Source organism: Cytobacillus praedii, assembly GCF_001439605.1.
GTDB lineage: Bacteria > Bacillota > Bacilli > Bacillales > Cytobacillaceae > Cytobacillus > Cytobacillus praedii.
The window spans coordinates 326180-367540 of the sequence record NZ_LMBX01000002.1 but is presented as its reverse complement, the minus strand read 5'-3'; the positions used below and the strand labels follow the sequence as shown (position 1 = coordinate 367540).

Annotated in this window: 39 protein-coding genes; 23 read left to right on the top strand and 16 right to left on the bottom strand. The window is 37.8% G+C overall.

Annotated elements, in window-relative coordinates; genetic code table 11:
• Positions 1 to 107: 107 nt before the first annotated feature.
• Positions 108 to 671, bottom strand: coding sequence for a glycerol-3-phosphate responsive antiterminator (locus ASU02_RS03620; protein WP_057761081.1), 564 nt, complete (start codon positions 669 to 671; stop codon positions 108 to 110).
• A gap of 748 nt (positions 672 to 1419) precedes the next feature.
• On the opposite strand from ASU02_RS03620, the gene ASU02_RS03615 reads away from it, so the two are divergent.
• The 6 genes from ASU02_RS03615 (at position 1420) to ASU02_RS26820 (ending at position 6849) form a co-directional block, all read left to right on the top strand.
• The gene (locus ASU02_RS03615) at positions 1420 to 2103 is read left to right on the top strand and encodes a response regulator transcription factor (RefSeq protein WP_057761079.1); all 684 of its coding nucleotides are present in this window, start codon (positions 1420 to 1422) and stop codon (positions 2101 to 2103) included.
• Positions 2084 to 3505, top strand: coding sequence for a HAMP domain-containing sensor histidine kinase (locus tag ASU02_RS03610; protein ID WP_232426147.1), 1422 nt, complete (start codon positions 2084 to 2086; stop codon positions 3503 to 3505). The genes ASU02_RS03615 and ASU02_RS03610 overlap by 20 nt, the downstream gene beginning before the upstream one ends.
• 303 nt (positions 3506 to 3808) lie before the next feature.
• Complete coding sequence (locus tag ASU02_RS03605; protein ID WP_057761074.1) at positions 3809 to 4573, top strand: MerR family transcriptional regulator; 765 nt, start codon at positions 3809 to 3811, stop codon at positions 4571 to 4573.
• A 169-nt stretch (positions 4574 to 4742) separates the two neighbouring features.
• On the top strand, positions 4743 to 5960 hold the full coding sequence (locus ASU02_RS03600; protein WP_095396680.1) for a S1C family serine protease: 1218 nt from the start codon (positions 4743 to 4745) through the stop codon (positions 5958 to 5960).
• 21 nt (positions 5961 to 5981) lie between these two features.
• Complete coding sequence (locus tag ASU02_RS26825; RefSeq protein ID WP_232426146.1) at positions 5982 to 6329, top strand: SurA N-terminal domain-containing protein; 348 nt, start codon at positions 5982 to 5984, stop codon at positions 6327 to 6329.
• On the top strand, positions 6313 to 6849 hold the full coding sequence (locus tag ASU02_RS26820) for a peptidylprolyl isomerase (RefSeq protein WP_232426145.1): 537 nt from the start codon (positions 6313 to 6315) through the stop codon (positions 6847 to 6849). Before ASU02_RS26825 ends, ASU02_RS26820 begins: the two co-directional genes overlap by 17 nt.
• A gap of 60 nt (positions 6850 to 6909) precedes the next feature.
• On the opposite strand, the gene putP is transcribed toward ASU02_RS26820, so the two are convergent.
• Positions 6910 to 8391: a sodium/proline symporter PutP gene (putP, locus tag ASU02_RS03590; RefSeq protein ID WP_057761071.1), complete on the bottom strand. Its 1482-nt coding sequence runs from the start codon at positions 8389 to 8391 to the stop codon at positions 6910 to 6912.
• Positions 8392 to 8804: 413 nt separating this feature from the next.
• Between putP and ASU02_RS03585 the strand changes: the two genes are divergently transcribed.
• Entirely contained in the window at positions 8805 to 10001 is a 1197-nt protein-coding gene (locus tag ASU02_RS03585; RefSeq protein WP_057761069.1) for a class I SAM-dependent rRNA methyltransferase, read from the top strand.
• Positions 10002 to 10250: 249 nt separating this feature from the next.
• Here ASU02_RS03585 and gdhA read toward each other — a convergent pair whose 3' ends face one another.
• Entirely contained in the window at positions 10251 to 11633 is a 1383-nt protein-coding gene (gdhA, locus tag ASU02_RS03580) for an NADP-specific glutamate dehydrogenase (protein ID WP_057761067.1), read from the bottom strand.
• 159 nt (positions 11634 to 11792) lie between these two features.
• Here gdhA and ASU02_RS03575 point away from each other — a divergent pair, with 159 nt between their 5' ends.
• Positions 11793 to 12698 (top strand): LysR family transcriptional regulator, encoded by a 906-nt coding sequence (locus ASU02_RS03575; protein WP_057761065.1) that lies wholly within the window; start codon positions 11793 to 11795, stop codon positions 12696 to 12698.
• Positions 12699 to 12796: 98 nt separating this feature from the next.
• Here ASU02_RS03575 and ASU02_RS03570 read toward each other — a convergent pair whose 3' ends face one another.
• Entirely contained in the window at positions 12797 to 14470 is a 1674-nt protein-coding gene (locus tag ASU02_RS03570) for a hypothetical protein (RefSeq protein WP_057761063.1), read from the bottom strand.
• Between the two features lie 192 nt (positions 14471 to 14662).
• Between ASU02_RS03570 and ASU02_RS03565 the strand changes: the two genes are divergently transcribed.
• The 9 genes from ASU02_RS03565 to ASU02_RS03525 all read left to right on the top strand — a co-directional run bounded on the left by ASU02_RS03565 (position 14663) and on the right by ASU02_RS03525 (position 22888).
• Positions 14663 to 15016, top strand: coding sequence for a DUF485 domain-containing protein (locus ASU02_RS03565; protein ID WP_095396679.1), 354 nt, complete (start codon positions 14663 to 14665; stop codon positions 15014 to 15016).
• Positions 15013 to 16551 (top strand): solute symporter family protein, encoded by a 1539-nt coding sequence (locus ASU02_RS03560; RefSeq protein ID WP_057761061.1) that lies wholly within the window; start codon positions 15013 to 15015, stop codon positions 16549 to 16551. Before ASU02_RS03565 ends, ASU02_RS03560 begins: the two co-directional genes overlap by 4 nt.
• Before the next feature lie 143 nt (positions 16552 to 16694).
• Positions 16695 to 17210, top strand: coding sequence for a DinB family protein (locus ASU02_RS03555; protein WP_057761060.1), 516 nt, complete (start codon positions 16695 to 16697; stop codon positions 17208 to 17210).
• A 124-nt stretch (positions 17211 to 17334) separates the two neighbouring features.
• On the top strand, positions 17335 to 17862 hold the full coding sequence (locus ASU02_RS03550; protein WP_057761058.1) for an RNA polymerase sigma factor: 528 nt from the start codon (positions 17335 to 17337) through the stop codon (positions 17860 to 17862).
• Positions 17846 to 18748, top strand: coding sequence for a hypothetical protein (locus ASU02_RS03545; RefSeq protein ID WP_057761056.1), 903 nt, complete (start codon positions 17846 to 17848; stop codon positions 18746 to 18748). Before ASU02_RS03550 ends, ASU02_RS03545 begins: the two co-directional genes overlap by 17 nt.
• A 133-nt stretch (positions 18749 to 18881) precedes the next feature.
• Positions 18882 to 20012, top strand: coding sequence for a DNA polymerase III subunit beta (gene dnaN, locus ASU02_RS03540; RefSeq protein ID WP_057761055.1), 1131 nt, complete (start codon positions 18882 to 18884; stop codon positions 20010 to 20012).
• Positions 20013 to 20047: 35 nt separating this feature from the next.
• Positions 20048 to 20857 carry a hypothetical protein gene (locus ASU02_RS03535; RefSeq protein WP_057761053.1) on the top strand — a complete coding sequence of 270 codons (810 nt, stop codon included), beginning with the start codon at positions 20048 to 20050 and terminating at the stop codon, positions 20855 to 20857.
• Between the two features lie 282 nt (positions 20858 to 21139).
• Positions 21140 to 21613, top strand: a complete 474-nt coding sequence (locus ASU02_RS03530) for an ArsR/SmtB family transcription factor (RefSeq protein ID WP_232426144.1) — start codon at positions 21140 to 21142, stop codon at positions 21611 to 21613.
• Positions 21614 to 22888 (top strand): MFS transporter, encoded by a 1275-nt coding sequence (locus ASU02_RS03525; RefSeq protein WP_057761052.1) that lies wholly within the window; start codon positions 21614 to 21616, stop codon positions 22886 to 22888.
• A gap of 35 nt (positions 22889 to 22923) precedes the next feature.
• Here ASU02_RS03525 and ASU02_RS03520 read toward each other — a convergent pair whose 3' ends face one another.
• From ASU02_RS03520 to ASU02_RS03500, 5 genes are all read right to left on the bottom strand, one after another.
• Complete coding sequence (locus ASU02_RS03520) at positions 22924 to 23481, bottom strand: hypothetical protein (protein ID WP_057761050.1); 558 nt, start codon at positions 23479 to 23481, stop codon at positions 22924 to 22926.
• 3 nt (positions 23482 to 23484) lie between these two features.
• Positions 23485 to 24117 (bottom strand): SCO family protein, encoded by a 633-nt coding sequence (locus ASU02_RS03515; RefSeq protein ID WP_057761048.1) that lies wholly within the window; start codon positions 24115 to 24117, stop codon positions 23485 to 23487.
• Entirely contained in the window at positions 24098 to 25579 is a 1482-nt protein-coding gene (locus tag ASU02_RS03510) for a cbb3-type cytochrome c oxidase subunit I (protein WP_057761046.1), read from the bottom strand. Before ASU02_RS03510 ends, ASU02_RS03515 begins: the two co-directional genes overlap by 20 nt.
• Positions 25580 to 25599: 20 nt before the next feature.
• Positions 25600 to 26124, bottom strand: a complete 525-nt coding sequence (locus ASU02_RS03505; RefSeq protein ID WP_057761044.1) for a cupredoxin domain-containing protein — start codon at positions 26122 to 26124, stop codon at positions 25600 to 25602.
• Positions 26125 to 26875: 751 nt separating this feature from the next.
• Positions 26876 to 27610: a DsbA family oxidoreductase gene (locus tag ASU02_RS03500; protein ID WP_057761042.1), complete on the bottom strand. Its 735-nt coding sequence runs from the start codon at positions 27608 to 27610 to the stop codon at positions 26876 to 26878.
• Positions 27611 to 27876: 266 nt separating this feature from the next.
• Between ASU02_RS03500 and ASU02_RS03495 the strand changes: the two genes are divergently transcribed.
• Positions 27877 to 28386, top strand: coding sequence for a ribonuclease H-like YkuK family protein (locus tag ASU02_RS03495; protein WP_057761118.1), 510 nt, complete (start codon positions 27877 to 27879; stop codon positions 28384 to 28386).
• A 52-nt stretch (positions 28387 to 28438) separates the two neighbouring features.
• On the opposite strand, the gene ASU02_RS03490 is transcribed toward ASU02_RS03495, so the two are convergent.
• The 3 genes from ASU02_RS03490 to ASU02_RS03480 form a co-directional block, all read right to left on the bottom strand.
• On the bottom strand, positions 28439 to 28900 hold the full coding sequence (locus ASU02_RS03490; RefSeq protein WP_057761033.1) for a CoxG family protein: 462 nt from the start codon (positions 28898 to 28900) through the stop codon (positions 28439 to 28441).
• 120 nt (positions 28901 to 29020) lie between these two features.
• Positions 29021 to 29980: a calcium/sodium antiporter gene (locus tag ASU02_RS03485; protein WP_057761032.1), complete on the bottom strand. Its 960-nt coding sequence runs from the start codon at positions 29978 to 29980 to the stop codon at positions 29021 to 29023.
• A gap of 31 nt (positions 29981 to 30011) precedes the next feature.
• Positions 30012 to 30743, bottom strand: a complete 732-nt coding sequence (locus ASU02_RS03480; protein WP_057761030.1) for a DUF3784 domain-containing protein — start codon at positions 30741 to 30743, stop codon at positions 30012 to 30014.
• A 284-nt stretch (positions 30744 to 31027) separates the two neighbouring features.
• On the opposite strand from ASU02_RS03480, the gene ASU02_RS03475 reads away from it, so the two are divergent.
• Positions 31028 to 32869, top strand: a complete 1842-nt coding sequence (locus tag ASU02_RS03475; protein ID WP_057761028.1) for a M6 family metalloprotease domain-containing protein — start codon at positions 31028 to 31030, stop codon at positions 32867 to 32869.
• A 250-nt stretch (positions 32870 to 33119) separates the two neighbouring features.
• On the opposite strand, the gene yunB is transcribed toward ASU02_RS03475, so the two are convergent.
• The gene (gene yunB, locus ASU02_RS03470) at positions 33120 to 33884 is read right to left on the bottom strand and encodes a sporulation protein YunB (protein WP_057761026.1); all 765 of its coding nucleotides are present in this window, start codon (positions 33882 to 33884) and stop codon (positions 33120 to 33122) included.
• 349 nt (positions 33885 to 34233) lie between these two features.
• Here yunB and ASU02_RS03465 point away from each other — a divergent pair, with 349 nt between their 5' ends.
• A complete protein-coding gene (locus ASU02_RS03465) occupies positions 34234 to 34434 on the top strand; it encodes a cold-shock protein (RefSeq protein ID WP_057761024.1) in 201 nt (66 codons plus the stop codon).
• 67 nt (positions 34435 to 34501) lie between these two features.
• Here ASU02_RS03465 and ASU02_RS03460 read toward each other — a convergent pair whose 3' ends face one another.
• Both ASU02_RS03460 and ASU02_RS03455 read right to left on the bottom strand, forming a co-directional pair.
• Positions 34502 to 35836, bottom strand: a complete 1335-nt coding sequence (locus ASU02_RS03460; RefSeq protein ID WP_095396681.1) for a D-arabinono-1,4-lactone oxidase — start codon at positions 35834 to 35836, stop codon at positions 34502 to 34504.
• Entirely contained in the window at positions 35836 to 37008 is a 1173-nt protein-coding gene (locus ASU02_RS03455) for an amino acid deaminase/aldolase (protein WP_057761020.1), read from the bottom strand. The genes ASU02_RS03460 and ASU02_RS03455 overlap by 1 nt, the downstream gene beginning before the upstream one ends.
• Before the next feature lie 191 nt (positions 37009 to 37199).
• On the opposite strand from ASU02_RS03455, the gene ASU02_RS03450 reads away from it, so the two are divergent.
• The gene (locus tag ASU02_RS03450; RefSeq protein WP_057761019.1) at positions 37200 to 38204 is read left to right on the top strand and encodes a zinc-binding dehydrogenase; all 1005 of its coding nucleotides are present in this window, start codon (positions 37200 to 37202) and stop codon (positions 38202 to 38204) included.
• Positions 38205 to 38272: 68 nt separating this feature from the next.
• Entirely contained in the window at positions 38273 to 39013 is a 741-nt protein-coding gene (gene map / locus ASU02_RS03445; RefSeq protein WP_057761017.1) for a type I methionyl aminopeptidase, read from the top strand.
• A gap of 164 nt (positions 39014 to 39177) precedes the next feature.
• Here the strand turns inward: map and ASU02_RS03440 are convergent, their stop codons facing one another.
• A complete protein-coding gene (locus ASU02_RS03440) occupies positions 39178 to 40221 on the bottom strand; it encodes a lactonase family protein (RefSeq protein WP_057761016.1) in 1044 nt (347 codons plus the stop codon).
• A gap of 141 nt (positions 40222 to 40362) precedes the next feature.
• Here ASU02_RS03440 and ASU02_RS03435 point away from each other — a divergent pair, with 141 nt between their 5' ends.
• On the top strand, positions 40363 to 41130 hold the full coding sequence (locus ASU02_RS03435; protein ID WP_057761014.1) for a hypothetical protein: 768 nt from the start codon (positions 40363 to 40365) through the stop codon (positions 41128 to 41130).
• The last annotated feature ends 231 nt before the right edge of the window (positions 41131 to 41361 follow it).

The following is a 41361-nucleotide window of genomic DNA, read 5'->3' as shown; positions in this document are numbered from 1 at the left end:
GAGTCCAGTTCAATACCGTCTTCATACCAGCCAACTAGCTGCGTAATATAAAACTCTAACTTTTAGGGGTCACATCAATTGTGTTCACTTTTTTATTAACTTCAATTTTACAAATCAAAGTTCCAATGAGATGAATCTCCAGAAGAGATTGCTAATGCTCCAGCCTCTAAACCTTGTAAAATGTCATCTTTTGAATGAATTAATCCGCCCGCAATAATTGGCAAATCCACTTGCTTTGTTAATTGATCAATGATACTTGGCATTAATCCTGGCAGAACCTCTATTGCATCAGGTTTGAATGTACGACACATATCTATTCCTTTTTTTACAGCTGAATTATCAATTAAAAATATACGCTGAATGGCCATTAAATTTTCCTCTTTAGCATATTTAATTAATGCACCTTTTGTTGTAATAATACCAGTGGGTTGCCAGCTTTGTGCAATATACTTAATTGCACTTTTCGTATTAGAAAGTCCTTCAATAAAGTCAAGATGAATAAAAACATGCTTATTTGCTTTTTTTAGTTTATCTAGATATTCAGTCATATTAAGCAAATCTCCAGTTAGGAGAAAGACAATATTTGCATTACAAGCAATTGCCTTATCGATATCTTGTTCATTTTTAATTGATGCGATCACTTGTGAATTAACTAAATCTACAATATTCAAAGGATCATCTCCTTATTTTAGTTTTCATTGCCATAAGTGGATTATAGGGATAACCTTCTTTTCTATTTTATTAATTAATTTATTCTATAAAGAATGTGTGTTTTCCTCTTTTGTAGCAGAGATACAGAGTGAATGAATTAATTCACTGTAACTCTTCCTAATACAATTTCAATTAATAAAGCTGCTATTCTTTACAGAGTAATAATTGCTGCGCCAATGGAGGATAAGATCCATTATGCTGTCCCCGATATTCATGGTAGTAATCTTGAGCTTAAAGACATACCAGCTGGTAATAGAGTATATTTACCTTTGTTAAAAGGTGGGGACTAATTTCATTTGGTGATTTGCATGCCTATACGCGAGACGGTAAATTGAATGGGACAGGAATTGAGATAGCTGGAAACATCATAATGAAATTCGTTCAAATTTTATAACGAAAAATAAAAATGCCAGTTGTTGAAGAAAGTGGAAAATAAATGTTTGTTTAATCAGGAATAACATATGGAGTGGCTATTCGAACTGGTTAGGAAGAAGCGGTCCGGAACTTTCAAATGGAGTTAAAGATTTCCTTTGAAGAAGGGATTATTAAGTGCTGTTCCTAATTGATTTCATCCGTTGTCTGACATATTACTGACTTATTTTTTCTTTATGATAGTAGAAAAGGGTTCGTAGACAATAGTTAATTGCAGGAGTTATCATAAATAGTATATTTATAAACTTCACTTTCTAAATGTGAGGAGTTGTAATTGTGAAAACAATTTTAATTGTCGAAGATGAAATACCGATTAGCCAAGTGCTAAAAGTATATTTACAAAAGGCAAATTTCAATACAGTTCATGCCTTTGACGGCGAAGAAGCGATAGAAATGTTTACTGCAAATAAACCAGCACTTGTACTTTTAGATGTGATGCTCCCTAGAAAGGATGGCTGGGCGATATTAAAGGAAATTCGCCGGCAAAGTGATTGTCCTGTCATTATGCTAACAGCATTGGGTGATGTCAATTATCGGCTAACTGGATTAAATGATGGAGCAGATGATTACATTTCCAAACCTTTTATTGCGGAGGAAGTTGTTGCAAGAGTGAACGCCGTTTTAAGACGCTCACAAAAGAATGATGGACCTGTAAAAAGCTTTGGGCAATTACAAATAGACCTCAAGTCCCATCGGGTAACTATTAATGAAGAAGAGATTGAATTGACCCCGCGTGATTTATCATTGCTCCTGTTTTTGGCAGAAAATCCGAATCAGACGTTTACAAGGGATCAGCTGATTGAGCATGTGTGGGGCTGGGAGTATGAGGGCAGTGACCGTGCGGTTGATTTAGCAATTAAGCGATTGAGAAAATCACTTCATAAATGGCCAGTGTCTGATGGCGAAATTAAAACACTTCGAGGATTGGGGTATCAATTTTGTGTTAATAAAAAACAATAAGCGAATCTCATTGCTGCGATATTGGACGAGCCGTTACTTAATCACACTTTGTATTGGTTTAGTTGTTATTGCCATTATTTCAGCTCTATGGATTCGGCATACAACGCTTGAGAACCGATTAGATATGACTAAGCTGATGGCAGAGGAAATTGCCGATCGGTTTGTTGATATAAGTGAGGGCCGTCCGATTTCTAAAGGAGATGTGCCTGGATCCCTTACCGATCGAGGAAGATTTATGAATATTGAAAGTGATCCTTCTATTTATATCGTTGATATGGGTGGTACCATACTTTCAAGTAATCGATCGTCTAAGCAAGTATTTCAGCAGTTTCCCCGTGTCATATTACAAAATGAAGAGAATGTTCAAAAGTTAAGATTAGAGGAAAGTGGACGAGATTTTTATGTAGTCAAGGCACCGATTGTCACACAGAATTATTCCTTTGGATGGGTTGTCATTATTGAATTAGAGGATAACTTAACACGTGTAAATCAGGAATACCGCCAGTTGGCGATCATGATTATTAGCCTTGCCCTGTTAGGCTGGGCAGCCATTTATTTCCTCTCGCGCAGGCTAGCAAATCCGATTAAAGATGTGGCAAGAGCCGCCAAACAAGTTCAAGCAGGCGATTATAATATCCATCTTCCAGAAGATATGAAGGAGCAGGAAGTATATGACCTAGTTCAATCGTTTAAGGAAATGTCTAACCGTCTGCAAAAATTAGAAACTCTCCGTACAGAATTGCTGGCAGGTGTGACACATGAATTAAAAACACCTGTTACTTCAATTAGCGGGCTATTGCAGGCACTTAATGATGACGTCGTTTCTGGGGAGGATGCAAAGGAATTTTTAGCCTTGTCTTTAAATGAGACAACTAAAATGAAAAAAATGGTGGAGGATTTATTGGCCTTTAATTCATTTGCAGCGAATGCGATTCCAGTGAATAAGGAAAATCATTCGATCAATGTGTTTATGGATGATTTTATCCATCAATGGGAAGTGATTCAGGAGGATGAAATGATTGACTTAATCTTCACTCCTCTTAAGAAGGACAGAATGGTACAAGTCGATCCTATTCGACTCCAGCAGATTATTACGAACCTGCTTAATAATGCAAGACATGCGATTGAAGGAAAGGGAAGGATAGATGTAACTCTTGCTGAAGTAAACAATGAGCTTACAATTGATATCAAGGATTCAGGCAGTGGAATTCCTCCTGATGAACAAGACCTAATCTTCGAACGATTTTTTAGAGGGGAAGGGAAAAAATATAAGATTAGAGGACTTGGCCTTGGATTGCCATTCAGCAAGATGATCGCACAATCACTAGGAGGGGATCTAGTGCTCATAGATAGTTCTTCTTCTGGTACGACATTTCGCATTACCTTGCCAATGATGAGTTAGATAAAGTGGAATTTCAATCAGCGGGGGCTTAATTCCCTGCTGATTGATAGTTGCACTATTCGAGCATGTACTGGCTATTGATCTCCCGCTTGAATTTTTGATTCCCTCAACTTCTTGAAGCAGGGGTCTTACAGAGCGTTAATCTGCGATAATTAAATAATGCACAATTGGATGCCTGTGCTCTATATGAGCGGGCATCTTATTTTTGATCATATTTTCCTCCAATTACTCAAAAATTAGTAAAAAAAACAATTGACCTTCACGTTGCGTAAAGGTGTAAGGTTAACTTAAGGAGGTGAGCGAATGGAATATACCGTGCAGAAATTAGCTCAATTAGCAGGAGTAAGTGCGAGAACCCTTAGGTATTATGATGAAATAGATATTCTCAAGCCGGCAAGAATTAATTCATCAGGATACCGGATATATGGCCAAGCAGAAGTCGACCGATTGCAGCAAATCTTATTTTACAGGGAGTTAGGTGTTGGTCTAGACAGCATCAAAAACATCGTAACTGCACCTTCTTTTGATGGGGCTAAGGCGCTTAGGGAGCATCGCGAAAAACTCCTTGAAAAAAAGAAACAATTGGACAGATTAATTGCGAATGTAGATAAGACAATTGCTTTAACAGAAGGGAGAATGAAAATGTCTGATAAAGAAAAGTTTGAAGGATTCAAGAGGAAAATGATCGATGAAAATGAAGAGAAATATGGGAAAGAAATTCGTGAAAAGTATGGGGAGGATACAGTAGAAAAATCAAATGCCAAAGTGATGAACATGTCACAGGAGGATTATGAAAAAGTTACAAGTCTTGAGATGCAAGTGAAAGAAACTTTATCTCAAGCATTTGCTTTAGGTGATCCTGCAAGTGACATTGCCCAAAAGGCGGCAGAGCTGCATAAGCAGTGGCTATGCTTCTATTGGAAAGAATACAGCAAAGATGCACATGCAGGTCTTGCACAAATGTATGTGGATGATGAAAGATTTACTGCCTATTATGATAAGGAACAGCCAGGGACTGCGGAATTTTTGAGAGATGCTATTCATATATACACTGGCATGAAAAAATAGATGCACATTAAAACGATTGGATAGAAATATCCGGTCGTTTTTTTTTGTTTCGAAAAAGTTCCTGACATCTTCCTGACACATTGCCCCTTTAAAGTATGTCTTGTAAGGCAAATAAAACATATTCTCGAAAGTTGAAAAACTTGATTAAATACAAATGAAAGAAGGGTTCATGATGAATGAGCAAGACCAATTTAATGAAGGAAGCCGTACAGAAGTGAAACAGGTGAAGGGGTCCAAATTAAAGGGTGTTGTATCAACTGTTTTAGCTGGAGTGATTGGGTCTGCTCTAACACTGACAGCACTGCCGTACTTACCGAATTCAAATACGAGCGAGGAGACGCCAAAAGCAATCGTTTCAGAGGAGCATACCGACACGCAAACAAGCGGTAAATTGAATGTACAGCAAGTATCTGCTAATTCCATCGCAGATATGGTTGAGCAGGCATCGAAGGCAATTGTAGGCATTGAGAATATGCAGCAGCAAACCAACCGTTTTAATCAGACGAGTGAGGCTGTGAATAGAGGTACTGGTTCTGGAGTGATTTTTAAGAAGACAAGTGATGCCGCATATATTGTCACAAATAATCATGTGATTGAGAATGCCAATGAAATTGAAGTATCTCTCCATGATGGGAAAAAGGTTAAGGCTGAATTAATAGGGACAGATCCATTGACAGATATTGCTGTCTTGAAGATTGCTGGTGATGTAAAAGTAGATACATTAGCATTTGGCGATTCCTCCAAGCTGCGGGCGGGGGATCAAGTGCTAGCAATTGGAAATCCGCTCGGACTTGATTTATCAAGAACAGTCACACAAGGAATAGTTAGTGCGGTTGATCGAACCATTGCTGTTTCAACATCAGCAGGGGAATGGGAATTAGAGGTCATTCAAACGGATGCAGCCATCAATCCCGGGAACAGTGGTGGAGCACTTATAAATGCATCAGGTGAATTAGTGGGAATTAATAGTTTAAAGATTTCTGAGAGTGGGGTCGAAGGGCTAGGGTTCGCGATTCCGAGCAAGGAAGTGCAAACAATTATTAATGAACTGATTGAAAACGGGCAAGTAATTCGCCCATACTTGGGAGTTGGGTTAGCTAACTTTGAAGAAATTCCACAATTCTATTTGCAAAACATTCCTAGTGGTGTCAAACAGGGAGTTATTGTAACAACAATTGATCCGAATTCAGCTGCAGGAAAAGCAGGACTTCAAACAGAGGATATTCTTGTTTCAATAGGAGGGAATGAAATTGCTAATGCAAATGAATTACGGAAATATTTATATACCAAGTATTCCATTGGTGACAAGGTGAAAATTGAATTTTACCGTCAAGGAAAGCTGAAGACCGTTGAAGTTACATTAACAGGCAACCAGTCTTCGAATTAATCAATGTAAAAGGAGAAAAGAATGAAGAAAACAATATGGATATCAGGATCTGCAATTTTAGCCATTGCTCTTTTAGTTACCATTTTTTCAATGTCGGAAAAGAATGTAGCTAGTGTGAATGGAGAAAAAATTAGTGAAAAAGAGCTGAATGAGCTGCTCGTTGCTCAGTATGGAACAGAAGCATTAGATTCATTAATAACAGAGAAAGTTATTAGCCAAGAAAAGAAAAAGGAAAAGATCAAGGTAAGCAAAGAGGAACTTGATGCCGAAATGACAGCGTATATGGAATCCTATGGCGGAAAAGACGCATTCGAAGAAATCCTTGCAAATAATGGAGTCGAACGATCCACTATTGAAAAAAAATATTGAGAATTACTTGGTAACGAAGAAACTTCTTGAACCAAGAATTAAAATTACTGATGAGGAAATGAAAGAGTATTTTGAAGAAAATAAAGACAGTTACGCCCAAGCTGAACAGGTTCAAGCAAGTCATATTCTCGTGGAAGACGAAGCTACCGCAAAGGAAGTTCGCAAAAAACTTGATGAGGGGAAGGATTTCGCAGAATTAGCTGCTGAATATTCAACGGATTCATCAAATAGTAATTCGGGAGGAGATCTAGGTTATTTCGCACGCGGAGAAATGGTTTCAGAGTTTGAAGATGCGGCCTTCGCTCTAGAGACAGGGAAAATCAGTAATCCAGTCAAAACAGAACATGGATATCACATCATAAAGGTCACCGATAAAAAGAAAGCGAAAGAAGCTGTGTTTGATGATGTAAAAGACGAAATAAAAACAGCGTTGTTCGATACAAAGATGGAAACGGAATATACAACCTGGCTGGATGAGAAGTTTAAAGAGTATAAGATTGAAAATTATTTAGATGTCTAAGGACTCGATCAATAAAAAAGAGCATGGAGAATCATTTTCCCCATGCTCTTTCTAAATTCATTATGATTCACTCTTTAGCAATCGCACACTTTCATCAAATTCCTTCTCAATAGTTGGATTGTGACGATAAGTGATTAAGCTGACAATGACAGAGAGAATTAAGTTGATCGCAAAGCCAGGCACGATTTCATATAGTGTGTCGCCAAGGCCAAGCTGCTTCCAAATGATAACAGTAATTGCCCCCGCAATCATTCCTACAAGTGCACCCCAATTGGTCATCCTCTTCCAGAATAAGCTTAGAAGAATAACTGGGCCAAATGAAGCTCCAAATCCTGCCCAAGCGTAAGCAACAAGACTTAAAATCGTATTATCTTGCTCTAATGCTAGTAGTGCTGCAACGATTGCAACTACTAAAACAGCCATTCGGCCAAAGAATACAAGCTCTTTATCCGATGCATTTTTCTTAAATAACGTTTTGTATAAATCTTCTGTTAATGCGCTTGAAGTAACAATTAATTGTGAAGATACAGTGCTCATAATGGCAGCGAGTACTGCAGCTAATAAGAATCCGGCAAATAATGGATGGAATACAATTTGGCCTAATACTAGGAAGACTGCCTCTGGATTATCCAATGTATACTGAGTATTCTGGTGGAAAAAGGCAATTCCGATTAAAGCCATAAATACTGCACCTAATAATGAGAAAATCATCCAGCCCATCCCAATGCGGCGAGCGCTCTTTGTTTCTCTAACGGATGAAATCGCCATAAAGCGAACGATAATATGCGGCTGGCCAAAGTAGCCAAGACCCCATGCCATTGCTGAAATAATCCCCAATGTTGTCGTTCCTTTAAAGAAATCAAGCAGTGTAGGATCAATAGCTCGAATCGATTCGAAAGTGCCACTGAATCCACCAGTATGTGAAAGTGCTAATGCTGGTACTAGAATTAAAGCAAGTAACATCATCAAACCTTGAATGAAATCGGTATAGCTAACTGCTAGGAAACCGCCAAACAATGTATAGGCTACAACAACACCTGAAACGATCAGCAGTCCAAGATGATAATTCACATTAAATGAGCTTTCGAAGAATACTGCCCCAGATACCATCCCTGATGAAACATAGAAAGTAAAGAAAACAAGGATAACAATGCCGGAAACTATTCTTAATAATTTTGTTGAATCTTTAAAACGGTTTTCTAAATACCCTGGAATCGTAATGGAATCGTTTGCAACTTGCGTATAGCTTCGCAGGCGTGGAGCAACAAAAAACCAGTTCGCATAAGCACCAAGTGTTAGTCCGATGGCAATCCAAGCATCAGCTAAACCGCTAACATAAATTCCGCCGGGTAACCCCATTAATAGCCATCCACTCATATCTGCTGCCCCAGCACTTAATGCAGTTACTGCAGGTCCTAGTGAACGTCCGCCGAGCATATAATCGGTTAAATTGCTTGTTTTTCGGTATGCATACCAGCCGATTATTAACATAGCTACCATATAAATACCGATAGAGATTAATTGAAGACCTGAATCTGTCATTTGCATTTCCCCCTTTGGACTAAAAGAATAAATTATAACTAGAATAGAATTAAAACTATAAATATTCTAACATCCATTGTCGAAAAACGCGATGGTAAAAGTTAATAAAAAATACATATTTTTTTCGAATATGATCTTGATTTGTTGATTTCACTTGATCTTTTTAATCGAATAATTGTTTTATTATACATAATCATATGTTATTAATCACCAAGGTTTCATGAAAGTAACATAAATTACTTTTCTATTCTGAAGCTAATATTATTATTTTTATATAATTATGTGAGAGGGATTAGTTATGAAATTAATCCTTTATTTAAAAAGCTTCCTTTTTCAGAGGTTTTTACTCTTATGGTTTTTATTGATAAGATGTAGGGAGACTTTATCGATAAAAAAGTAGATCGGGTGAACATATGAATAAAGCAATTAAGCTAAAAATAAAATCAGCACATAGTAAAGGATTTCAGGCAGGTTATCCGCTAATAACTGAGAATGCAGTCGAACAATTTCCGAAAGGGCTAACAGAAGGAACACTCATTGATCTTCTTGATGAGAAGAATCGTTTCCTCGCTAAAGGATATTATGGGATACAAAATAAAGGGAGGGGCTGGATATTAAGCAGAGATCAGCATGATGTGATTGATCAAAGTTTTTTTGAAAAGAAATTCAAAATAGCAATAGAGAATCGGGAGTCTCTATTTAAAGATGAAGATACGACTGCATTCCGGATTTTCAATGGGGAAGGCGATGGAGTTGGCGGTCTAACGATTGATTACTTTAATGGGTATTATTTAGTGACATGGTACAGCGAAGGAATCTATCATTTCAAGGATGCCATTATTCAAGCACTAATAAATGTGGCAGATATGAAAGGGATTTATGAGAAGAAACGTTTTGCTGTTAAGGGTACTTACATTGATGATGATGACTTCGTGACAGGAGAGCGTGCTAATTTTCCGTTGATTGTGAAGGAAAATGGGATAAATTTTGCTGTCTATTTAAATGACGGTGCAATGGTCGGCGTATTCTTGGATCAGAGGAATGTGCGCAAGGTTATTCGCGACAAGTATGCAGAAGGAAAAAGTGTGCTGAATACTTTCTCGTACACAGGGGCTTTCTCTATAGCTGCTGCACTAGGCGGAGCTTCGAAGACAACAAGTGTCGATCTTGCTAATCGCAGTAAAAGCAAGACAATTGAACAGTTCAGTGTCAATGGAATTGATTATGATGCACATGACATCATAGTAGAAGATGTTTTTAATTATTTTAAATATGCAGTTCGCAAGCAGCTTTCATTTGATATGGTCATTCTTGACCCGCCAAGCTTTGCGCGTTCGAAAAAGCATACCTTTAGTGCAGGAAAGGATTATCCAGCACTCCTTGAGCAAGCCATTCAAATAACTGCTAAAAATGGGATTATAGTTGCTTCATCTAATTGCAGTACATTTAATATGAAAAAATTTAAAGAATTTATTGATAAAGCCTTTAGAGTAACAGGCGGAAAATATAAAATTCTTGAGGAATATAGCCTTCCTGAGGATTTTAAGGTAGTGAAAGAATTCATAGAAGGGGATTACCTTAAAGTAGCCATTATAAAGAAGCTTTCATAAGATTGATTGATTTTAGAAAAGAAGAAAGGTGCATGCTCAAAAGCTATGCACCTTTCTTTCTGCTATTTTAAACGAGAATATAACTTTTGAGTTAGGAAATTGTCTAGCGCAAGCGCCTATCGTCTATCGCCTATAAAACTTCAGGCCGCCTCCCCTGCGATAAGTCAACATCTGTTCACTCTCGCTCACCGTGATTCATTTATCGAAAAGAACCGGTCCTTCTGTGTTTGTACGGCGCTTGCGCTTTTCTTATACAACCCCTTGTACAATCATCGCATCGGCGACTCGGATGAATCCTGCAATATTAGCACCTACAACAAGGTTGCCAGGATAGCCATATTCTTCTGCCGCTTTCATACTATTGCGGTAAATACTAGTCATGATTTCACGAAGTTTTTCATCTACTTCCTCAAAAGTCCATGATAATCTTGCACTGTTTTGTGCCATTTCTAAGGAAGACACAGCAACCCCGCCAGCATTGGCTGCTTTTGCAGGTGCGAAAAGGATATCGTTTTTCAAGAATATGTTAATGGCTGCTAATGTGGATGGCATATTCGCCCCCTCGCCAATAGCCTTTACTCCATTGGCAACAAGTACTTTTGCCGAACAGTCATCAATTTCATTTTGCGTAGCACAAGGCAGAGCAATGTCACATGGAATCGACCAAATGCCAGAACAGCCTTCGACATATTGGGCATGGGGCTGCTCATAGACATACTCACAAATACGTTTCCCTTCTATTTCCTTTAAACGTTTCACTGTTTCAAGGTCAATCCCGTTTTCATCATAAACATAGCCATTTGAATCACTGCAGGCAACAACCTTTGCACCTAAGTGAATGGCCTTTTCTATTGCATAAATTGAAACATTGCCAGAACCGGAAACAATGACGGTGCTTCCCTCAAAGCTAAGCCCTTTATCAGCTAACATTTCCTCGACGAAATATACTGTCCCATAGCCGGTTGCTTCTTTCCGTCCTAAACTGCCTCCATAACCGACACCTTTCCCAGTTAAGACTCCTGCTTCATAAGCTCCGCGAAGCCTCTTGTACTGTCCAAACATATAACCAATCTCTCGTGCACCAACGCCGATGTCGCCAGCAGGGACATCGATATCAGGGCCAATATACTTACTTAACTCTGTCATAAAGCTTTGTGTAAAACGCATGATTTCGCCATCGGACTTTCCCTTTGGATTAAAATCAGCGCCCCCTTTGCCGCCGCCTATTGGCTGACCAGTTAAGGAGTTTTTAAAAATTTGTTCAAAGCCAAGAAATTTAATAATGCTGGCATTTACTGAGGGGTGGAAACGGATGCCTCCTTTATATGGTCCAATTGTGCTGCTATATTGAACTCTAAACCCGCGGTTTACTTGGACTTTACCCGTATCATCCATCCAAGGCACACGAAAGGAAATCACTCTTTCCGGTTCCACGATTCTTTCAAGGATTCCATGATTCATGTATTTGGGATGTTTTGAGAATACAGGTACAAGTGAATCGAATATCTCCTCAACTGCCTGGTGAAATTCATATTCGAAAGGATTACGCATTTTAACTATTTCAAACACTTTATTTACATAATCCAGAGCAATATTTGTTTCGCTGTTCTTCACTTCTTCTAATGTTTGCATAGTTGATCAAGCCTCCTATATAAAGATGAAACTGTATAATTACTCAAATGGTTGAATTTTCTAATAAGAAAATTTTATAATAGAAAAATAATCTGAACAATATGAATTATAGATAAGACCAATGCCTGTATGAGATCATTAGAGAAGGAGGGGACTATTTTGGAATTGCGGCAGATTCAATATTTTATGGAAGTTGCAAAAAGAGAGCATGTAACTGAAGCAGCGGTTGCCTTACATGTTGCACAATCAGCTGTCAGCAGGCAAATCTTTAATCTAGAAATGGAGTTAGGGGTTGATTTATTTTTTCGTGAGGGGAGAAATGTCCGGCTAACCCCGATAGGAAAGATATTTCTGGAGCATATGGAGGAAGCAATGACGGTTATCGAAAATGCTCGGAGAGAGGTCGACGAGTATTTAGATCCAGAAAAGGGCACGATTCGCATTGGATTTCCAAGCAGTTTAGCTGCCTATACTTTGCCGACTGTGATTTCTGCATTTAGCAGGAAGCATCCAGATGTGAAATATCAGCTTCGGCAAGGATCCTACCATTCACTTATTGATGGAGTGATCAAAGGGGAAATGGACATGGCGCTTCTTGGCCCGGTACCAAAGGAAGAAAAAAAGGTCCATGGGCATATTTTATTTACTGAAAAAATGGTTGCCTTACTTCCAAATAGACATAAGCATGCAGATAAGAAGTCGTTAAAATTAAGCCAGCTGCGGGACGATTCTTTCGTTCTATTTCCAAACGGGTATATTTTGCGAGAAATTATAATGAATGCCTGCCACCAGCAGGGATTTCAGCCAAATGTTTCATTTGAGGGAGAGGATATCGATGCCATTAAAGGGTTGGTTTCAGCAGGACTTGGCGTGACTGTTATTCCTGAAATTACATTAATCGATAGCTTGCCGCGCCAAACTGTTAAGGTTCCCGTTGTCGATCCTCAAGTTACTCGAACCGTTGGCATTATTATCCCAACCGACAGAGAAATGCTGCCGACAGCAAAGCTATTTCACGAATTTACAATTGAATTTTTCCATATGCTAGGAAGTTTTCAAAACTAAATAGGTGCCTATTGGCTATTTGTAGAAAAAATATTTTTCATTAGATAAAAAAACACGGTGGATGCCAATTAAGGCACCATCGTGTTTTACTTAATCAATTATTCTAATCCCTCAATCACTAATTCCTTTGCAGGCAAGAATGACTCCCCTGTATCTAAATATTTAACCTTAACAGAATCGCCCTCTTGTAAGTAAATGGCCATTGGGCTAATTTCAGAAGAAATCACATAACTTTGGCGGTTACTTAATAAGAAGGAGATAGTTGTGAAATCACCGCTCTTTTCTTTATACACTCTTATGATTGTTCCGCTTATTTGCTTTTCCTCTGCTTTTGAGCTGCCATCAACCGTTCCACCGCCCCGTTGCAATGCGGTTTTGTACAGCTTCAATGCTTCATTTGGAGTCGAGGCATAAACAGATATTTCTGGATTAGCTGCTGAAACAATAAAGTAATTTTGCAGAAATCCATTTGCATCCAATACTGGTGTCAGCCAGCTAGCTTCGCCATAGAAATTATAGAGAACAGGCATTTCTCCGTCCCATTTCTTTTCAATAAACTTTTTCTCGATTATTTGCAAAGCTCCCTGAGAATCCATATAGGACTCTTCAAGATTTCCTGTATAGTAAGTGGCTTCCCCAGTCCTTGAGTTTGTTAACGAATATCCAAGCATTGAGTCTACCCCTTCTTTGGGGCTCGTAAAATCGGTGAAATAAAACATCTCTCCATTTTCATCAAAAATCGGGCTGACATTTGCTTCAGTTCCTTCATCAGATGGCAGCTTTACATCCTTTTTGCCAAACTTACTATTCCAAAATCCATGAATATAATTACCGAAGTAACTATTTTGAAGGCTGACCACTTCAGGTGAAACGGCCCCGTCAATGAAGGATGGTACATCTTTTAAAAGATAGTTCTTTGTATTTCCCGTTTTTGGATCGACAGCAACGATCCCTTTCACATCAAATCCATTTCTGGCTGAGACAAATTGGCCGTATGAGCGAATGTAATGAGGTCTGCCTTCATCATCAATCTCTAATTGGACATCCCCATGGAAAATATACTGCGGATACTGCATCCGAATATGGCGTTCTATATTTTTGCTGAAATAGGAGGAAGGTGTATAGACCATCTCTGCTTTTATGAATTTGGGATTTGCAGAGGAATCGGTAGCACTGATTGTAAAATAGCCTGGTGTCTCATCTCCATTCAGCCATTTGAAAAAGCCGGAAAATTCAACAGGTGCAATATAGACATATTCCCCGTTAACTTTTTGAATCTGCAGATTCCCTAATTCATAGTAACTAGTATTTGGAACTTGCCCGAATGCCTTCTTCATTTTATTCCGCGCAAATTGTGGAGGAACACTTGCTGGTGTTTCATTTTCGTCAAATGTTTCAATTTCAGTTTTTATATCCATTTTTGCAATTTCATATTTTTCATCTGCGTTAAATAGAAAGGATGAAAGAAAGAATACAGCCATTGCAAGGCTTGCTAGAAATAAGACTGCTTTAATCATTCTTTCTTTTCCAGTCGAAAGCACGGCACCAGCTGCAGTAATAATGACAGCTAACATCCATAATGAAGATAGATTTCGATCAAGATTTGTAACATAGTAGAAGACATACACACCGATGATTAAAAGGATAATAGCTGTGAAAAGATACCTTGATTTTAACTGCTTTTTTTCTTCGTTTTTATTTTTAGAAAAAGGAATTAGCACAAGGGCAGAGGCTAATCCAATAATTAGTGAAAACAATAAGATTTGTCCCATTTGATCACCTCTTTGAAAAATTTTATTTCCTTACTATACGGATATCATACGAGGAAAGTTTCATCTCTATTTGTATGTGTTATGACTTTAGATAGATTTGCTAAATAAAAATTGACAGTTGTCTTAGATTTTATTAAATTTTATTTATATTCTAATTATTTAGAATATAATAGAAACAAAGGGGATGAAATAATGGGGAAAACGGTTCAAAAAAGTAATCGAATGAAAGGGAATGGTGAGGATTTTGAGAAAATGGTTCGTTCAAGTCAATTTAACGAACTGATGGCTGCAAAGAAAAAATTTTTAGTTCCTTCAATTATTATATTTTTAGGTCTGTATTTATTATTTCCAATTCTTATTTCCTATACTAATGCACTGGACAAAATCGCTATTGGGGATATTTCATGGGCATGGGTATATGCCCTATTGCTGTTCGTTATGACTTGGGTAATGGCAACCATATACATGAAAAAATCTGCTGTGTTTGATCGTATGGCAGAAAAGGTCTGGAAAGATGAAGAGTTGGAAAGGAGAGAAGCGAAGTGAATCTTACCGTAGTCGTCTTATTTCTATTAATAGTTGCAATGACTCTGGCCATTACTTACTATGCTGCGAAAAGGACAAATACAGCAAATGAATTTTATACGGCTGGGGGAGGATTAACAGGGTGGCAGAATGGTTTAGCTATTTCGGGAGACTATTTATCTGCAGCCTCTTTTCTTGGAATCGCGGGTGCAATTGCTTTAAGCGGATTCGACGGGTTCTTATTCAGTATTGGTTATCTTGTTGCATACTTAGTCGTTTTATTTATTGTAGCCGAACCGCTGCGTAATCTCGGGAAATACACATTAGCTGATATGATTAACTCACGTTTTGATGCTAAAAAAGTAAGAGCTACCGCTGCTCTAAATACGATTACTATTGTTATTTTTTACATGATTGCCCAATTAGTTGGTGCAGGTGCCTTAATCAAGTTATTATTCGGGATTGATTATTGGTTAGCGGTATTAATTGTTGGTGTCATGATGACAGTCTATGTTTTATTTGGAGGGATGACAGCAACAAGCTGGGTACAAATTATTAAAGCCGTTCTGCTAATGCTTGGTACAATTATCATTTCCTTTTTAGTTCTTTCTCGTTTCCACTTCAACATTTTTGAAATGTTTTCCACCATGAAAACAGCAACACCATTAGGTGAAGCCTACTTAAACCCAGGTGTAAAATATAAGGTGCCACTCGATACTCTTTCCCTCATGATCGCGCTTGTATTCGGAACAGCGGGACTCCCACACATACTAATGAGATTTTTCACAGTAAGAGATGCTAAAACCGCAAGAAGTTCCGTTATTTGGGCCACCTGGATTGTTGGCATATTTTATGTCATGACAATATTCCTTGGCTTCGGAGCCGCAGCATTTGTTGGAGCGGATGTTATTCAAGCTAGTAATGCAGCTGGGAATATGGCTGCCCCATTACTTGCCAAAGTATTAGGCGGAGATATCTTAATGTCATTTGTTTCCGCAGTAGCCTTTGCAACGATTTTGGCAGTTGTTGCAGGTCTAGTTCTATCTGGTGCTTCAGCTTTTGCTCATGATATTTATGGACAAATCATTAAAAAAGGAAAAGCATCAGAGAAAGAACAGATGCTGGCAGCAAAATATGCTTCACTAGGTGTTTCTGTGTTTTCTATTTTACTAGCGCTTTTTGCTCAAAATTTAAACGTAGCATTTCTTGTCTCTCTAGCCTTCTGTGTAGCTGCCAGTGCAAATTTGCCTGTTATTATTTTCACAATATATTGGAAGCGTTTTAATACTGCTGGGGCAATGACAGGAATGATCTCGGGTCTGGTGTCTGCTCTTATACTTGTAGCTATTAGTCCGAGTGTCATCTCTCCGGTCGAGGGGGCAGCATTATTTACAGGCAATCCTATTTTTCCATTAACAAATCCTGCCTTGCTATCTGTTCCAATCGGCTTTATCGGGTCGATTATAGGTACACTTGTCTCCAGCAAACAGGATGCAAAACGGTATGCCGAGGTAAAGGTAAAAGCAAATACTGGTTATCGTGAGCCGTTGTCTTAAGTATAGGGGGAAGGACAAAATTTTTGTCCTTTCCCTTTTCTTTTATTTCAATAAGTTTATAAATATAAGGAGGAAAAGAGCAGGAAGTAAGAGAATGAAATAGTACTAGACGTTCAATTTTTTCTTATGAAAGGATGGTTTATATGCAGTCTAGACCAAAGGAAAATGAATATGCGCCTTATTATTCTGGATATGTTGGTTTAGTTCCGGATGGCGATATCGTACATATATTAACGGAGCAAGTGGAGGAAACGATTCAGCTTCTACAGGGAATCTCTGAAGAACAGAGCCTTTTTCGATATGCTTCTGGAAAATGGAGTGTTAAGGAAGTGATTGGGCATGTAGCAGATACAGAGCGAATTATGGCGTATCGTCTACTTTGCATTGCTCGCGGGGAAACGGTATCGCTGCCCGGTTTCGATGAAAATCCATATGTACTGAATGCCTTCTTTGATCGCTTACCTATTAAAGAGCATATTGAAAATTTAAGGGCTGTGCGGCAATCAACAACTCAATTATTGAAGGGTCTGGATTCTAAAGCATGGGCTAGAATTGGCAGTGCAAATGATGTAGATGTTTCAGTCCGTGCGCTTGCATATATTATTGCGGGCCACGAACGGCATCATCGCCGAATAGTAAAAGATCGCTATTTGCTGTAATAGACTTGATGGAAGAACTGCTAAACTTGTGTTGGCAGTTTTTTATTTTGTAATAAAAAAGTGTCACAAAAATGTATCCTGAACGACTAATCGGTATGAAAGGAAAAAAGTAGGTGAGTGGGAATTGGATAATGAGAAAAGGCATCTCGTGATGGAATGGTATGAATCTTATTATGATGATGTTTACCGGTTTATTTTATATATGCTTGGTGACAAACAGCTTTGTGAGGATTTTGTACATGATACGTTTGTTCGTGCATATACAGCAGCAGAGCGATTCGATCGGCGCTCAAGTGTGAAAACATGGCTATTTAGCATTGCTAAGCATTTAGTGTTAGATGAATTCCGTAAACGAAAGCGAAGAAAGCTATTTCCATTTGAACAGGAAATCCCATCTTCCTTGAATGTGGAGCAACTGTTTGAGAACAAAGAAGCTGTAATTGAGCTGATGAGTGATATTCAAAAATTAAAGCCGAACTACCGGCTGGTAATTATTCTAAAGATGGTTGAGGATTGCTCCACAAAAGAAATCTCAAACATTCTGGATTGGTCTGAAGAAAAGGTACGGAAAACATTATCAAGAGCACTGCATTCACTTAGAAAAATGAGTCGGAAGGAAGAAGGGGGTGGACAGATTGAGCAAACATTTTGATGACCAATGGAAGCACCTTCAACAATTTCAACCTCCGAGTCATGAAAAAGAACAATTAAAGCGAAGAATTTTGCAAACGATTCAAGAGGAGCCTGTAAAAAAATCTCCAGGTTTTCTTCTTCCGCTGAGAGGAATCGTAACGACTTGTCTTCTTGTTCTTATTTGTGGAAGCTTCCTATGGCTGATTCTTCAGCAAAGTGGAGAGCCGCAAACAGCCTCAAATTCCTCTATTGATTATGAGAAGTTTAGTTGGGAACTAGAGGATGTCTATAGTAAGAAAGCAGATGGAGGTTTGGAACTTTTTCAAGAAAAGCAATCCGTGCCAGTCGGGACTGTTAAAGAAGTAACTGAGGAGGAAATGAAAACAATTACAGCGCAATTGCCTATGTATGTGGAAAAGAAACTTGAACATTTCCCCTATCCAACAACGATGTATATTGAACATGTAAAAATGATAGATACAGCACTTAGGTACCATTTTTTCATTCCGAATAAGGAAAAATGGATTTACTTCACATTTGATTATCCGAAGCTTGAATACGCAGAAATTTTCCATGCGATGTCAACATTGGCATTTGAGGGTAAGAAGCCATATAGTCATGATGAGCAGCTGTATGTTAATCACGGATATGGGCTCATGCTTTTTCCAGTTGGATTGAATCCATACTCAATTACTTTATACAAGGAAATTTATTATTGGGATAAAGGTTCTGATAAGGCGTATTCGAAATATATAGAAACCCTCCTTACATCTGGCTGGAAGAAGATAGCGTCTGATGGGAAAAGGCATACATTCGTTTCAGTAGATGGGAATGAGGAAATTATAGTCCGGTGGGGTGGGAAATATTTAACCTATGAATTTGACTATCCCAATAGAGAAGAATAGTATAAAGCGTAAATAAACAGTTGCGTTTCTACAATTGGTAGGGACGCATTTTATTAGGATTAATAGAAGAACAGGAATTTTCAGATATTTTGTCGAATTAGTTCACTAATTAATTATATGAGGTGGACCATGTATGGAATTTGTAATAAATAATGAATGTTTTAACAAAGCAATCACAGAAGTCAGTAGAGCGGTATTAGTAAAAACAACTTTACCTATTTTGTCAGGTGTTAAGATCGTTGCCAAAAGTAATTGCTTAATTCTTGTCGGAAGCAATTCTGATATTGTAATTGAAAAAGTAATTCCTTTAATGATGGATGATAAAAAAGTATTAGAAGTATATGAGACTGGCAGTGTTGTAGTATCTGTAAAATATTTTAGTGAGATTGCTAAAAAGCTGCCTAAAGATATCCATTTAAAAGTAAATGATAAACAATTAGTTACCATTCAGTCTGATGAGATTATTACTACTCTAAATGGCTTTCATTCTGAAGAGTATCCAAGACTTCCCCAATTTGATGAGACAACGTGTATTAAAATCTCAAGCATGGAATTAATAGATATAATTAATCAGACTTCATTTGCAGTTTCTAAGAGTGAGTCGAGACCCGTACTTACAGGAGTAAATTTGTCATTCAATGAAAATCATCTTTCCTGTGCAGCAACTAATTCCCAACGGTTAGCGTATAGAGAAATTCCTATAGAAACAGATGTAAAGGGTTCCTTCATTGTTCCGAGTTCAAGCCTAAATGAGCTAACCAAGCTATTTAAAAATGAAGAAGCTATAATACATATTTATATAACAGATAACTATATTGTGTTTAAGTCAAAAACTCTCTCACTTTTTTCAAGACTAATCGAAGGGAACTATCCTAATATTTCAAGCTTATTGCCAAAGGATGCAAAGACAATAATTGTTATGGACACCAATCAGTTATTAAAAGGGATTGATAGAGCCTGTCTTTTTGCAAATGAGTGGAAAAATAACAATGTAAATCTAGAAATTAAGGAAGGTTCCAAACTAAGAATATCTTCTAACTCAACGGAGATAGGGAAAATAGAGGAAACACAAATGATTAAGATGATTAAGGGTGAGGCAGATTTTAGTATTTCGCTTGATGGAAGCTTTTTAATGGATGCCTTAAAAGCAATAAAAGAAGAAGAAATAAGAATGAGTTTTGGTGGTCCGATGAGACCGGTTTTAATTGAACCTTTAGATAATCCATCTCAACTTCATCTGATCTCGCCAGTTCGGACGTACTAAATCGAATGAGTTCTAACAAAAAAGGATGTGGGAAAATGACACTAGTTTTAGATAAAGACTTAGCCTATCGAGTTGAGCAATCAGAAGTAGATACTCTGCACTCAAGATTAAGCGCGATCCGAGGAATGCCTGGTAATCCTATGGATGTGCAAATCGAAAAATTTGGCAAGGCCACTGCGTTTTCTGTTAAGAAGATACCTGGGCCTTCATTTAATACGGTAAAAGGGTTATCCGATGGGGATGAAATATATATTGATGATATTATTGAGTATTACAAAAGAAGGAATATTCCAGCGCGGTTTGAACTAACCCCAGCAAATGCATCTCCAAAACTATTAACTATTCTCTCCGAAAAAGGGTTTTACCAGAGAGAGTTTCATTCATCTTTATACACATCATCTTTACATGATGTGGAGCCAGAAGCAACTCAAGTAGCTATTCGTAAGTTAAATAAAAATGAGTTTGACTTATTCGCCGAAATTTATATAAAAGGCTTCGGTCTCCCAGATTTCGTAAAGGGAGGAATCGCTCAAAACAATGCTGTTCTTTATGATCTTGAAAATTGGACTTTTTATCTAGCTATTGTCGAAGATGAGCCTGCAGGGATTGGTGTCATCTTTGTTCAGGATAAAATTGCCACACTTGCAGCCGCGGCAACAATTCCACATCTAAGAAATAAAGGAGTTCATCGGGCACTAATAAACGAGCGGCTGCAACAAGCAGCCTTTCAAGCCTGTGATCTAGCTGTTGGCCAAGCGAAGTATGCAAGCATAAGCCAAAATAATATGGAAAGATCCGGCTTGCGCATTGCTTATACAAAAGCAATATGGGTGCAGCAAGAATGATCGTTTGTTCATGAAGCCCCGAAATCAAGGAATCCAGGGAAATTGCTTGCCATGAAGCATCAAAGTCTCCTAAATGCCAAAAATAAGAAGCGGTCCTCCTAAAGGGATCGCTTTTTGTGTGTCTGAAACTTCCAATAGTAAAAGAACTAATTATCTAGAGGGATTTTACTCCTACAGTAAATAATAAATATTTATAGAATATTCCATATTATTATTGCATTCTAAAAAGTTAGAACGTATAATTTATTTAGAATGATAAGTTTAATTAGAAAGGAGTTTATTATGGACTTTAACCCAAAAACAATGGATATCAATTTGGAGCAGCAAAAGCTTATCTCAAGCCCTATACGGGTGAAGATTATTTATTTACTCGATAACCAGGCTATGACAGCCAAACAGGTAGCGGATGAAATGGGAAAGACAGCTGGAAGTATTCATTATCATATCCAGCAGCTGTTTAATGGGGGGATATTGGAAATTGAGGAAATAAAGGAAAATAAAGGGATTGTCGAGAAGTATTATCGCTCGAAAGCAACACAATTTAGATTTAAAGATGAAAATACGCCGGGGCAAAAAAAGAAACGATCAAGGGGCATTAGTTTGTCTTTGACAGATGAAGAGATAAAGGAATTTGAAGCAGATTTCGATAATCTTTTATTGAAATATGTAAAGAAAACGGTTAAAGAAGATGTCACTCGTACGTCTTATCAAGTATACCTGCAGTTTGATGAGCTTCTTGAGGAGGAGGAAAAATAAATGCCAATTGCAGTAAAAAAGAATATGATTTTATTTCTGCTTGGAAAAATGACTGCAGTGCTTGGTTCGTCCATTTACGGGTTTGCAATTGGGCTATATATTTTGGCAGAAACGGGCTCAAGCCTAAATTTTGCTGTAACATTAATCTTAAGTATTTTGCCTAGAATTTTGCTTTCCCCGATTGCTGGAACGCTTAGCGATCGATGGAACAGAAAGAAAATGATTATTATATCAGATTTTGCTTGTGCAATCTGGCTATTGGTTGTTTTACTTTTATTTACTTATGTTTATCCGGAAATTTGGCTTCTGTATGTAGCAACAGCTGTTTTAAGCATCCTCAACACTTTTTATTCTTCAGCGGTCACATCATCCATCTACAACATGGTCGGACCAGAATTTCTGCAAAAAGCTATGTCATTGAACCAGGCAGCAGCTTCACTTTCAACCATATTAGGTCCTGTTCTTGGCGGCATGTTCTTCGGCCTCTTTCAAATCACAACCTTCATGATCATCAACATCATCGCATTTACGATTTCAGGAATTGCTAGTATCTTTATCCAGTATGATTTATTTGCTGAAAAGAAGGAAAAAGAAATAAATAGTACTATATTATCAGATTTAAAGTCTGGTTTCTCATTTGTAAAAAATCAGGTGTTTATTAAGAATTTAATTTTTTTAAGTGTCTTTCTAAATTTTTGGTTCGCTGTATTTCCAGTTGCCATGCCATATTTAGTTCTAACCATCAGAAAAATGGAACCAGTTCAGTTAGGTATAATTGAAGGAACATTCTCCGTTGGGATGATGCTTATGGCAATTATTTTATCTACAAGACCAGAAATAAAAAGAAAAGACCTAACTATTTTTGGCGGCTTAATAGCCATGTCTACAGTCCTTATTTTGTTGGGACTTCCAAATTTCCCAGGGATGATGGGTGTCTCCAATTCCATTCTTTTTCCGTATTTTATTCTAATGGTTCTTCTTCTTTCATCATTTATAATGATTGTAAATATGCCAATTATGGTCCTTCTGCAGAAAAGTACGCCAGATGAATATCGAGGTCGAGTAATGTCCTTGCTGGAAACAGGCGCAGGTGCAATGGCTCCGTTAGGTTACATTATATTTGGCTTTCTTCTTGAAAGAATGCCAGTCTGGATATTGATGGCCATTTGTGGAATGAGCATTATTTTATTAATCCTTTACCATATTAAAAGGAAGGTACTGGTAAATTCATTAAGAGAAGCAGATAGCCCAAAACCAATCACTGCAGACATATGAGAAAAAATCGACAGGCTTCTATCACCTGTCGATTTTTACTCTGCTTTTTCTGAGTGATCAGTAAAAACAGCTTGCAGCAAGTATAAGATCATCCAAATGGTAATAACAAGAAACCCCCAGCCTAAAAACTTTTGTTGAGTTTCTAAATAGTTATTGCATATTTGAATCGGAGAATCGATATACAGCCAAGCCATTAAAGCAAACATAGATAAATAATTTAAGAAGATAAATCCTTTCCCCAATGTTTGCATCTTTTTCCAGCTATCTTTTAAGAATAGCCCCACTAATGGAAGACTAATAAACTTAAAGAGCTCAATATAATACATAGTGACTGCTTCATCTAAAGCACGGGGAAGCATCCAGTACATAGTAATAAAGACAACAAAGATCATGCCAGGGACACCATCCGTATTCCAAGCGGTGAAAAAGGGATGGAATTTCTTTATTAACCTATCTCCTATGAACCACCCTGCTAGTATAAGAAGTGGCAGCTGGACGAGCATATGAAGCAGCATAATGGATTCTAGATAGGCTTTAACAGGAGGAACAACTAATATACCATATAAGATAATACCTAATCCTGTTTGTTTCATGTGTTATTCCCCCGTACCGTTCTTAAGTGTCGTTAAGACAGTATTTGCTGCTTCATCAATTTTTGTAAAATCCATTACTTCAGCTAAATAGCCTTTTCTATCGACTAAATAAAAGGCTGAATTATGTGTAAAGCCGCCCTCGCCATCTGGAATGACAATGACTCCAAACTCTTCCAGTAAATGATCTAGTTCATCCTGGTCAGCTATTCTTGCCATACGCCAAGTTTCCCCGTCACTATCAAAAGCTTTTCTGTATTTTTCTAATGTAGCAACATCATCGCGGGCAGGATCAAAGCTGATGCTTAAAAAAAGGATATCTTCTCCAATCCATGCATTTGGAATTTTGTTATATACCTCTGCTAAATTCATTTCTAGCTTCGGACATACATCTGAACACGCTGTATAAATAAAGGTAAGCATGATATATTTTCCTTCAAATTCTGAAAATGAATATACGCGTCCTTTGCTGTCTTCCAATGTAACATTTGGAAATTTTGGTTTATCCTTAAGCAGTTTGTAGGTTCGGGCACTCTCTGCTGTAAATGCCCGAAACCCATCAGTACCAGCATAAAATAATACACAACCTAATAGAACAGTCAAAAAAATCGCTGCAGTGTTACGCCAATTTCTGCTCATTTATATCGCTTCCTGAAATACCTCTAACTTTTACGTAGCGAATAAAATGAATAATAAAGATTATAAGCCCCAATACGGCAAGTACACCGCCAATTGCACCAAATACAGCAGGAGCCATCCACTCAGGAAAATGGGTCGCCCATCTTCTCGGCGTGCTTATTGCGCCAGAAATTAAGAAGCCAACACTTACACTAATAATGCCAAGCGTATAGCTGATAAAGCCAATCTTATCTAATCCATTTGTTTGTAAGCCACTATCAACTTTAGACAGATAATAAATGAATCCGAAGATCATGACGACAGCACCAAGCCCCATATACATGTGGAAGTGGCCTGGTACCCACTTGGTATTATGCATTACATGATTGACAACAATTGTAGCATCGACGATGGCAGGAACGACACCAACAACCCATCCAAACATAGACATAAAGATTAAGCCAGATGCCATGTCCCATTTAATGCCTGATTTATAAACGATCATTAATGCGCCATAAGCTGTAATAACAAGAACTGGCAAGCCGTTTGCATATGATAATACTTGGCCCATGATGAGCATCCATTTCGGCATGACTGAATCCATTAGCATATGGTGAGTATAGATCACTAAAGTAAATGCTGTTGACATCGTCCATGCAATTAGGAATGGACGATTAGATTTCCATGGACGATTTGTGTAGCGCGGCAGAATTTCATAAACCGCGATTACACCCATATAAATAATCGAGTTAGCAAAAATATGACCGAAAGCATAGGTTAAATTTTTTGCTAAGAGCGGATCAAATGTAAAAGCAGGGTTAACGACATTAATAATATTCATAATCAAAACTGTTGCTCCAGCCGTTAAAGCTGTCACATTAACAATTGTAACCATCGTACTTGCAACAACAGTTGGTGATGGTGCATCTTTTTCTGCTCTTTTTCCAGAAATAACATCCCATCCTAATCCTTTTCCTAGACTTCCATGTTTTTTAATAATGGCTCTGCCTGTATCAATGTAGAGAAGTAAGAACCCAACACCCAGAATGAGCATCCCTACAAGATATAAAAGTGCTCCAGTAACACCCCAGGCTCCTCCAGACAATGCTGGAAGCGGATACAGGAATGTCCAGGCACTTGCATATTTAAATGAAAATACCCCAATTATAACCATAACTACGCCAATTAAAGACAAAATAAGATTTAATTTGAAAACTTTTTTAGATAACTCAACATAGTTTGATAGGAAATACCACATAACTGCTGAAGCTGCTAATGCTGCTCCCCCAATCATGCCAGTTCCATGAATTGTTAAGAATTGATAGAATGCTGCAGGAGGAAGATCCAGCACACCACCTTGAGCCAAAAGCATTAAAATCCCAAAAATCATCATAACAGCAATTACTAATCCGCCAATGATTAAATAAGTTGCTATCAGACTGTTTTTTGATTTAAAATCTCCTGTATTTATAGCCGTAACCATTCTTCAACACCTCCACCTTGTTATTCAGTAACTTCTATTTTGCCGATCATTAAATGATGAGCTAATCCGCAATATTCTAGACATAGAACTTCATACGTACCGGGTTTATCAAAAGTAATATAAACCTTATTTGTGTAATCTGGCATCGCTTGGGTTTGTGCAATTAAATTCAGCTCTGAATCATAAATACCAAACCCATGTGTGACATCTGTGCTAGTGACATGGAATTCAATCGGTTCATCCACTTTAAATTCCGTTTCACTCATTTTCCAGCCAAATTGAATAGCTTCGACATCCACAATTGTTGGGTCATTTCCTGCGCTATAAACTGGCTGGTTGTACGGCAATTCACGAAGGGTATAAATTGTAAGAACGAGCATGACAACAGCTAATGTTGCCCCATAAAAAGTTCGTGCCTTATACCACTTCTTTTTGATAGGCTCATAATCACGTTTTTCTTTTGATTTGAAGGCGACAAATCCAAAAACTGCTGCGATTAAAAGCATAAAAATTAAACTGACAATCCACGCTACTGTTTGAACCATTTCTAATACCTCCCCCAATACTCTGCATATTTTATTGATAAATAGCACCATATCCCCTTTTATGGCGTTTTTAGAATACAAAATTTAGACACAATTAAGCGTGACCCTAGTCACAAAAAATCCATATTTAATTTATTTTATTTTGTATCGTTTTAACCTTAAAAACAGTGGGAGTAAGTATTTAATCCTATTTTTTCAAAAGGAGCCTGATCTGGCGCAATTATTATTATGAATATTCTGGAATTAAAGAAAGAGGGGGGAATCTTTGCGTAGTTTTAATAAAGTAGATTTTCCTTTAATCACTTACTGTGTGCTTCTATTTGTTATTTTGTTTTTACAATGAAAACTGAATTTAATCTGACAGGCTATAGTTATTATGTGGACAATAATTCAAATGTCGTGATTTTTGTAGAGGGATCCTATTGAGGTTGCAGAGGACAAGGCAATACACGTTTTGCAGGCAGTATTGCCGATTACGCAAGCAAATAACTTATGGAAGGTGAATATTTTTCTAATTTCACTATTTGTTGCGGGATTTTTTGTTTTGTTTAATAAAGTATTGTTGCCGAAAAAAACTTTAAAAATGGTATGCTGCGATCTATGTTCTCTGTCTTATTGCCTTTATAATTTGGGATTCTATCTTATATAAAAAAATCATGAAGGAAATAGTCCAGTATACAACTAAGTTATTAGTATAGAAGGGGAATTAAAAATGCAGATCACTTAATTGATCTGCATTTTAATTTTGACATTATTTATCTTTACTTGGTATCGCACAATTTCCGTCTACACAGCTTGCATCCTCTGCCCCTGCTCCTGATAGGTCTTGGAATTTAGGTGCTGCCGCAGATTCTTCTTCCCAGACTTTTTGCAGTGCATTAGCAAAAGTTTCAGGTGGCTGTGCGCCTGAAATTGCATATTTCTGATTGATAATAAAATATGGAACTCCACTAATGCCATATTGCTGGGCGATGGCTTCATCAATGCGAACGTCATTAGCAAAAGCATTTTTATCTTGAAGTGTGTTTAAAGCTTCTTGACGATCTAGGCCAGCCTCTTCTGCAATATCTGCTAATGTATCATGACCACTAATTTCCTTTGATTCTGTGAAGTATGCGTGAAGAAGCTTCTCTGTAAGAACAGCCTCTTTGCCATTGGCTTTTGCATACTTTGCTAAGCGGTGTGCATCAAAAGTATTTGTTGGCTTCATGTCGTCAAAGTTGAATGTTAAGCCAACACTTGCTGCATGCTGCCCAATTCCTTCGTTTGTTTTCTTCGCTTGTTCTACACTCATTCCATACTTTCCAGCAAGTGCTTCATGAATATTTTTGCCGCTGTATTTAGGCGAATTTGGATCAAGCTCAAAGCTTTTGAATTCAACTTCAACTTGATCTTTATAAGGAAATTGAGCTAGCGCATGTTCTAATCTGCGCTTCCCAATATAACAAAACGGACAAACATAATCTGACCATACTTCTATTTTCATATGACCCCTTCTTTCTTAATTAGCTTCCCTTAATAGTAGCATAATCAAAGGGAAATCCATTAAAAAATGCTTACTGCAAAAAATACATTTTCTAAAGAACTGAAAAAAATAAACAACATGAAAGGTTTGGCTCAATATACTAATTGTACCAAGGTGATTTTTATGAAGAAAAATGTATGCAGCTGAAGCATCTATGGCTGCTATAGATTACTAATCAAATCATAATGTGGTGATATCAGGTGAAAACTGATCAGGATCATACGTATATGTTTCAAAATTTACAAGAGAGACATTTGACATTTGAACATGTTTTTACTCGGATCCTTAAGTTCATGAACAGAAATCCTCGTGGAAACTACCGATTAATGGTTGGAACAGATTCTCAGGTTCATTGTAATCGAACTGTATTTATTACAGGGATTGTTATTCAAAATGAAGGGAAGGGGGCGTGGGCTTGTATTCGAAAAAATATTATCCCACGGAAAATGCTTCATTTACACGAACGTATTTCTTATGAAACTTCTTTAACAGAAGAGGTTGTAGCATTGTTTACGACAGAGCGGAAAAACGAAATGATTAACATTGTGCTGCCCTATATTTATCAAGGTGCAACCTTTTCGATGGAAGGACATCTAGACATTGGTGCGGGAATAAGAAATAAGACGAGGGAGTTTGTGAATGAGATGGTGACAAGAATGGAGTCAATAGGAGTGGAGCCAAAAATTAAACCAGATGCATTTGTGGCCTCCAGTTACGCAAACCGATATACGAAATAAAGTGGGGAGCAGCAAAAAAGCACAATGAATTTTTTTCATTGTGCTTCCCATCTTATTTTTTTGTAAGAGTTAGATAGGTTTCTTGAATTTTATCTGCGACAGCTGCTGTTAAATCGGTTGTTGTTTCAGGGAGTGATGACTGTAAAATAGCATTCGCCATTTTTGCCATCATCCCTTCGGCCTTGATATCAAGGTGACCAGTCATGAGACTATTCTGCTGATTAATGGCTTTTACAGTAAAATAACCATGTCCTGAAAATTTTTCATTTAATCCGGTCAAGTTAAAGGTCACCTTTGATGGCTCCTGCCAACTAGTGATAACAACTTTTAACTCAATTTTCTTCTTTAATATTCCGATATCGCTTTTAAAGCTCCATGTGGATTCTTTTTCACTTAAAATATGATGATCAATGTAACCTGGTACAAGTGGTGCCCAATGATCTATGTTACTAACGAATTCCCAAACAAAATGTATCGGTACATTGATTTCCAATTGATGGCTAAAACTTGTCATCATTCCCGCTCCTTTTGATTATTTTCTTGAGATGCTTTCCATGAAAATCTATTCTAAAGTCAGCGGGAGTATTCCATTTTCAAGTGAAGGGGAAATCGGACTATAGTAAAATACCCCTAATTAATTACGAGCAATTATATAAATCAAATAGCCTATATATGCGGCGGCAAGAATGATTCCTTCGAACTTTCCAATTTTAAAATTGGTTCGTGAAAAGACCAAAAGTAAAATGGTTAAAATGATCATTAAAGAAATATCAATGAACATTTTGGGATCGACACCAAGGGGTGAAATAGTTGCTGCAGCACCAAGAACGAACATGATATTAAAGATATTACTTCCAACAATATTCCCAAGAGCGATTTCGCTTTCCTTTTTAATTGCTGCTGTAATAGAAGTGACTAGCTCAGGAAGGGAAGTTCCAACTGCAACAATGGTTAATCCGACTAATGTTTTGCTCATTCCAAATGATAATGCAATGTCTGTAGCTCCATCTACTACTAAATCTCCGCCAAAAATAATCGCTCCAAGTCCAAGAATCGTAAAAAGGATCTGTTTTCCCCAAATGGAGGCATTTGGTTGAGATGCTTTTTCTTCCTTCGTATTGCTGCGGCCCTTTCTTGCTACTTCGAATAAATAGTATAAAAAAACAACAAATAATAGTAATAATATTAATCCATCACTGCGTGTAACAACATTATTGCTAACAGATTCTAATGCTTTGTCGCTAATAAAAATCATTAGGGCAACACTTGCTAGCAGTGTAAAAGGAATTTCTTTGCGAATGGTTTCATTTTCTACTTTTAATGGGTAGATGATTGCGGTTAAACCGACAACAAGTGTGATATTAAAAATATTGCTTCCAACGACATTTCCTATAGCTACATCAGCATTTCCACCCATTGCTGCAAGGATACTAACAGTTGCCTCAGGTGCACTAGTACCAAAGGCTACAATTGTTAAACCTATTAATAATGGGGAAATATGAAGATATGAAGCAATCTTTGATGCACCTTCAACAAAAAAATTTGCTCCAACTATCAATAAGGCTAATCCAATAATTAATAGAATAATGGACATTAGTGATCCAACACCTCACAAATAAATTATTTTACTTATTATTCCCTACTTCTTCTTGCAGCTCTTTAAACCATTTAATTGTTTGTTCCGAATCATTATCATTAATAAATATTCTTCTTTTTTCTAATTCAATATAGATATAGGGGGATGAACCTTTTTGAATAAAAAGTAAAGATTTTCCGTAATCCTTTACTTTAAAATGCCCCTTGGACAGAGTGGGCAGACCGACTCCATTCGTTCTTGCTAAAACCTCTGGCATTTCGTCCATTAATTCTAGTCGCTTAATATCTTTAATACTCCATTCATCCCCATACATCCCTGTAATTTCGAAGCGTTCTTTCTTTACGATTAATTCATAACCTTGATAGCTCGAAAGAGTTAGGGCTGCTAATGATCCAATAACGACAATAAATAGAATGGCATTAATTTTATAACTGCGTTTCCGTTTACTTGGAATTTCATATTTTGATAAATACACTAGTCCTCCCAGTAGGTAAAGAAGCATAAAACCAAATTGAACTTCAACCGCATATGTAAAGGATGTAAAGAGAAGTGGAAGCAAGACTAGCATCCCGATACCGGCTGACAACAGCAGCATACCTGTTCTTTGAGGTGAACCATTGGCAATCAACTGCTCTTTTTCATGTTCATCCCGAGAAGCGAAACCGGAAATAAGCCAATACGCTTTCTTATAACGAATCGCCCATCCTAAAAGGATAAAAAGAACGGAAATAATGATTTGTGTACTAATAAGTCCCATCATATATAAATACCCCCTTTAATGTATAGTTTATACATTTAATTATAATTGATAAGCGGCCATCATAATAGTAGAGAGTGAATGGAGGAAATGACGGAAAGAATGAGCAAAGGAACATATAAAAGGAATCCATTTGAAGGGGTTAATTCTATAAAAAACCAGAAAAACATGCCATTGGACATACTTGCTTGATGAATAAAAATAAGTGCTTCCTCCCTATTCAGAAAATACTGAAAATTAATTAATATGTAGGTTGTAATAATAAATATTTTAAAGGGGTGTTGCATTTGTTAAAGGTCCTATCTAGTTCAGCGTTAGCGTTAGCGTTAACAGGCAGTACGATTTTTGCAGGCATTCATACCGCGGATTCTGCCAGTAAAGACAAAAGTACATATGATATTAGTTTAGCCCACCATGTAGGGGTATCACCGGAACTTGCTGAGCAGGCAAAACTGCTAGGCATTGACCTTTCAAAAGTAGACCCAGCCGAAAAAGTGGCCAGCCATGGGAAGAAGTTTCAACAGGCAGGGGATAATCATGTTGCCTATAAAAAAGCCCTGGGTGATGTTCCTGTCCTCGTTATTTTAGCTAAGTATAAGGATGGGGATGAGCCAATAGGGGATATGAAGGGACAAGTCCCTGCCCACTATTATGAAGATTTAATCTTTGGTACAGAATATAATCCGTACGAGTTAGATGAATTTATTCAGTATGCCGAGTATAACGGAGTCAAGGCACCAACAGATCGTACAATGCAGAATGCTTACAAGGAATCAAGCAATGGGAAAGTGAATCTCGTCCGTAAGGAAAATACTGAATTTGTTTGGGTAGAATTGCCTCATGGTGCTTCGTACTATTTGGATCAAGAGGGGAAATATGCTGAAAATGGCAAGTACGTCAATGGCAACGTGAATGGTGATGCACATACAGGTGAATTTATTCGTGATTTGCTTAAAGCTGCTGATGATCAAGTAGATTTTTCCAAGTACTCAGAGAATGGGGAAGTTCCAAATGTGTTCGTTGTACATGAAGGAACAGGAGCGGAATTCAGCCGTGATCCAGCTCAATTTTGGTCGCATAAGTGGAATATATTAAGTGCTTTATATTATGGAAAGTACTATGAAACTGGTAAAACGGCTCCAGAATATTCTGGTTTGAGCGAGGAAGAGTGGATTAACAAAACAATTGCAGAAGAGATGACTTATGACGGTGTACTTGTGAATAACTACAATATCCAGCCTGGAATTGGCGGAAATGTTGCAGGTTATGATGCAGCAACAGATTCCTATAATGAATCGTTAAAAACGGGACCATTTCCTGCACAAACTGGTGTCTATGCACATGAATTTGGACATGCCTTAGGGCTGCCTGACTTTTATGATACAGTCTACACTTCAGAGGGTGTTGGGAACTATTCAATGATGGCGGGCGGCTCATGGATGCGTTATCCGGATCATGCAGCTTATTCTGGAAATTCACCAACACACTTTGATCCGTTCTCAAAGGTTTTCTTAGGCTGGACTGAGCCAATAGAAGTTACACAGGAAGATGGGGTAAAGACAATTACGCTTCCACCTATTAATCAAGCAAATAGCCAAAACGGCATTGTTAAAATGGAAGTACCGGGTTCAAACGGAACAGAATATTTCTTATTTGAGAATATTCAACAGGATGGATTTAATAAAGGATTGGTACGCCAAGGTGAGAATGCACATGGATTAGTCGCCTGGCATGTGGATGAAAATATTATCAACCTCTATCAAACAGCTGGTTTCCGTCCGAATAACGTAGAGAATTGGCAAAACAAGCGCTTCCAATACAATCAATCCGAAACAGCTACAGACGGAACGGTTGTCACTCACTATGGATTATCTATTCTACAGGCGGATGGAAAATATGACCTTGAGAAAAATGTGAATCGCGGAGACGCAGGAGACTTCTTCAAAACAGGCAGTAAGCTGACACCTGTTTCTGGAAAAGTTCATACGGGTTCGTATTACTTCTGGAAAGGGCAAAACTCAACACCAGCTGATTCTGGTATCCATGTAACTGACATCGTTGAAAATAATGATGGATCAATCACAGCAAAATTTTATTATCAATCTAATCAAGGAAAAGGGAACAAATAATCTTTAAAGCAAAAGCCTGATCTCAAGGGATCAGGCTTTATCGCAGATTAAAGGGCAGTAAGACCCCCACTTCAAGGAAGTCGAGAAAACGAAGAAGCGTAAGTGGGGGATCAACTGCCCGTAAATGCCCGATTGGTTCAACTAACCATCAGTGGGGGATGAAAGCTGACAAAGAACGCCACGTCCTGTGGCAACCTCGGCACCAGCACGTCCCATGCGTCGGAAAAGCCCCACTGATGGAAGTTTCACTTTATTGTGGAGGCGGGATAACCGCAGGAATTCCTTGGCCAGAGCCATTATAATATTGAGGAACTTTGCCAGGATGAAACAAATCACCAATTCGCACCTGATTAGAAACTTCAATAGGACTTTCGATAAGGGGAATGATGACATTCATATGAACCTTTACATTGATATAAACTTCTAGAAATGTATTATTGATACCTGACTCGGCAATTTTAGCTTCTACGTCAGATGTGACATCTCCGATAATTTCTAAGCGTACTGGAATCTTAGGACCCAGGTTTGAAAGTAAGGTCATTTTTGTGGCCATGCCAAGTGGGACGTAATAAATAATACCTGTTTCATTTTTTGTCTTGTCTACATCAATTTCAATATCGTTTTTAAAGTTTTCTAATTGTTCCATATCGCCTGCCTCAACTAAGTTTAAATACTTTTGAACCCTTTTCTGGGACTCGGATATGGCTTTATTATAAATTTGAGGGTTGAAGCTATAGCTCGGTTCCCCAGCGTTTTCATGCTTAACAATTAGTTCATTAATATCAATGCTTTCAGAAATGTCTTTATCAATGGCATCATTGATTGCTTGAGCTGCAAATTGGCGAGCCCTTGATTCGGCAATGCCAATTAAGGTCGGTTCAATATTCTTATTAATAATGATTAAACTTCCAAACGTCATTAAAAGAAAAATGATAAAAGAAATAAATAATACATATTTAAATGGCAGTGGGCCTTTAAAACTTCGTCTCCTTCGTATTTTTACTTTTCTAAGCAAAGAATAACCTCCCATTTCAAGTGAAGTTCTCACTCATTTCTTTTTACGTTGATCCATTGCCTGATAGTAGCTCTGAAAATGAATGCATTTATGTCCATTCGGTCATTTGTACAAATATATGTCCAAAACCTAAAAATAAACATAAGCTTTTTGTCTCTTTTTGCAGAAAGGTTTTATTGAAAAAAAAAAAACGTTGATTTGCATTTGCTTCCTGTATTTGGTATTATCTAGAGAATTATTTTTGTTCGGTTTGAAAGGAAAGAATAAGTTGATACTTTTCGCCTGAATATGACTTTGAGCAAGAATAGTAAATTTAAATTGCGTGTGTATACACAAGGAGGAAACAGAAATGGCAACAGGTAAAGTAAAATGGTTTAATGCAGAAAAAGGATTTGGATTCATCGAAACTTCAGAAGGACAAGATGTATTTGTTCATTTTTCAGCGATTCAAGGTGAAGGCTTTAAATCACTTGATGAAGGACAAGATGTTTCTTTTGATATCGAAGAAGGCGCTCGTGGACCTCAAGCGGCTAATGTTGTAAAACAATAAGAAATAAAAAAAACAGACTCTGAAAACTTTTCGGAGTCTGTTTTTAGGTTGTTCATGTATAAATGATCTATTGAACTTCTTGTTTATAATTTAAGTCTGCTTCAGTCAGTAAATCCTTCAAATAGCCGTTTAAAAACAATCCAAATGGGTCCAGTTCATCTCTAATGGTTAAAAAGTCAGTAAGCATAGGATAAAGATTGTACAGGTCATTATTATTGCGATTATGCATTTTTCCCCAATGGGGTCTGCCATCGTATTTCTTCATAATTTGTTCCATATCATGAAAATAATCTTCATATGGCATACCTTTATACATGTGGAAGGCAATATAGGCTGATTCCCTTTTGTAGGAAGGGCTTAGCCATATATCATCAGCCTTGACCATGCGGCATTCAATAGGAAAATGAACTTTATGCTTTTGAACCTGAATGCATTCCCGAATCTCTTGGATAGCAGGCAGGAGGTGCTGTAGGGGGATGCAATATTCAATTTCTCTAAATTTAACGATTCTTGGTGTTGCAAATAGCTGATAACTATGTGCTGCAATTGACGTGCGTCCAACGCTTTTTGAAGAAAGTCTGCTTATAAAACGGCAGGTATTCGGAAACAATCGGCAAATTTCTGAGAGAATAAAGAATAAATAGTTTTCTAACAGAAGATTTTTAAAATGGTGAAGACGTAAGCTTTTAGGTTTTTGATTGGAGATATTCATCGTCTTAATTTGTACTAAATCTGAATATGGGAAGAGATAAAACTCAAAGTGACGATTTGTTTCGATTAATTGGGTAAGATTCTTCTCGAGGAGTGGATACTCTATTTGATTGCTTATATATTCGTAAATAGGGCTTTCAATTATTTTCAAGGTAACTTTTACAATGATGCCTAAAGTCCCTAACGACACAAGACATGCATTAAAATAATGAGCATTTTCTGATTTTGATATAGGTAAGACTTCTCCAGCTGCTGTAACTAGCCATAATCTTGTTACTTGAGTGGAAATATTGCCAAATTGAAGCCCTGTACCATGTGTTCCTGTAGAAATCGCTCCAGCAACGCTTTGAACATTGATATCTCCCAAATTTTCTTGGGAAAATCCCTCCTTTCCGAGTTCTTCACCTACTTGATATAGTCGTGTACCGCCAAAGACTGTCACAGTGCCGTTTTCTTTATCAATGGATTCAATCCCAGATAATGAATCAAGAGAAATGAGCCAGTCGTCTGATTCAACAAGTCTCGTAAATGAATGTCCAGCTCCGATAACTCGAATGGTTTTTCCCTCTATTTCGGCTTCTTTTACAATGGCACTGACCTCATTTATAGAGGATGGGTAAAATATTTTTTCAGGCTGGCTCTCAAATGTATGCGCCCAGTTTTTCCATGTAAGACCTTGCACGGTTTTCATCATAGAAAGCATTCTCCTTCCCCGCGATAAGTATCAAAGCGATAAACAATCTGTTGATTGGAAATACAAATAATTTCCTTAAAACGCTCGCAAATCTCTCCGGCTTTTGCTGCCCGAAAGACGATTGCATCCCCTATATCAAGGGATAAGTTCTCATAATATACCGGGGTTTGCACTTCGCCGGCTCCCTCTAACGGCAATAGTTTTCCTCCCACGGGATAGACTGGCTTTGGCATTTTGTCTTTCCCAACTGCTCCTGATGCTATATAGCCACCGCCTAGACATGTATATATATTTGGGGCTGGTTTTCTGACAATAGGCAAGGCAAAGAAGAGGGAAGGCTTATAGTTAAAGCTTTGATAATAATCAAATAAAAGCGGGGAATAAAAACCGGACCCGACCGTTACCTCCGTTACATAATCTTCCAATGTAGTCGTAAGCAGACTGCCTGTTCCGCCGCCATTTACAAGTGACAAGGGGATCCCTTCATCTTTAAGTCTTTGAATAACCTTCGTTCGCCGCACAGCAATTTCAGGGATTGATTTCTTTTTCAAATAAGAAATGAATGTGTTCTTTAGGTATTGTGAGGGCATACGATCACTAACACCGGCTATTTGTGCTTCATATCCCATTATGCCTATAAGCTTGAGCTTACTAGATTGTTGAATTTTTTTAGCGAGCTGCAAGACTGTTTCATCATTATTTAAAGGGGAACGTCTGACACCAAAGTGCAGATTGGCAAAAGCAGTGCTCATGTCAACATCAATGCAAACGTAAAATTTCCCGCTTGTCTCCAAAGCTATTCTTTGTAAATGATCGATGTGCTCAAAAGAGTCGACCATTAGAATAATTTTCTTTTCTGTTTGATTGATTTTTGCAATTTTGATTAATGCATCCATGTCCCAGCAAGGGTAGCCGAGCAAAATATCATCAAACCCATTTCCAGAAAGAAAAATTGATTCTTGTGGGGTAAACGACATCAGGCCTTTGAAAATTTGGTTTGATTGGAGTATTCTTCTAAGAAGAGAAACGGAACGAATGGATTTGGTGGCAATTCGAATGTTTTTTCTATTCGCTTTTTCTGCAATTTTTTTACAATTTTCATCAAATGCATCTAAGTCTAAAAGTAAGGCAGGCAGAGAAATTTCTTTAAGCAGCTCTTTTGAAAGCAAGGCAATCCCTCACATATCGTCCTAAAATTATGTAGCTTATTCTTATTATAATAGATAGGTAAATAAAAGTGGGGAATGTTTTTCGAAAAATTCAGTTTATTATAATGAAGTGTAGGAGGCAATCGTTCATTATATGGTAAAATAAACTTGGAATATATGTATGAATGAAATGAAGGATGAGGAGTGATTGGATGAGAGCATTAATACATAAAGGAAAAGCTGGATTTAGCGGGCTATCTTATGGGGAAATAGCTGAAAGGGAACTTGGAGCGGGAGAAGTGAGCGTTCGGCTGAAAACTGCAGGTCTTAATCATCGCGACCTTTTTGTACTGAATCGTCATTTGCCATCTGATCCGCCTCTAATTATTGGGTCTGATGGTGCGGGGATCATTGAAGCTGTTGGTGATGGGGTACATACGGTTAAAGTCGGTGATGAAGTAATGATTAATCCTGGACTTGGGTGGCGAGATAAAAGCGATGCACCACCTGCAGGCTTTGAAATCGTTGGACTTCCGGATCATGGCACATTTGCTGAGAAGATTGTCGTACCTGAAGAAAACACTGTTCCCAAGCCAGCTTATTTATCATGGGAAGAAGCAGGTGTCCTTTCTTTAGCGGGACTCACTGCTTATCGTGCCTTGTTTACCCGAGGAAAAGTAACTTCTGGAATGAAGGTATTTATACCAGGGATTGGTAGTGGGGTTGCCACTTTTCTATTACAATTTGCAAAGGCTGCTGGTGCAGAAGTATACGTGAGCTCACGTTCAAAGAAAAAATGTGAGCAAGCACTCGAACTTGGCGCACATCAAGCGATTGATAGCAATGAAGATTGGGAAAAAGCTTTAGAAGGTGTAAAGATGGATCTGATCATTGAATCTGTCGGGGCAGCCACATTCAATAAGTCACTAGAGCAGCTTCGCAGTGGAGGGACGATCGTTATATTTGGTGCTTCTGCTGGGGATGAGGTAACATTTAACCTCCGAACATTTTTCTATGCGCAGCAAAATCTCTTAGGTTCTACATTGGGAAGTGCAGAAGAATATAAAGAAATGCTTCAGTTTATGGAGAGTCATCAGTTGAAACCAATTATTGATAAAGTTTTTGAATTAAGCGAATTTGAACGGGCATTTCAAAGACTTGAGGATGCAGAGCAAATGGGAAAAATAGGTTTCCTTTTTCATCCTGAAATGCTTTAAGTTCATTTTAATAAGAATTAGAATATAATAGAAGAGACATTATATAAAGTAAAAGGCAGGAAATCAAAATGATTGTGAAAACAGAAGAAGATTTAAATGGCTTAAAAGAAATTGGCAAAATTGTTGCGCTTATTAGAGATGAATTGATTGCAATGACAAAGCCAGGCATAACAACGAAGGAATTAGATGATTATGCTGGGGAGCTTTTTGAAAAGCATGGCGCTTTATCTGGTCCGAAGGGGGAATATGATTTCCCAGGATTTACATGTATAAGTGTGAATGAAGAGGTTGCACATGGAATACCTGGAAAGCGGGTAATTCAGCAAGGCGACCTTGTGAATATTGACGTATCAGGATCAAAAAATGGCTATTTCGCGGATACAGGTCTTTCTATTGTAGTTGGTGATGATCAACGATTAGAAAAGCTTTGTGAGACAGCACAATTGGCATTTGAAGAAGGATTGAAAAAAATAAAAGCGGGCGCAAAGCTTAGCATGATTGGGAAGGTAGTCAATAGAACAGCGAATCAGCATGGCTATACGGTTATTAAAAACCTAACAGGTCATGGAATTGGGCGTTCTTTGCATGAAAAGCCTGACCATATTTTAAATTATTTTGAGCCATGGGATTCTCTATTATTAAAGGATGGAATGGTGCTTGCGTTTGAACCGTTCGTTTCAACTGGTGCCGAAGAAGTCATTGAGCTTGATGATGGCTGGACATTTGTAACAAGAGACAAAAGCTATGTAGCGCAATGTGAGCATACGTTAATTGTTACAAAAGGGGAACCGATTATTCTTACTAGATAATAATTGTTAGCAGGAAACTAACCATCAGCAGTTGACTTAACTGACGGTTAGTTTTCTTTGTTTATCTAATGGAGCAGAGTGAATGAAAACAAAAACTTCCTCTAACTACCCTTCAAATTATTTAATTAATTAAAGCCCTCCGCTAGGTATGGAGGGCTATTTTTCTAATTGGTTTTCAAGAATTTTACACAGACAGGTTCAGGAACAGAAATATCTGAGTGCAGTAATGTTAGCTTTCCTGTTATTTGATCACGTGAAAACAAAGCAAGATTATTGGAATTTTGATTAGAGGCAACTACAAATTTCTCGGTCGGATCCAATGCAAAGTCTCTTGGCCAATCCCCTTCAGTTGAAGTATGCTCAATGAACTTCAGCTTACCTGATTCCGGCATTACACCAAAAACGGCTATGCTATTATGCCCACGATTTCCAGCGTAAACATAGCGGCCATCTGATGAGATATGAATAGCGCTGCCTTGATTATTTTCCTGAAAGTCCTCGGGAATAGTAGGAATGTTTTGAAGGTGGGTTAAGCTGGCTGTATCGGGTTCATAGGTAAATACGATTACCTCTGAGCTGAATTCAGTCATGACATACACATATTTTCCGTTCGGATGGAATACAAGATGTCTTGGTCCGCTTCCAGGATTAACGGGAAAACTATTTTTCTCTTTTAATGTTCCTTCATTTAACTCGAAAATAATAATTTGATCAATTCCGAGGTCAACAGCGATAATATATTTCTCATCGGGAGTAGGTGCCGCGTAATGAGTATGAGGATGTTGCCCATCTCCTTGACTTTGGAGTTTGATTATCGATTTAGCAGGCAATATTGATTTATTTTTTTTGTCGATTAAAAAGGATTCAACCGTGCCTTTATGATAATTTGCACTAAAGATAGTAGACATTTCGGAATCTATGCTTACATAACAAGGAGGTGCCCCTTCAGTCATTTGTTTATTAATAATTTCCAGTTTTTCATCAAGGAGCCTAAACGATGCAACACCGCCAGCATCTCCTTCTTTTATAACAGAATACAGAAATTGATTATCGCTGCTAATGCTCAAATAAGTTGGATTATCTAATGCAGCAGCAAGCTTAATATCCGTCATTTCCCCTGTTTCTGTATTTAATGAGAATGTATAAATACCCTCGCTTTCGCTCTTCGTATACGTACCGATATATCCGATTTGCTTGTTAGTTTCCATAATGAACTCTCCTTCAAAATTTTCTATTATTTCTTAATGTATCATAGATAAAGTGTGAATAAAAAATCGCAGTTAAATAAAAAAGGAAATTCTTCTACGCAGAGAGAATGTATCAGCATAGATTTTGGAGAGGATGAGGAGATGCTTGCATCGAATGAAATTCTAATGACGTGGGAAAAATTTTGCGATTTTCCAATGGAAACCTTAACAAAAGCTTGGTTTTATCCAAAATCAAGCAAGAAGAAGCAACGGTCAGTTTCTTTAATGAAAGAACATAGAGAACAATATGGGATTTCGGGTAATTGCTTTGATCTTGCCATTTGGCTGCTTGATGAGTTTAAAAATGATGGAATTGAAGCCTACCCAATTGGAAGCCAATTAAATACAGAAAAAGCTCATACAGCAGTAGTTGCATTAGATGAAAGAGGCAGACGGTATTTGTGTGATCTTGGAGATCAATGGCTGCAGCCAATATTAATAGATTCAGCTCAGCAGGATTATTCTAGTGAACGACTGAGTGGATTCTTTCCTGCTGCTCAAGTACAAATAAAACCTGTTAGCAGCAGTGTTGAGGTTATCTATCATAGACCCACTGGGAAATTATCTCGCCAAGTCTATCAAACCGAACCGATTGATGTGAAATTGTTTATGGAGGCGGCAGAATGCTCCCAAAACCAGATTCGGCCGAGACCGCTGCTAGAAGTAAGAACCCCCTACAAAAGTGAAACAGCCCACTGGGAATTCTATAATTGGGAAAGTATGCTTAGTACAAGTGAAGGGTTATTTAAAGAAGATCAATTGCTCACAATTGATGGGTGGGTCGAAAGAATTCATTTAAAGACAGGGTATGATAGAAAGTTCTTGTTTGAGGCACTTGAATACTATCGAATGCTTGATAGGAGAGGTTGAGTGAGGTATCTGGATATTGGATTTTGAGCAGATGTGATGCCGCCCGAAAACGAGATAAATAGTGTTTCGCGGTCATCAAAGGGAAGCAATGATGCCCGAAAACGAGGAAAAAAGTGTTTCACGGTAACAAAAGAGAAGCAATAATGCCCGTAAACGAGGAAAAAGGTGTTTCGCGGTCAACAAAGGGGAGCAATGATGCCCGTAAAAGAGAAAAAAAGTGTTTAGCGGTCA

What these genes read in the sequence shown, in the direction of transcription:
- ASU02_RS03605 (WP_057761074.1), top strand. Translation starts at nt 3,809, where the DNA reads ATGGAATATACCGTGCAGAAATTAGCTCAATTAGCAGGAGTAAGTGCG.
- ASU02_RS03600 (WP_095396680.1), top strand. Translation starts at nt 4,743, where the DNA reads ATGATGAATGAGCAAGACCAATTTAATGAAGGAAGCCGTACAGAAGTG.
- ASU02_RS26825 (WP_232426146.1), top strand. Translation starts at nt 5,982, where the DNA reads ATGAAGAAAACAATATGGATATCAGGATCTGCAATTTTAGCCATTGCT.
- putP (WP_057761071.1), bottom strand. Translation starts at nt 8,391, where the DNA reads ATGACAGATTCAGGTCTTCAATTAATCTCTATCGGTATTTATATGGTA.
- ASU02_RS03585 (WP_057761069.1), top strand. Translation starts at nt 8,805, where the DNA reads ATGAATAAAGCAATTAAGCTAAAAATAAAATCAGCACATAGTAAAGGA.
- gdhA (WP_057761067.1), bottom strand. Translation starts at nt 11,633, where the DNA reads ATGCAAACATTAGAAGAAGTGAAGAACAGCGAAACAAATATTGCTCTG.
- ASU02_RS03570 (WP_057761063.1), bottom strand. Translation starts at nt 14,470, where the DNA reads ATGGGACAAATCTTATTGTTTTCACTAATTATTGGATTAGCCTCTGCC.
- ASU02_RS03565 (WP_095396679.1), top strand. Translation starts at nt 14,663, where the DNA reads ATGGGGAAAACGGTTCAAAAAAGTAATCGAATGAAAGGGAATGGTGAG.
- ASU02_RS03555 (WP_057761060.1), top strand. Translation starts at nt 16,695, where the DNA reads ATGCAGTCTAGACCAAAGGAAAATGAATATGCGCCTTATTATTCTGGA.
- dnaN (WP_057761055.1), top strand. Translation starts at nt 18,882, where the DNA reads ATGGAATTTGTAATAAATAATGAATGTTTTAACAAAGCAATCACAGAA.
- ASU02_RS03535 (WP_057761053.1), top strand. Translation starts at nt 20,048, where the DNA reads ATGACACTAGTTTTAGATAAAGACTTAGCCTATCGAGTTGAGCAATCA.
- ASU02_RS03530 (WP_232426144.1), top strand. Translation starts at nt 21,140, where the DNA reads ATGGACTTTAACCCAAAAACAATGGATATCAATTTGGAGCAGCAAAAG.
- ASU02_RS03525 (WP_057761052.1), top strand. Translation starts at nt 21,614, where the DNA reads ATGCCAATTGCAGTAAAAAAGAATATGATTTTATTTCTGCTTGGAAAA.
- ASU02_RS03520 (WP_057761050.1), bottom strand. Translation starts at nt 23,481, where the DNA reads ATGAAACAAACAGGATTAGGTATTATCTTATATGGTATATTAGTTGTT.
- ASU02_RS03515 (WP_057761048.1), bottom strand. Translation starts at nt 24,117, where the DNA reads ATGAGCAGAAATTGGCGTAACACTGCAGCGATTTTTTTGACTGTTCTA.
- ASU02_RS03510 (WP_057761046.1), bottom strand. Translation starts at nt 25,579, where the DNA reads ATGGTTACGGCTATAAATACAGGAGATTTTAAATCAAAAAACAGTCTG.
- ASU02_RS03505 (WP_057761044.1), bottom strand. Translation starts at nt 26,124, where the DNA reads ATGGTTCAAACAGTAGCGTGGATTGTCAGTTTAATTTTTATGCTTTTA.
- ASU02_RS03500 (WP_057761042.1), bottom strand. Translation starts at nt 27,610, where the DNA reads ATGAAAATAGAAGTATGGTCAGATTATGTTTGTCCGTTTTGTTATATT.
- ASU02_RS03495 (WP_057761118.1), top strand. Translation starts at nt 27,877, where the DNA reads ATGTTTCAAAATTTACAAGAGAGACATTTGACATTTGAACATGTTTTT.
- ASU02_RS03490 (WP_057761033.1), bottom strand. Translation starts at nt 28,900, where the DNA reads ATGACAAGTTTTAGCCATCAATTGGAAATCAATGTACCGATACATTTT.
- ASU02_RS03485 (WP_057761032.1), bottom strand. Translation starts at nt 29,980, where the DNA reads ATGTCCATTATTCTATTAATTATTGGATTAGCCTTATTGATAGTTGGA.
- ASU02_RS03480 (WP_057761030.1), bottom strand. Translation starts at nt 30,743, where the DNA reads ATGATGGGACTTATTAGTACACAAATCATTATTTCCGTTCTTTTTATC.
- ASU02_RS03465 (WP_057761024.1), top strand. Translation starts at nt 34,234, where the DNA reads ATGGCAACAGGTAAAGTAAAATGGTTTAATGCAGAAAAAGGATTTGGA.
- ASU02_RS03460 (WP_095396681.1), bottom strand. Translation starts at nt 35,836, where the DNA reads ATGAAAACCGTGCAAGGTCTTACATGGAAAAACTGGGCGCATACATTT.
- ASU02_RS03450 (WP_057761019.1), top strand. Translation starts at nt 37,200, where the DNA reads ATGAGAGCATTAATACATAAAGGAAAAGCTGGATTTAGCGGGCTATCT.
- map (WP_057761017.1), top strand. Translation starts at nt 38,273, where the DNA reads ATGATTGTGAAAACAGAAGAAGATTTAAATGGCTTAAAAGAAATTGGC.
- ASU02_RS03440 (WP_057761016.1), bottom strand. Translation starts at nt 40,221, where the DNA reads ATGGAAACTAACAAGCAAATCGGATATATCGGTACGTATACGAAGAGC.
- ASU02_RS03435 (WP_057761014.1), top strand. Translation starts at nt 40,363, where the DNA reads ATGCTTGCATCGAATGAAATTCTAATGACGTGGGAAAAATTTTGCGAT.